We start from the raw sequence: 56,334 nt of genomic DNA, 5'->3' as shown, positions 1-56,334 counted from the left end.
ACCGTGACCTTGAACGGGTGCCGGGTGGTGGCGCCGTAGAACTGCTCGGCGCGGGTGAACTCCAGCTTGACCGGCCGGTGCAGCTTCAGTGCGGCCAGCACCGCGATGTCCTCGGTGAGCATCTCCTGCTTGCCGCCGAACCCGCCGCCGACCCGGCCCGCGATCACCCGGACCTTCTCCATCGGCAGGTCGTACAGGTCGCACAGGGCGCGCCGGGTCAGGAACGGCACCTGGGTGCTGGAGCGCACCACGAGCCGCTCCTCGGCGCCGTCCTCGCCTTCCTCGCCTTCCTCGAAATAGGCGACGCAGCCGTGCGTCTCCAGGCTGGCGTGCTGGACCCGCTGGGTCTGGAAGGTCTCCTCGTAGACGACGTCGGCCTCGGCGAAGCCCTGCTCCACGTCGCCCATCTCGCCGTGCACCTCGCCGCAGACGTTGTCCTCGGCGCGGAAGATGCGCGACTCCGGTCCCTTCGGGTGGATCACCGGTGCGCCGGGCAGCATGGCCAGCTCCGGGTCGATGACGTACGGGAGCACCTCGTACTCCACCTCGATCTGCCGGCAGCCCTCCTCGGCGGCCGCCTCGGAGTCGGCGACCACGGCCGCCACGCGCTGGCCGACGAAGCGGACCACGTCGTCCAGCACCCGGGTGTCGTCCGGGTCCTCGGTGGGGTGCTCGTGCCGGGCCGAGGAGTACAGCCTGTCGGGGGCGTCGTGGTGGGTGAACACCGCGTGGACGCCGGGCACCCGCAGCGCGCGCGAGGTGTCGATGGAGACGATCCGGGCGTGCGGGTGCGGGGAGCGCAGCAGCTTCATGTGCAGCAGCCCGTCGACCGCGATGTCGAAGGTGTAGCGGGCGGTGCCGGTGACCACCTGCGGTCCGGCCGGTGCGCCCAGGCTGCGGCCGACCGCCTGCCCGGCGCACGGGTGCTCGGCGTGCCTGACCCCGCGGACCGCGTCCTCGATTGCCCGGTAGCCGGTGCAGCGGCACAGGTTGCCCTTCAACGACCTGGGCAGGTCGGTGAGTTGCTCCTCGTTCAGAGCGGAGGTGGTCATCAGGAAGCCGGCCGTGCAGAAGCCGCACTGGAAGCCCTGCGCATCCAGGAACTGCTGCTGCATCGGGTGCAGTTCGCCGTCCTTCGCGAGCCCCTCGACGGTGGTCACCGAGCGGCCCTCGGCCCGGACGGCCGGGTAGAGGCAGCTGTGCACCGGCTCGCCGTCGACCTGGACGGTGCACGCGCCGCAGTCGCCGGCGTCGCAGCCCTTCTTCACCCCGAACCAGCCCTGGTCGCGCAGGTAGGTGCGCAGGCACTGCCCGGGGCGGGGCTCGGCGTCGAAGTCCTGGTTGTTGACGCGGATCGAGTAGCTCATCGTCCGGCCTCCTCAAACAGCTCGCGGCGGACCTCTTCGGCGAAGCGGAACGTCATGTGGCGCCGCCAGGCGGGCAGTCCGTGGATGTCGTCGTAGTACTCGTGCGGCTCGATCCCGTACTCGACCGCCTCGCGCACCGCCTCGGCGTTGGGCGGCACCGGGAAGTGCAGGCGGATCGGCCGCACGGTCGAGGCGGTGACGGTGATGGTGAGCGTGCCGTCGACGGGGTCGAGCGTGCCGATCACCAGCGCACCGGATCGGCCCAGCCCGTACAGCGAGGCCTGCCGGAACGCTGTACGACTGACCAGTGCGCGGGCCGGCAGGGTGATCGAACGGAGCAGGTCGCCGGGTTCGAGCGCCTTGACGCCCGCGCCGACGACGAAGTCCGCGACCGGGAGCCGGCGCAGCGCGCCCGTCTGGGACCGCAGCAGGCAGACGCCGTCCAGGGCGGCGGTCAGCGAGATCATCGGCCCGGCGGGAAGCCCGTTGCACAGGTTGCCGCCGACGGTGGCCATGTTCCAGATCTTCCAGGACGCCAGGAAGGCCCGGCAGCACTGCTCGAAGAGCGGCGCCGCCGTCCAGTGCGCGGGCCTGGGGAAGCGCGAGAGCTGGGCGATGGTGCAGGTCGCGGCGATCTCCAGGTCCCCTTCGGGGGTCACCTGCAGCGGTTCCCAGCCGGTGCGGCTCAGGTCGACCAGGCGGCGGATGTGCGGCTGCGGCTCGGAGAAGAGGTACGTGCCGCCGCCCAGCCAGGCGTCACCCGGCTGCCACACCTCGCGACGGCGGGCGTCGCGCACCTCCAGCACCGTGTTCAGATCCACGTTGTCCCACCGTCCTCTCCGCGTCGCTTGAAGGCGTCGACAGCTCGATACGGCGATTGAAGCAACGCGGTGGCGGCCGGGACGAGTGGTGCCGGACACCGGCGATACGTCGCTGACCTGGAGGATCGACCAGTTCGGGGGGCCTGAGGTCACACCTAGATCACTTTCACCCAACCCCGCCGGATACGCTGACGCGTCACATTCCACGGACGGGGAGAAGAACGCGGATGGCCACGCCCTGGGCGGAGCTGCTGGGCGAGGTCGCCCGGACCGGGCGGCGGCTGCGCCGTGAGGAGCTCGACGGCTTGCGCAGCCGCGGCGAGCAGGCGGCCGGCGAGGGCGTCTCGCTGCCGGAGCTGATAGACGAGCACCTGGCCGCCGCCTCCGGGGCCTGGGAGGGCCGTCCGGTGCAGGCGGGTTCGCTGCTGGCGTTGCGCACCGCCGTCGCCGCGCTCGGCGAGGGGCACAGCCGGGCCAGCCACCACCGGATGCACCAGGAGGACTCGGGCCGCCGCGAGTTCCTCGCCGACCTGCTGAGCAACCGCAGCGACCTCGGCCGACTCGCCGAGCACGCCGCGCGGTTCGGGCTCAACCTGGCCTGCCGGCACGTCGTGGCAGTCGCCGAGGGTGACGGCTACGACGTGGAGGACCCGGTGGTGCGCCGGGTGGAGCAGCAGCTGATGGGCCGGTTCGGCGACCTCGACGTGCTGCTCGCGGTCAAGCACGGCCGACTGGTCTGCATCGCGCCCAGCCTGCCCGGCATCGCGGGCGAGGTCGGGCCGGACGGCGGCGCGGTGATCGCCCGGTTCGCCGCGCTCACCGCCGACCGGCGGGTGGCGGTCGGCCGGGCGCACAGCGGTCCCGGCGGGGTGGTGCGCAGTTACGAGGAGGCGACCGCCGCGCTGGAGCAGGCCGCCCGGCTCAACCTGCCCGGTCCGCTGCTGCGCGCCGCGGACCTGCTGGTGCTGCCGGTGCTGCTGCGCGACCGGGCCGCGATGGCCGACCTGGTGCACAGCGTGCTCGGCCCGCTGGAGACGGCCCGCGGCGGCGCCCGCCCGCTGCTCGACACGCTGGCCGCCTACGCCGAGACCCGCTACGTCGCGGCGGAGGCCGCCCGCCGGCTGGGCCTGAGCGTCCGGGCGCTCTCCTACCGCCTGGAGCGGATCACCCAGCTGACCGGCTTCGACCCGGACGAGGCCCTGCAGCGCTTCACCCTGGAGACGGCCGCCCTCGGCGCCCGCCTGCTGGACTGGCCGAACCAGCCCCTCTAGCCATAGGCCGCCTTCAACGTGGCCCAGCGGGCGCGCTGCTCCTCGGTGGCCCGGCCGCGCAGCTCGGCGAGCTTGAGCAGGTTGGCCTCGGCCGCGCCGCCCAGGGTCTGCGCCTCGGCGAGGTAGTGGTCGTCGATCACCGCGTCCAGCTCGGCCGGGTCCATCATCGGCAGCACCCGCTGGGCGATCCTCGCCATGTTCCGGTAGGAGCCCTGGAGCAGGAACGGCGGCTCGGTGCGGTCCGCCTCGGCCTGCGCGGCCGAGGCGATGTAGGCGCGGTTGACGGCGAGTACGGTCCGCTGGACGTGCAGCAGCCTGCCGAGCACGGCGAGGATCCGCTCCAGGTCGTCGTAGGAGCGTTCCAGCCGGTCGGCCTGGGCGGCAGGGTCGCCGGCGGCCAGCGCGACCAGCAGGCGAAGTTCGGCGCCGTCCAGGCCGGCCAGCGGGGCGAGCACCGGGTTGGCGGTGAGCGCGTTCTCCAGGAAGCTCAGCGCGAAGAGGTCGTCCCGGCCGGTCAGCACCTCGCCGAGGTTCCACACGTCGGCCCGGTTGGCGAGCATGTCGGGGATCTTGAACTGCGCGCCGGACTCGGTGTACGGGTTGCCGGCCAGGCAGACCGCGAAGCGCCGCCCGCGCAGGTCGAAGCTGCGCGCCTGCCCGTCGCTGACCGCCTCGATCCGGCGCTGCGCGTCGCACAGCGGGATGAACTTCTGCAGCAGCTCGGGCGAGGTGTGCTGGATGTCGTCCAGGTACAGCAGCACGTTGCTGCCGGCCTCCAGGGCGAAGACGATCTTCTCCACCTCGCGCCGGGCGGCCGCGTCGGGCGCCCGGTCCGGGTCGAGCGAGGTGGTGGCGCGGCCGAGCGCCGGGCCGTCGACCCGGACCATCACCAGACCGAGCCGGTCGGCGACGTACTCCATCAGCGTCGTCTTGCCGTAGCCGGGCGGGGAGACCAGCAGCAGCAGTCCGCTGCGGTCGGCGCCGGGGAGGTCGGCGGAGCCGAGCTGCTTGGCCAGGTTGTCCCCGATCAGCGGCAGGTAGACCTGGTCGATCAGCTGGTTGCGGACGAAACCGGCCAGCGGGCGCGGGCGGTAGTCGTCCAGCCGCAGCCTGGTCCGCTCGGCGCCGAGCAGTTCGGTCCGCTGCCGCTGGTAGGCGCGGTAGGCGGGGACCCGCTCGGTGCGGAACCGCTCGGCGCGGGCGGGCAGTTCGTCGATCCGTACGGTCAGCCGCCGCTCGGCGATCAGCGGGTGCGCGCCGAGCAGGCCCTCCACGGTGGCGGCCAGCGGCGCCGCGCAGTCGTAGCGCGGCAGTTCGTCCGCGCAGAGCAGCGCGACGGCCTCGGCGACCTCGGGGGCGTCGGCCGCCTCGGCGCCCGCGGTGGCGGCGAAGGCGCTGAGCCAGGCGGTGGCGAGCTGGTGGCGGGCGGCCAGGTCGGAGCCCAACGCCAGTAGGTCATCGGTCAGTTGGGGAGTGCCCACGGTGTGCTGGAACTTCTCTAGCAGGGTCCGGGCCCCGGCGCCGGCGACGAATCCCCGCTCGGGGGAGCCGAGTTCCTCCAGCAGGTAGCCGCCGGCCTGCTCGCCGCCGTCAGGCAGGCCGAGCGCTGCCGTGAACTCCGCGATCCGGGAGCCCAGTTCGGCGGCGAGTTCGCCGATCGCCGGGGTGCTGCCGAAAGCGGCCCGGGCCCGCAGCAGCGAACTCGCCCGGCGCTGCCAGGCGGTGCGGGCCGGCTCGTCCACGGCGTGCGCCCAGAACAGCTGCGCCGCCGTGCGGGCCGCGCTGGGGAAGCGCAGCAGGCCGGCGCCGGTACGCAGTTCCAGCAGCGCCCGCAGGATGGCGGCGGCGTCCTGGTCGTGCACGCCGCGCTCGTACCCCTCGTCGTAGGCGCTCTCGGCCGCCCGGCGCACCAGCGGGAGCAGCGGGCCCTCGGCCAGCAGCTCGACGGAGAGGCGCTCTCCGCTGCTCCCGCCGCCGCGCTCGGCTGTCGCCAGCAGGGCGGCGGCCAGGTACTCCGCGCGGTAGAGCGCGGGGGACTCGCTGACCAGCGGCTGGGTCCAGAACGGCCTGGTCCGCGCGAACTCCGCGCTGCGCACCGGCCGCCGGTAGCCGGTGCCGGTGACGGCGAAGGCCAGGCCCTCGCCGTCCGGCACCAGGGTCAGTTCCACCGGCTCGCGCCGCACCGCGAACCGGTGGCGCCCCAGCCGCACGGTCGCGCCGCCGTCCGCGGACAGCTCGGCCCGGTCGCGCAGCGCCCGGACGGCGGCCTGGGCGGCCGCCGCGAGACCGTCCTCGGCCTCCTGGGCCCGGACCGGGTCGCCGAGTTCGCGCAGCTCGGCGGCGCCCGAGCGGACCCGCAGGGCCATCGGGTCGGCGGCCAGGCAGGAGTTGACCTCCTGCGCCGTGTTCAGCGCGGCGAGCCGGCGGCGGAGCGCCTCCAGCGCCCGGGCGCCGGACTCGGCGATCCGCTCGGCGCGGGCGGCGGCGGCGTCCAGCAGGGCCTGGCGCCGGGTGGCGAAGGCGCGGTGCAGCTCCTCGCGCTGCGCGGCGAGCCGCTGCGCCAGCTCTTCGGAGTCCGCGAACCGGCCGTCGAGGCCGTCCAACCGCAGTAGCAGACGGGCCAGTTGATCGTCGCATTCGGCGGGGGAGCCGGCACTCTCCAGGGCGCTGGTGACGGCCTGCGCGAGCAGCGCCGACTGGGCCGCGAAGGCGGCCCGGTGCTCCTCGGCCAGCAGCGCGCCGCGCCGGGCGTCCAGCACGGCGCGGGCGCGGTTGACCGCGGCCAGCACCTCGCCGACGGCCAGCAGGACGGCGGTACCGACCGTGGCGTCCTCGCTCGGCAGGCCGGTGACCACCTCGGTGACGGTCCCCAACGCTGCTGCCTGAGCGGTGAGTTGCTCGGACAGCGGAGCGGCCTCAGCGGCCGTGCCGATCGCTTCGGCCTGCTCGGCCGCGGCCAGTGCGGCGGCCAGCGGCCCGGCGAAGGCGTCGGGGCGGGCGAGGAAGACGACCGCGCGCTCCGCGGTCGCCTCGATCTCCGCGCCGAGCCGGCCGGCGATCGCCTCCAGGCGCTCCCGGTCGAGTTCGGGAAGCTCCCGCAGGGTGAGCAACTCGCCCTGTGATGTGCGCAGTTCGGTGAGCCGGTCGACCCAGCCGGCGGCGTCGGCCGGCGGCTCGCCCTGGGCCCGGCGGATCAGCGAGGCCGCGGCGGCCTCGGCCCGGCCGAGCGCGGCGGCGGTGCGCTCGATCAGCTCGGTGCGGCGCCGGTGCTCCGCGCCCAGCTGCTCGGTGGCCGCCCTGATCTCCTCCAGCGGCGCCCGCAGGTCGAACAACTCCGGTTCGGACAGCCAGTGGTGGCGGTCGGCGGCCTTGGCGCAGGCGTCCAGCAGAACAGCCGTGTCCGGTTCGGCCGTCGCGGTGCGTACCACCTCCAGGCAGGCGGCCAGGCCCCGGACCAGCTCGGCGTTGCCGATCCGCTCCAGCGGGCCGTCCCCCATCGGCTGCGCGGCGGCGTGCTCGGTCGAGGCGAACGGCGTGCGCCAGACCTGCGCGTCGTGCGCCCGGGTCGGCCCCTGGGCGGGGCGCAGCAGCAGCAGCGTCCCGTCGGCCAGCAGCGCGTGCGCTGTGCCGGTCAGCGGCCCCGCGGCCTCCCGGCGCACGGTGTTCCAGGGCAGCAGCAGCGTGCGGCTCTCGGTGGGGTGTCGGAAGACGTAGAGCAGGTCCTCGCCGTTCGGTGAGGGCACCGCGGCCTCGAAGCGCAGGCCCTCGGTGTCGGTCCGGAAGGTCCGCCCGGTGCCGTCGGCCAGCTCGTAGCCGCCGGGGAAGACCAGGCCCTGGTCGGCCGGCAGCAGCCGGCAGCCCTGGCCGAGCGCGTCCCGGCGGCGGACCTCGCCGGTGCGGGTGTTGACCAGCAGGAAGCGTTCGGCCGGCTCGTTGTACGGGCGCACCCGCAGCAGCACCAGCGGTCCGGCGATCGCGTACGACAGCTCGGCGTCGGCCAGGCTCTGCAACGGCTCGTCCACCGGCTCGCGGTGGCGGACGTGCTCCTCGGTGCCGGTGTCGGCGTTCAGCGAGACGGTCAGGCTGCCGCCGGTGGTCCCGACGAAGACGGTGTCCGCCACCGAGATCCGCGGGAACCGGCCCGGCAGCTGCTGCTCGCGCGCGGTCCGGGTCCAGACCACGTCGTAGTCGGGGACCTGCGGCAGGTCCCGCTCGCCCCGGTTGTCGAGGTACTCGGCGCCCTCGCGGCCCAGTTGCCAGCGCAGCACCCGGACGTCCTCGGCCCGCTCGCCGGTCCGGAAGACCGCGAGCAGCCGTCCGGCGGGGGTGCGGTGCAGCCGCAGCAGCCGGGCGTCGCGGTAGTAGCGCAGGAGTTCGGCCAGGTCGAGGCGGAACCGGGCGTCGTCCAGCAGTCCGGGGACGGTGTGTCCGCTCTCCCCGCCCGCCGCCGCGTGCGGGGAGAGCATCGCCTCCGCCGCGTCCGTACCGAGCAGCACCGTCTGCGGGCCGACCGGGACCAGATCGCGCGGGAGGCAGTTCTCGGGGGTGCGCAGCCGCAGCGAGCCGGTCAGCTCCAGCGCCGGCGCCCCGAACACCTCCTGCCGACGGGCGTTCAGCGCCTCGGCCCGCCGCCCCAACTCGGCTGCCCGGTCGGCCAGTCGTGCCCGCAGCAGCTGGTAGCCGTCCGCTTCCGCGCCCATCGTCGTTCTCTCCTGCTGCTCTCGGTGTTACTTCTTACCGTTCAGGCTCTTGGTCGGCAGAGGTGCGGGTGCGGCGGCCATCGCCTCCTTGACCTGCTCGACGACCTCCGGCCCGGCGGTGTTCAGCAGCGACTGCAGCAGCGCCGTGCCGCTCAGGCCGGGCATCCCGCCGCCCAGCGCGCTGAGCACCCGGGTCAGATCGTCCGGGAAGCTCTGCGAGCCGTCCAGCCAGTCGGCGCCCAACTGCCGCACGGTAGCCGAGTTCTGGACGAACCCGTCGACCCCCTTGCCGAAGGACACCGCGCCCACCAGCTTCTCCAGGAAGACGCTGTCGCCGCCGACGATGTCGATGTCCGCGCCCTCCAGGCCGGTCGCCAGCACGGTGGCCTGTGCCTCGGCGATCCGCCGCTGCACGTCCAGCGCGGCCAGCCGGACCTCCTTGTCGGCCTGCAACCGCAGCCGGTACTCCTCGTGTTGGCGCGTCGCGTCGTCCAGCGCCGCCATCGACGCGGCCTTCTCCCTGAGCCCGGCCGCCTCGCCGAGCAGCTTCTCGCGGATCCCGGTGGCCTCCGCCAGCGCCTTGCGCTCGTTGACGGCCGCCTCCGCGAGCCCGACCTTCTCGATCGAGGCCGCCTTCTGCAGCAGGCCCTCGGCCTCGCCCTCCAGCTTGGCCCGGATGCCGGCCGCCTCCGCGAACGCCTGCCGCTCCATGACGGCAGCCTGCGCCATCCCGACCTTCTCGCTGGCCGCCGCGTCCTGCTCCTTGACCTGCGCCGCCGCCAGGCCCTCGGCCGCGGCCTGCGCCTGCTCGCCCTGGGCCATCCGGATCGCCGCCGTCGCCTCCAACTCGGCCGTCTGCTGCCGGGCTTCGGCCAGCACCAGCTGCTCCTTGGCACGGTGGTGGGCGGCCTGCTCGGCGGCCTCGGCCGCCTTGATGTCCTTGACCAGCCGCTCCTGGGCCTCCGCCTCGGCGGTGATGACCAGCGCCTGCCGGGTCCGCTCGGCCTCCTGGACGACCCGGACCCGCTTGATCTCCTCCTCCTGCTCGGCCACCGTGCGGTCCACCGCGATCCGGTCCCGGACCACCTCGGCGACCGCCCGCTTCTCGCCCTCGACCTCCTTCTCCTTGGAGATCCGGGAGAGTTCGGTCTCCCGCTCGCGGTTGATGACCTCCAGCAGGCGGTCCTTCTCGATCCGCTCGGTCTCGATCGCGATCACCCGCTCGCGGTTCTTCTCGGCCACCGCGATCTCCCGGGCCTGGTTCTCCCGCTGGACGCCGAGCAGCTCGTCGGTGCGCAGCAGCGCGGAGTGCGCCTTCAGCCGCTCCTCCTCCTGCACCTTGGAGGTCTCGGCCTCCTCCTTGGCCCGCAGCGTCTCGATCTCCCGGTGCTGGCGGATCTCCGCGTCGGCCTTGCGCCGCTCCAACTCCAGGACGGCCTCCCGGGCGTCGACGTTCTGCCGGGTGATCTCCTTCTCCTCGTTGCGCTGGTAGTCGTTGGTGCGGATGTGCTCCAGCGCGGTGAGCTCGGTGATCTTGCGGATGCCCTGGGCGTCCAGGATGTTGGCCGGGTCCAGCTGGAGCAGCGGAGTCTGCTCCAGGTGGTCGATCGCGGCGTCCTCCAGGTGGTAGCCGTTCAGGTCGGTGCCGATCACCTGGATGATCCGGTCCCGGAACTCCTCGCGCTTGGTGTAGAGGTCGATGAAGTCGAGCTGCTTGCCGACCGTCTTGAGCGCCTCCGCGAACTTGGCGCTGAACAGCGTCTGCATCGTCTCCTGGTGGCTGGCCCGGTCGGTGCCGATCGCCTGGGCGACCTTGATGACGTCCTCGGCGGTCTTGTTGACCCGCACGAAGAAGGCGATCCGGATGTCGGCCCGGATGTTGTCCTGGCAGATCAGGCCCTCCCGGCCGGTGCGGGAGATCTCGATGGTCTTCACCGAGATGTCCATCACCTCGGCCCGGTGCAGCACCGGCATCACCAGTGCGCCGGTGAACGTCACGTCGACGTGCTTGGCCTTGGAGATGATCAGCGCCTGGCCCTGGTCGACCTTGCGGAACAGCCGGCCGAGCAACATCATCGAGCCGAGCCCGATGAGCAGCACGACGGCGACGAGCACACCGATGCCGATGGCGAGTGCAGACATGAATGGTCCTTCGTGGATGCTCAGTTGAAGATCAGTTGACGAGTCGGACGGCTCAGACGCCCCGAATGACGGTCAGTCCAGGGCGAGTTCGGGCATCACCCGGAAGAACTCGCCGTCCGCGTCGTAGTCGTAGATCAGCGCCGTGGCTCCCGCCGTCAGCGCACTCCCGGCGCCGGCCGCGTCCTCGTCGCTCTGCCGGACCTGCACCAGGGCGGCCGAGCCGTCCGGTGCGTGCACCTCGGCCTGCCCGAAGTCCGGCCCGACCCGGCCGGTCCGGATCACGCAGCGGCTGCCGACGAAGTCCAGTCGGGACGGCGGCGGTTCGGGCTGCGGCAGCAGCCGGCGCAGTGGCGAGACCAGCAGCCTCGCCCCCGCCCACCCCCCGGCCGCCGCCGCCGCCGACCCCGCCAGGGCTCCCCCGAGCCCCGGTCCCCCCGCCAACTCCCCGGCCAGGGCGCTGAACCAGGCGAAGGCCACCAGCAGCGACACCACGACGGTGATCGGAACTCCCCCGAGTCCCACTGCCGACAACACCCCGCCCACACCCCGACCGCCCCCGTGCCCCCCATGTCCCCCCTGGCCTCCGTGCTGCCCGGCGGCACCCCCGTGTCCGCCGTGCCCCCCGCCGGCGTGTCCCCCGCCGTGCCCGCCCCCGTGCCCGACTCCCCCGACGAGCACCAGCAGCCAGTACCCGACCACCACTGCCAGCGCGAAGCTGAACAGGACGGCCGGGAAGGCCGTCGCCGCCCCCACGAACTCACGCACCGCTGACTCCCACCCCGAAGGCCCGGGGCGACAGCGACTGCCGCCCCGAGCAGCGCGCCTCCCGCTCGCGCTGCCGTTGGTCATGGTGGGGCCAGGAGCGCTCCCGGCACACTGCCAGAACCCGGCAATCTTGGCGCCGTCTTAACGTCCGTAACCGGACGCTCGGATAGCTTGGTGACGTGGGGTCATCAGACCCGGTCTTCTACCCAGAGGGGTCTTCGCAGGTGACAAAGTTCGGCTACAAGGCGTCCGCCGAGCAGTTCGCACCCCGTGAGCTGCTGGACTACTCCGTGCAGGCGGAGAAGCACGGATTCGACTCGGTCTTCATCAGCGACCACCTCCAGCCCTGGCGGCACACCGGTGGGCACGCCCCGGCCGCGCTGCCCTGGCTCGGCGCGCTGCTCGCGAGCACCGAGCGGGTGATCGTCGGGACGAGTGTGCTGACGCCCTCGTTCCGCTACAACCCGGTGGTCGTCGCCCAGGCGTTCGCCACGCTCGGGTGCCTGGCGCCGGGCCGCGTGGTGCTGGGCCTGGGCTCGGGGGAGTCGCTGAACGAGGTGCCCGCGGGCACGGTCTGGCCGGAGCCCAAGGAGCGCTTCGCGCGGCTCAAGGAGTCGATCACGCTGATCAAGCGGCTCTGGACGGAGGAGCGGGTCACCTTCGACGGCGCGTTCTACCGCTGCGACCGCGCGACCATCTACGACCTGCCCGAGATCCCGGTCGGCCTGTACGTCGCGGGCGCGGGGCCGGCCACCACCCGGATGGCCGGGCGGCTCGCCGACGGCCACATCTGCACCAGCGGCAAGGGGCGCGAGCTCTACGCCGACGTGCTGCTGCCCGCGCTGGCGGAGGGCGCGGCCCAGTCGGGCCGCACGCTCCAGGACGTGGACCGGATGATCGAGGTCAAGGTCTCCTTCGACCCGGACCGCAAGCAGGCGCTGGAGAACACCCACTACTGGGGGGCGCTGGCCCTCACCCCGGACGAGAAGACCGGCGTGGACGACCCGATCGAGATGGAGCGCCGCGCCGACGCCCTGTCGGTGGAGCGCACCGCGAGCCGCTGGATCGTCTCCAGCGACGTGGACGAGCACGTCGAGCGGATCACCGAGTACCTGGACCTGGGCTTCAACCACCTGGTCTTCCACGCCCCGGGGCCCGACCAGCAGCGCTTCCTGGAGCTCTACGGCCAGGAGATCCTGCCCCGGCTGCGGGCGGTCGCAGGCAACTGACTCCCGCGTACGGCTACCGACCCACCGCCCCCGCCGACTTCGGCGGGGGCGGTGGCGTATCCCTGACAAGTCCCGTACGTAGCAAGGTAGTTATGACGACCCGCTACCTGACCTGCTCGCCCGAACGCTTCCGGCAGTCGGACAACGTCTGCCCCTTCGGCACGAGCTGACACTGGGTCATCACACAGTTCTCACACCATACTTGAAATCCCTAGCGTGATCACCGGCTGGAACGGACACAGCCGCCGTGCACCTCTCATCCCCAGGAACAGGGAGAGCATGACCACACGCAGGGCATTCCTCGGCACCGCCACCGCAGTAGGTGCCGTCTCACTTCTCGGCAACGCCCCGGCCGCTGCCGCGAGTTCGAACGATTCAACCGTGCCCACCGGATCCACTGCGGCCACCGAGCAGCAGGCCCGCGACGCGATCATCGCGGTCGACACCGACATGCAGAAGTACTACGACGCGCTGCGGGCCGAGGTCACCCTGAACCTCTCGCCGGTCATCGTCGTCTACAACGACTACGCGGGTGGCCTCTACACCCTCGTCCACAACGGACAGCAGATATCCGAGCACCCCGTCTCGGAGATATTCCAGCTGGCGAAGTCGGTCGCCCACGCGCCGCTGGGCATCTACTCGATCCTCTCGCCCTACCTCGACAACAGAGTCCCCAACCTCCCCAACGCCGACCACCTGGACGCGCACGACCTGCAGATGGTCGCGTCCAAGGGCCCCGCGACGACCGAGTGGGTCACCCCGCTGCAGGCCTTCGCGGCCACCCTCGCCGGCGCCCGCCGGCAGCTCGCCGCGGCGAACATGCCGCAGGAGCTCCAGGACTCCTCCGCGCGGATCCTCGACGCCGCACTGCGGTTCATCGCGGGCGCGGTGCAGGCCGGTTCCTTCGACATGAAGTCCTTCGAGGACTTCTCGGGCAGCGTGTTCGCCGACATCGGCACCAACATGGACTACGCGGCCCAGGTCCAGATCGCCGGCGTCAAGGACATCATGACGCGGTGGCGCCAGCTGGTCGGCGAGAAGGACTGGAGCGACCTCTACACCGTCGTCATGACGATCTGGACGACGTCCGTGCTCAACCAGAACAGCATCATCCTCAAGCAGTACATGAACCCGGCCAAGCTGGACAGCCACCTGATCAACATCGAGATGGCCCAGTTCCCGGCCGACCCGGTCGCCGTCGCGCTGGACAACCTGGCCCGGATCGTTCAGGACAACGTCGCGGCCGAGATGGTCTTCCCGCTGGACCAGACCCTCGCGGACGCCCTCAAGGGTCCTGAGGACCTGCTCGCCGCCACCATCCAGCAGCAGCTCGTCTGCCCCTTCCGGAGCAAGCAGGCGCTGGTGACCAAGCCCGCCCGCTCCAAGGCGTAACACCCGTCGTACGACGACGCCCCCGCTCTTGCCGGAGAGCGGGGGCGTTGGTCGTCAGTTCAAAAGGTGTGTCAGGCCGGGATGTTGAGCTCGACGAGGAGCCCGGCGGAGGCCGTGAGGCGCACGGTGTCGGGCAGGACGAAGCCGGGACGGGCGGCCAGCAGGCCGAAGAACGTCTCGGGTACCACCAGGACGAGCAGCAGCAGAAGCGGGACCTGCCAACCGCCCGTGAGGGTGTGCAGCAGCCCGAACGAGACCGGCCCGAACCCCGCCAGCAGATAGCCGACGCTCTGCGCCATGCCCGAAAGCCGGGCCGCCACCTGCGGGTTGGGCGAGCGCAGACTCAGCATGGTGACCGCCAGCGGAAAGGCGCTGCCGGTGGCGAGCCCGAGGACGGGCACCCACACCCAGCCGGACCGCGGTGCGAGGAGCAGTCCCGTCAGACCCACCGCCATGATCACGGCCACGGCCAGGATCATCGGCCGCTGGTCGTTCAGGCGGACGGCGAGCACCGGGACCACGAAGCCCATCGGGATGCCGACGATCATCATGGCCGACACCATCATCCCGGCCTCGGCCTGGGCGAAGCCGTGGTCCTGCATGCTCGCCGGCAGCCACGCCGTCAGCACGTAGAACATCAGCGACGCCAGGCCCAGGAAGGCGGCCAGGGCCCAGGCCAGCGGGGAGCGGAGCAAGGACGGCTCCCCGGCGAGGCGGCGGTCCGCCGGGACGGGGTGCCCCCGCTCGTGCCGTCCGCGCAGGGCTCGCGGCCCCCACAGCAGGGTGGCGGCCAGCGACGGGACCGCCCACACGGCGAGTGCCACCCGCCAGCCGGCGGAGTGGTCGAGCGGGACGGTCAGCGCGGCGGCGAGCGCGCCGGTCGCCGCCATCAGCATCATCGCCAGGCCGGTGAGGGATCCCACGCGCCGGGCGAACCGGCGCTTGATCTCCACCGGCAGCAGCACATTGCCCATGGCGATGCCGCCCCCGGCCACCACGGTGCCGGTGAACAGCGTGATCGGGGACGGCAGCACCCGCAGCAGGATGCCCGCCGTGATCAGGAGCAGTGAGAGTGTGACAGCCCCCTCGGTCCCCACCCGGCGCGCCAGCGGCGGCGCGAGGGAGGCGAAGGCGCCCAGGCAGAGCACCGGCAGCGCGGTCAGGATGCTGACCTGGACTCCGCTGAGACCGAAGGTGACGCGCAGGTTGTCGAGTACGGGGGCGACGCAGGTGATGGCCGCCCGCAGGTTGATTGCCAGCAGCACGAGGCCGCAGAGATTCCAGAACCTTCTGTACAAGGTCGTGCCCACTCCCCACCCTCTGGTGCGTGAGCGGGGTCAGCTCACCAGCGCGCCCGTCGGGACGACGACGCCGTACAGGTCGGTGATGGTGGCGAGCGCGCCGTGGTGGATCTGGACGGCGGACAGCTCGGCGACCGTGCTGGCCACCGGCCGGGTCGCGCACGCGTCGGCGACGACGGTGGGCGCGTTGCCGCGCAGGAACGCGCCCTCGACGGTGAACAGCACGCACATGTTGGTCATGAAGCCGATGACGATGACGTTCTTGTTGCCGGCCGCGTCGATGTGCTTGTCCAGGTCGGTGCCGATGAACGCGTTCGGCGCGGCCGTCTTGACCACGACGGGCTCGCCGTCGACGGGAGCGACCCGCGGGTGGATCTGACCGATCTCGGCCTTGATGTCGTACGGGGTGCCCTCGCCGCCGTCGTTGATCACGTGGATGATCTTCGTCCCGGCCTGGCGCGCACGGCCCAGCAGCTCGGCGGCGGAGTCGAGCGCGGGCGCCCAGCCGGTCAGCTCCATCACGCCGGTGGTGTAGGTGTTCTGGTAGTCGACCAGGATGAGGGTCGCGTCGGCGAGCGTCGCGGGGGTCTGGTCGAGGCCGTTGAGCTCGCGCAGGGTGGTCGTAGCCATGGAAGTACTCTCCAGGAGCGTTGAGTTCGGGGTTTCGGGCACCGCGTGGTGGCCGCATCGAAAACGCTACGGCCCCCCGGGGATGTCGGCAATGTCGTCTAACATGCAGATACGGACATCGCTGCGCTGCCGACCGGAGGCCCCTTGAACACCGTCGAGCGGCTCGTCGTCATCGTCCTCTTCGACGGCGTCGACCTCCTGGACGTCACCGGCCCTCCCGAGGTCTTCGCCTTGCTGCGGCGGGAGTTGGACGATGCGACGGGCTATCGCGTCGTGCTGGCCGCCGAGACCATGGACCCGGTCACCACCTCCGCCGGGGTCCGGCTGCTGCCTGATGCCACCTTCGCCGAGGTGGCGGACCGGAGCATCGACACCCTCCTGGTGCCCGGCGCGGTCAGCGTCGACAGCCGGGGCCGCGTCCACGCCCTCAGCGACCCCGCCGTGGTGGCCCGGGTGAAGATGCTCGCCACACGCACGCGCCGGGTCGCCTCCGTCTGCGTGGGCGCGCACATCCTCGCGGACGCCGGCCTGCTGGACGGCAAGCGCGCCACCACCCACTGGTCGACCGCGCAGCAACTCGCCGCCGACCACCCCGCGATCGAGGTCGACGCCGACCCGATCTTCATCCGCGACCACGACGTCTGGACCGGCGCGGGCATCAGCGCCTGCCTCGACCTCTCCCTCGCCCTGGTCGCCGACGACTTCGGCGAGCCCGTCGCCCTGCGCGTCGCCCGGCAGCTCGTGATGTACCTGAAGCGCCCCAGCGGCCAGAGCCAGTTCAGCGTCCCCCTCGAACCCGTCTCGACCACCCGCCGCATCGAGGAACTCCGCCACCACATCATGCGCAACCTCGCCGGCCCGCTCTCCGTCGCCGACCTCGCCCGCCAGGCCCACGTCAGCGAACGCCAGCTCACCCGGATCTTCAAGACCGACCTCGGCATGACCCCGGCCGCCTACATCGAGTCGGCCCGCGTCGAAGTGGCGCGCAACCACCTGGAGTCCACCGACGCCACGCTCGAACGCATCGCGGCCGGCTGCGGATTCCAGACCACCGACACCCTCATCCGCGCATTCCGCCGCAAACTCGACACCACGCCGACGGAGTACCGCAACCGCTTCCGCTATCCGCACCCGGATCCGGATCCGACCGCTCAGGGGAAGATCAACTCTGTGGGCGGGCGGCGGGACTTCCACTAGGGTCAGGGGAGTTGCCAAGAGCCAGTGGAGGACGATCCCATGACGCGCGGTTCCCTCGCCGGCGCGGCCGCGCAGGCCGAGCTGGCCGAGCGGCTGGTCGACGCCGCCCTGCGGGTGCTGGCGCAGCACGGGTCGGCCGAGCTGACGGTCCGCCGGGTCGCCGAGGAGGCCGGGTCCTCCACCATGGGCGTGTACAGCCGCTTCGGCGGCCGCCCCGGACTCCTGGAGGCGCTGTACCAGCGCACCTTCACCGAGCTCACGGACGCGCTGGCGGTCGTCCCGGTCACCGCCGACGCGCTCCACGACCTGGGTGAACTCAGCTGCGCCTACCGAAGATTCGCGCTGGACGGGCCGCATCGCTACGGCTTCATGTTCAGCCGCCCGCTGCCGGACTTCGAGCCGGCCGACGGTCTGCACGCCGAGGTGCTGCAGGCCGCCTTCGCGCCGCTGATCGACGCCGTGCACCGCGCCGGCGCCCAGGGCCTCGGCGCCACCCGGGCCGCCTACTGCCTCTGGTGCGTGATGCACGGGCTCGTCGGACTGGAACTCACCGACGTCCTGCGCGCCCCGCTCACCAGCTGGGGCGTCACCGGCGAGGACTGCGCGGCCGCCGAGCGGATGTACCGCGCGGGTGTCCAGGCGATGATCGCGGGGCTGGAACTGCACCAGGCCGTGGCCTGAAGGGCTGTCAGGACCGCGGACTGCCGATCCGCAGCAGATTGCCGCTGCGGTCGATGAGGGCGAACTCGCGCATCCGGTAGTCGGTGTCGGTCGGCGGCTCCAGGCGGCTGCCGGTGGCCTCGTCGTGGGGCACGCCGAGCTGGGCCCACTCGCGGTGGAGGTCCTCCGCATCCCTGACCTGCACGTAGCAACTGCCCGCCGTGGAGAGCGGATCCACGTCGGGGTGGTGCCAGAAGTGCAGCTCCACGGTGCCGCGAGCCATGATCAGGTAGTCGTACCTCTCCGGTGCTGCACCACGCGGCTCAAAGCCCAGATGGACATAGAAGTCGAGCGTCTCCGCCAGGTCCCGGCTGGGCAGGATGGGCACCGCGTATTCGTCCATGCCCAAAACGGTAGCGCGGCCGGTGCGGTGTGCGCGCCCGCGCAGCGGCAGGATGGCGGATATGACACAGATGATCGACGAGCCGACCGCGCACGCCTGGGCCGCCCTCGGCGGCGCGTCGGAGCTGGTGGCGGGGGTGGCGTACGAGGGACCGGGCGACGGGCTGCCGTCGCGCCTGCCGGTGCGGGAGCTGGCGCGGGCCACGGTCGGCGTCTGCTCGCTCGCGGCGGCGGAGCTGCTGGCGGCGCGCAACGGGGGCGGCGTTCCGGCCGTGCGGGTGGACGAGGGGGCGGTGGCCACCGCGTTCGTGAGCGAGCGCCACCTGCGGATCGACGGGCGGGCGCCGGTCAGCTTCGCGCCGCTCTCCGGCTTCTGGCGCACCGCCGACGGCTGGGTGCGCACCCACGCCAACTACCCGCACCACCGCGCCCGGCTGCTGGCCGCCCTCGGCCTGCCGGACACCCCGGACTCCGACGGCGACGGCGGCGACGGCCACGACGAGGCGATGGTCCAGCGGCTCGCGGCCGAACTGGCCGGGCGTACCGCCGAATCCGTCCAGGAGGCCGTCTACGCGGCCGGCGGCCTGGCCGTCGCCGTCGCCGGCCCGCCCCAACTCCCGCCGTCGCTCCCCCTGGTGGAGACCCGCCGGATCGCCGCCCGCTCGGCAGCCTTGCCGTCGGCCGAGCTGCCGGCCGCGGGGCTGCGGGTGCTGGACCTCACCCGGGTGATCGCCGGGCCGGTGGCCACCCGCACGCTGGCGCTGCTCGGCGCGGACGTGCTGCGGGTGGACTCGCCGGGCCTGCCGGAGAGCGAGGAGGCCCACGCGGACACCGGCTTCGGCAAGCGCTCGACCCGGCTGGACCTCGAACGTGCCGCCGACCGCGCGGTGTTCGAGCAACTCCTCGATGAGGCCGACGTCCTGGTGAGCGGCTACCGGCCGGGCGCGCTGGAGCGCCACGGCCTGTCGGCGGCCGCGCTGGCCGAGCGCCGTCCCGGGCTGGTCCTCGCTGAACTGTGCGCCTGGGGCTGGTCGGGCCCGTGGTCGGGGCGGCGCGGCTTCGACAGCCTGGTGCAGGCCGGCAGCGGGATCGCGGTGACCGAGGCGGCGGCGGACGGTCGCCCCGGCGTGCTGCCGGCCCAGGCGCTGGACCACGGCACCGGATACCTGCTGGCGGCAGCCGTCCTGCGCGCGGTGACCGAGCGTCAGGCGTCCGGCGCCGGCACGCAGCTGCGCCTCTCGCTCGCAGGCACGGCCGGGTGGCTGACCGGCGGCCTCGCCGCGGCGCGGGCCGGCCAGGGGACGCACGAGGCCGCGCGGTGGCTGGGTGGGACCCGGACACCGCACGGCCTGCTGACGTACGCCCTGCCGCCGATCGGCTACGCCGGCGCCCCCGCCGACTGGTCGCGCGGACCGGGCCGCTGGGGCACCGACACGCCGACCTGGACGGCCTAGGCCTGCCGCAGGACGGCGAACAGCCCTCGCGCGCGGGCGCCGTCCGGCAGCTGCCAGGCGCCGGCGACGTGGCCGGTCGCCTCGGTTGGAGGGACGGACCCGGGGCGCAGCACCCGGTGCAGGCGCAGGCTCGTACCGTGCGGTGCGGGCAGCTCGGTGCCCTCGGTGCCCTCGGTGTCGTCGGTGGTGGCGGTGAGGTCCGTGGGGACGGCACCGCCGCCACCGGTGGAGGAGCGGGAGACCTCCCGGTCGGGGCTGTCGCTGGTGTTCTGGTCCTGGGCCTGCACCCGGCCTTCGATCAGGGCCAGCAACTGCGTAACCAGCACCGGGTCGTGGCAGCCGTCGTAGGCCCAGCGCCGCCCCAGCACCCCGTGTTCCATGATGCCGACGAGGGCGTGCTCCGCGCCGTCGAGCGGGGCGCCGCGATAGGTGAGCGGCACCAGGTAGCTGGTCGGGTGAGCGCCGGAGCTGTCGGTGACCACGATGAACTCGATCCCGACCTCCCCCTGCGGGTCGTCCAGTCGGAAGCCGCCGGCCTTGGCCAGCTCCGGTTCGTCCGCGCCGCCGATGTACCACGGCCGGGAGGGCAGCCAGGCGGTGAGCAGCTCCAGCTTGGTCGGCTTGAGGTCGGTGCGGTGGATGACGGCCATGCGGAGGACTCACTTCCGTTGAGTGGGTGCGACCTTCGCATCCTTCCATCGGCCGGCCGGGCGTCCTACTGCTACCGGGTCCTCGTAGGCTCGTCGGATGAGCGATCTGCCGACTGCCGACCGGGCCGACTTCCGGCAGGTGCTGACCGAGCGCCTCGACCTGCGCGCGGTGTGCCTGGACGATCTCGACGCGCTGTACGCGATCAACGCCGACCCCGCCGGGTGGCGCCACCAGCCGGAGGGCCGGCACGCCACCCCGGCGACCACCCGGGAGTGGATCGAGCGGGCCGTCGCGCGCTGGGAGGGCGAGGGCCTGAGCTACTGGACGGTCCGGCTGCGCGGCGAGGACGAGGTGATCGGTGTCGGCGGCGTTCAGCTGATCGCCTCGCGCGGCGACTGGAACCTTTTCTACCGCTTGGCGCACGCCCGTTGGGGCCGCGGCTACGCCACCGAGATGTCCGCCGCGGCGATCGACGCCGGTCACCGGCACAGCCCGGACGTCCCGGTGGTCGCCTGGATCCACGCGCACAACGAGGGCTCCCGCGCGGTCGCCGCCCGGCTGGGCCTGATCGACCACGGCCTGCGCCTCGAACCCTTCTTCCGCCGGCGGCTGTACCAGTACGCGGATCGTCCGGTGCCGGACGCGAACCCGTCGGACGGCTGAAACAGGTCGTTCCTGGACGGATCTGTTCACGGCGGGCGGCCGTCGAGGCGGCGGCTCGGCAGCCGAGTCGTACACCGACGATCCGCAGCAGCCGGAGGCTCTACGCCAGCGTCTGCAAGCGGCTTTTATGGTCATCGGTCAGTCCGGTACTGTCGCTCAAACTCTCAGCTGGGCCGGACGCTTGGGCACAGCTGTCCGCTGTCAGTCCACCGTCGCGCTCCGCCGGGTCCCAGCCCCAGCGAGCACATCTCCGTGAGGTGCTCAAAAGCCATGCGTCGCAGAATCGCCCTCGCTGCCGTCACCACCCTCGCCTCCTCCACCGTGCTGACGGGGGCGCACGCGGCGCTCGCCGCGCCGATGGAACTGCCGGGCCTGGTGGCAGCCAGCGCCAGCGCCTCCCCGTCGACGGCCCCGGCCACCAAGCCGGCCGCCACCGAGCCGAAGTTGCAGGTCGAGGGTCTCCCGGACAAGGTCGCCGCCGGCGACGCCGCGGAGTTCACGGTCGAGCTCACCAACCACACCACGGCCGACATGGTCTTCTACCCGGCCGTGCAGATCACCAACAAGGCCGCGGACCTCGTCACCGACTCCTACGTCGTGGACTACCGGCGGGGCAGCTCCAAGACCTGGCAGCCGAGCAGCATCCCGACGTACATGCCCGACGTGCACCTGCTCGGCCCGCTGGACGGCGGCGGCCAGCCCGCGGACGCCGGACTGGTCTTCGTCCAGGCCGGCAAGTCGGTCTCGATCAAGGTGCGGCTGACCCTGCCGAGCGACGCGCCGACCGGGCCGGCCCAGGTGACCTACCTCGCCTACTGGGCGCCGGTGGACGCGGACAAGGCGCCGACCCAGGCGGGCGAGTTCGCGTACAGCAAGCCGGACTACTTCTGCATCGTGGCGGACAAGCCGCGGCCGCCGCACCCGTCGGGCAGCAAGAGCCCGTCGCCGTCGGCCTCTGCCTCGGCCTCCGCTTCGACGAGCGCTTCCGCCTCTTCCTCTGCCTCTGCTTCGGCGAGCGCCTCCGCCTCCGCGTCGGCCAGCGTCTCCGCCAGCGCTTCCGCTTCCGCTTCCGCTTCCGCCTCCGCCTCCGCGTCGGCGAGCGCCTCGGCCTCCCCGTCGTCCTCGGCCTCCCCGTCGAAGAGCCCGAGCCCGACCCACTCGACCACCACCCCGGCCGCGCCGTCCCCCTCGGACTCCACCGCGCCCGTCACCTTCCCGGTGACGCCGCCGAAGCCGGTCACCGTGCCGATCCCCCCGAGCGCGGTGGAGGCGGCCGAGTCCTCGGCCGGCGCCGACCAGCAGAGCCTGGCGTTCACGGGCGGTGGCGACGACGCGACCCCGATCGCGATCGGCGGCGCCGCCGCGGTGGCGCTCGGCGTCGGCATCCTCGTGATGCTCCGCCGCCGCAAGTCCGGCTCGCACGCCTGAGCCCACCCGAGCACGCCTGAGCCCACCCGAGCCACACCCCCCGGGGCCCGTCCGCGCAGCGCGCCGGACGGGCCCCGGTCGCTTCCGGGGCCCGCCATTGTGACCTGGAGTAAGGACAAATGTTCCAAAAGATCGCATAGGATGTCCGGCCGGGGGGAGCCGGTGCGGGGAAGAGGGACAGGTGCGCCAAGACAGCGTGGCAGCGGTCACCACCGACTACGGTGCGGACACCGGCCGGATCTCAGGCCTGCCCGTCCGCAGACACCACGCCCTGCTGCTGCTCTGGACCGTCCTCTGGTTCCTGATCGTCGAGCCGAGCGGCGGCGTCTCCTGGCACTACCTGCGCCAGGGTGAGCAGCTGCTCTTCGCGAGCGGCGAGGGCGGCGGCCTGTCGCTCTACGCCCACCACCCGGAGCTCCAGATCGGCCCGGTCAGCCTGGCCGCGGCCCGGCTCTTCGCCCCCTTCTCGGACCGGGTCGGCCAGGTGCTGGCCGAGGGGACGATGTCCGCGCTCGGCCTGGTCATGCTGGTGCTGGTGGGTCGTACGGCGGCCTGGTACTACCGCGGCACCGGCACCAACCACCGCCGTCTCCAGCAGCGGATCCTGATCGCGGGGCTGGCCTTCATCCCGATGTGGGTCGAGGTCTCGGTCCGCTTCGGACACCTGGACGACGTGCTGGCGCTCTTCTTCACCACGCTGGCCGTCCAGGCCCTGGTGCGGAACAAGCCGGCCGGCGTCGGCATCTTCCTGGCGCTGGCGGTGGACTCCAAGCCCTGGGCGATCTCCTTCCTGCCGCTGGTGTTCGCGCTGCCCCGGCCGGTCTGGCTGCGCACCTTCGCCTGGTTCTCGGGGCTGGTGGCGATCGCCTGGCTGCCCTTCTACCTGGGCAACCTCGGCTCGCTGGCGGCGGCCAAGTTCACCATCCCGAACCAGCCGGCCTCCTCGCTGCGCTGGCTCGGCGTCTCCGACCCGGCCACCCCGTGGTGGGACCGGCCGGCCCAGTTCGCGGTGGGGCTCGGGCTCGGCACGCTCGCCGTGCGGCGCGGGCGCTGGCCGGCCGTGGTGCTGCTCGGCGCGAACGCCCGGATCCTGCTCGACCCGAGCGTCTACACCTACTACACGGCGTCCATCCTGCTCGGCACCCTGCTCTGGGACGCGGTCGGCCAGCGCCGGCTGGTGCCCTGGTGGAGCTGGATAGCGCTGGCCTCGCTGTACGGCGGGACGCTGCTGATCCCGTCCGACTCCGCGCGCGGGCTGGTGCGGCTGGCGTTCGTGGTGATCTCCACGGCGTACGTGCTGCTCTGGCCGACCAAGCAGCAGCGGCGCGGACGGCCGGGGAGCGCCGATTCGGGCCGCGGCGGCCGCGGGGGCGGTGGCCGCCGGGGCCGGGGCCGCGCGGCCGTGCCCGCCCAGCGCTCGGACGATCGGCCGCTGGCCGCTACGCCCGGCTGAGCCGCGGCTTGCGGATCAGCTCCGCGACGGGCTCGCGCACCGGACCCGCTGTCTCCCGTAGCTCCGGCGTGACCTCCTCGACCGGCACTGCATCCCCGGCCGCCGGCCGCTCGCCGCCGAACAGCACGCTGACCAGCGTGAGCCCCGCCACCGCGCCCACCAGCTGCGCCAGCACGAACGCGGGAACCGACCCCGGCGCGATCCCCGCGTAGCTGTCGCTGAACGCGCGCCCGACGGTGAGCGCGGGGTTGGCGAAGCTCCCCGACGCCGTGCCCCAGCAGGCCGCCGAGATCCAGCCCGCCACCGCCACCGGCGCGTACCGGTCGCGCCCGCCCCTGGTCAGCCCGAACACCAGCAGCAGGAGTACGCCGGTGGCCACCACCTCGCCCGTCCACAGCGCCCCGCCGGTCCGTACGTGGTGCGAGAGGTCGACTGCCGGCCGCCGGAACATCCCGTTGGCCAGCACCGCGCCGGCGACCGCGCCGGTGACCTGCGCGAGGACGTAGCCGGCCAGCTCGCGCCCCGACAGTCCGCCCGGCCGGCCGCGCCCGGTCCACCAGACCCCGGCCGAGAGCAGCGGGTTGAGGTGGGCGCCGGAGACCGGACCGAGCAGCGCGATCAGCACGCCCAGGGCGCAGACCGAGGCGAGCACGTTGGCCAGGAAGCGCAGCGCGCCGTCCTGGGTGAGCGCGGCCGCCTGGATGCCGGAGCCGATCACGACCATCGCGAGGATGCCGGTCCCCACCGTCTCGGCGACCAGTCGGCGGCCGAGGGCGGGCTGTTGGAGGATCATACGACCATCCTCACGGCCTGCTCCGATGCCCGGCAATCCCCGTCCGGATGGCGGTACCTCCAACTCCTTCGCCCCCTGACGATCCGTCGGTCGGAGACTCGCACCGCCCTGTCTGCCAGAGTGCCGGGAGTGACCGGAAAAGGGCGGCTTCAGGCCGAGGCGCGGCCGAAGGTGCGGCGGTAGGCGGTCGGCGAGGTGCGCATCGTGCGGCCGAAGTGGTGGCGGTAGGTCGCCGCGCTCTCGAAGCCGACGGCCGTCGCGATCTCCTCGACCGTCCCGTCCAGCGACTCGAGCAGCGGGAGGCTGGCGGCGATGCGCTGGGTGATCACCCACCGCATCGGGCTGGTGCCGTTGCGGGCGGTGAAGTGCCGAAGGTAGGACCGGTCGGACATCTGGGCGGCGCGGGCCAGCAGGGAGATGGTGAGCGGCGAGGAGAGGTGCTCCAGCGCCCACTGCATGCTGCGGGCGACGCCGTCGTCCTCCTCCTCGACGGGCCTGACCGCCGCCTCGATGAACTGGGCCTGCCCGCCGTCCCGGTGCGGCGGGACGACGAAGCGCCGGGCGACCGTGTTGGCGACCTTGGCGCCGTGGTCGCGCCGGACCAGGTGCAGGCAGAGGTCGATGCCGGCCGCGCTGCCCGCGCTGGTGAGCAGGTCGTCGCCGTCCACGTACAGCACCTCGGGGTTCACCCGGACCTTCGGGTAGCGCTGCTGGAGCAGGTCGGCGTACCGCCAGTGGGTGGTGGCCTCCTTGCCGTCCAGCAGTCCGGCTGCGGCGAGCGCGAAGGCGCCGGAGCAGATCGAGACGATCCGGGCGCCGCGCTCGTGGGCGGTTCGCAGGGCGGCGACCAGTGCGGGGGAGACCTCGCCGCTGAAGGTGTTGGGGACGGCGACCACGATGACGGTGTCGGCGGCGGCGAGTTCGTCCAGGCCGTGGTGGGCCGTCAGGGAGAAGCCGCCGACCACGTTGAGCGGTGTGCCGGGCTGGTCGGCGCAGACCTTGAGGCCGTACCAGGGGGTGGCCAGCAGGCCGGCCAGCTCGGGCCGGGCCAGGCCGAACACCTCGACCACCACGCCGAGTTCGAACGGCGCCATGCCGTCGAAGGCGTACACCGCGATGGTGTGGACCGGTTCGGGGCGGCGCCCGATCGACACGGAGACCGGCTGCGGGCTGCGCTGTTCGGCCATCGGGACCCCCTGCTGTGCTTGGCGAGATATTGGCGAGTGTAGTCGTTCGCGCCACTGTCGAGGGGTGCGTTCCGGGCGAGAAGATCAATTCATCGCCAGGGAGTTCCACAACCGCCCGTCAGGAGACCGAAGATGACCACTGTTCCCGCTCTCTCGCCCGTGACCGCCATCCCCGCCGCCTCCCCCGAGCGCGCCTTCGCCTTCTTCGCCGAGCGCCTCGGCTGCCAGGCCGACCCGGCGGACGTCTGGTACGCCATGCGCGACAGTCACGCGGCGGGCACCGCGCAGGACTTCACCGTCATCGACGTCCGGATCGAGGGCGCCCACCGCAAGACCCACCTCCCCGGAGCGATCAGCCTCCCGCTGGCCGACATCACCCCCGAGCGCGTCGCCGAGCTGCCGCCCGGCCTGCTGGTCGTCTACTGCTGGGGCCCGGCCTGCAACGGCTCCACCAAGGGCGCGATGAAGCTCGCCGCACTCGGCCGCGAGGTCAAGGAGATGATCGGCGGCCTGGAGTACTGGATCCGCGAGGGCTGGCCGACCGAGGGCCGCCGCCCGGTGGACCCGAAGACCGCCACCGCCGCCGACCTGGGCCTGGTCTGCTGAGTCCGGAAAAAAAACCTCCGACCCCACCTGCAACCTCCCGGGGGGATGGACGTCTGTGGGAGTGGGAGCAAGGGGAGTCGGTTGTTCCCACCACACCGATCACGTCCACGTCCTTCGGGGGAGCCACGCCATGAGCATGTTCGAGATCAGCCTGCGGGACACCTCCTGGGTGGCGGTCGCCGACACCCGTCGATCATGAGGCGCCGACGCGGTGGATACCTTGATCATCATTGCGGCGCGGCAGGCGGCCGGACTGCGGTCCGCCGGCGTCCCGGGGGAAAGCAGAAAGTCCATGTCCATGGCGTTGGTTCCACGCCGACCGCTATCCGTGCGCGGTGCGCTGAAGCTGCTCTTCGGCGCCGTTGACTACGCCGCCTCCGAAGCGGATCCGGAGCCGGCCAAGCGCCGCTCCGGCTTCCGCCTGCTGCGCGGCGGCCGGCCCGCCGACGAGGAGCGCCCCACCGTCACCGAGCTCTACCACGCGCACCGGCTCGGCCTGGTGCGGATGGCACTGCTCCTGGTGGACCGCCAGGACGTCGCGGAGGACGTCGTCCAGGAGGCGTTCACCGCGCTCTTCCAGAAGCACGGCGAGCGGCTGGACGGCCTGGACAACGCGCTCGGCTACCTGCGCACCTCGGTGCTGAACGGCGCGCGCTCGGCGCTGCGCCGCCGCCGGACGGCCCGCGAGTACGTGCCGCCGCACGAGGCGGACGCGCCATCGGCCGAGGACCACGCCGTCCTCAACGACGAGCACCGCCGGGTGGTCGTCGCACTGCGGGAGTTGACTGATCGTCAGCGCGAAGTGCTGGTGCTGCGCTACTGGTCGGATCTGTCGGAGGCACAGATCGCCGAGACCCTGGGACTCTCCCGGGGCGCTGTGAAGTCCACCGCCAGCCGCGCCCTCGACGCGCTGGAGAAGCAGCTGGAGAAGGCCCGATGACCGACCACAAGAGCCGTTTCGTTCCCAGTGCAGGCGATGACCATTCGGGGGATACGCCGTTGGAGCAGCTGCTGCGGGAGGCGATGGCCGCGCGCGCGGGCCAGGTCTCGGCACACGATCTGCGGCCCGAGGCGCCGCCGGCCGGCCGGATCCGGCGCACCCGCCCGCTGTACACGGTGGCGCTTCCGCTGCTGGGCCTGGCCGCCGCGGTCTCGATCGGCTACCTGGGCTTCCAGGGCAGCCCGATCGCCGACTGGCACCGGACCCCGCCGCCGGCGGCCGACCTGACCGCGCGCCCCGAGCCGACCGCGACCCCGACCCCAACGCCCAGCCAGGCGCCGTCCTCGCCGGGCGCGTCGCCGATCGTCCCCGCCTCGGGGTCCTCCTCGTCCGCACCGCCGTCCGCCGACGCCTCACCGGGCACGCCCTACAGCTTCAAGGGCATCAGCTTCACCGTCCCGAACGGGTGGGTCACGAAGGATGACGGACTGCAGGTCTGCGTGATCCCCCCGGACGGGGTCGCAGCCCTGGCCGCGCCCCCGCTGCGGGGCAGCGACGCCTGCGAGCCGTACGGCGTGCTGATCTCGCAGCACAGCACCCCGGAGGAGGTGGCCAACGCGTCCTGGCCCGATACCGTGGACACCATGTTCCGCAGCGGCTGGGGCCACCAGCCGTACTGCTACACCTGGGGCAGCTCGCCGGACGAGAGCAGTCCGCTGACCCTCCAGCAGTACCGGTTCAAGGTGGCGACGCTGGCCGGTCAGCCGATCAACGAGGCCACCTGGCAGCTCAAGTGCAGCAGCGGCAGCACGTTCACCGCGCGGCGCTGGGACTTCGCCAAGCAGCAGGTCTTCGTCTCGGCCCGGGGTCTGCGCGCGGACTACGAGAGCGGCCTGCAGAGCATCCTCGCCAGTCTGGACGTGTCGGGCCACCCCGACCCGCTGGCCGGGACCCCGGCGGAGGCGGTCGGCATCTCCATCAAGGGCCTCACCGCCGGGCAGACCGTCCACAGCGACGGCTCCACCATCCCGTTCTCCGTGACCTACACCAACACCAGCAGCACCGCCTTCGCGTCGGTCCAGCCGCTCGCCTTCACCGGCCACTACGACGGCGTGCCGAACGACCCGACGGAGACGGCGGCGGGAACGATGCAGCGCCAGGACGGCTCCGCCTGGACCGCGCTGCCCTCGCTGAGCGTGACCGGCGGCACCGACTACCTCACGGCGGGCGCGGCCGCCGCCTTCCCGCTGGCACCGGGGGCGCACCGGACGGTCAACTACCGGATGACGCTCGACCCGATCGACGGGACCGGGACGCTCGACCTGGTCGGCCAGGCGGTCGTCCAAGGCACCGGAGGGGCCGCCAACCCCGTCGTCGGCAGCGCGGACGTGCCACTCCTGGTGGTGCACTGACGGCAAACCCCGGTGGCCCCACGGGGGTGGGCCACCGGGGTTGACCGGACTCAGCCCGTCAGGCTCGCCATCCAGGCCTCGACCTCGTCGGAGCGGCGCGGCAGGCCGGCCGAGAGGTTCTCGTTGCCGTCGGCGGTGACCAGGATGTCGTCCTCGATCCGCACGCCGATGCCGCGGTACTCCTGCGGGACCGTCAGGTCGTCCTGCTGGAAGTACAGGCCGGGCTCGACGGTCAGCACCATGCCGGGCACCAGGGCGGCGTCCGCGTGTACCTCGCGGCGCGAGTGGGCGCAGTCGTGGACGTCCAGGCCGAGCATGTGGCCGGTGCCGTGCAGGGTCCAGCGGCGCTGCAGGCCGAGCTCCAGGACCTTCTCGACGTCGTACGTCTGCGCATCCAACAGGCCCCAGGCCAGCAGGTGTTCGGCGAGCACGCGCTGCGCGGCGTCGTGGAAGTCGCGGAACTGCCCGCCCGGCTTGACGGCCGCGATGCCCGCCTCCTGGGCGGCGTACACGGCGTCGTAGATCTTGCGCTGGAGCGGGTTGAACGTGCCGTTGATCGGCAGCGTGCGGGTGACGTCGGCGGTGTAGAGGGTGTGCGTCTCCACGCCGGCGTCCAGCAGCAGGAGTTCGCCGGGGCGCACGTCGCCGTCGTTGCGCACCCAGTGCAGGGTGGTGGCGTGCGGACCCGCGGCGCAGATCGAGCCGTAGCCGATGTCGTTGCCCTCGACCCGGGCGCGGCGCCAGAAGGTGCCCTCGATCCAGCGCTCGGAGGTGGCCACGGCCTGGCCCAACTCCCGGACCACGTCGGTGAATCCGTTCACCGTGGCAGTGCAGGCGGCGCGCAGCTCGCCGATCTCCCAGTCGTCCTTGACCAGCCGCAGGCCGCTCAGGAAGACCTTCAGCTCGTCGTCGCGCGAAGCGTCGGTGATCTCGGCGAGCGCGGCCTCCAGGCCGGCGTCGTAGCCGCGCACGATGCGGGTGGGGAACGCCGGGTCGGCGGCCTTCAGCTCCTCGGCGGCCTTGCGGACGTCGCGGGTGGGCAGGCCCAGCAGCTGCTCGGCCTCGGCCAGGCTGTTGCGGCGGCCGACCCACAGCTCGCCCTGGCCGTCCAGCCAGAACTCGCCGTTCTCCCGGTTCGAGCGCGGCAGCCGGTAGCCGGACGCCAGGTGACCGCCCTCGGGGAGCGGCTCCAGCACCAGCACCGCGTCCTCGGTCTGGTCGCCGGTGAGGTGCACGTACTCGCTCGCGGCGCGGAAGGAGTACTCGGTGTCGTTGGAACGGGTGCGCAGGTTGCCCGCGGGCACCACGAGCCGCTCGCCGGGGAACTGCGCGCTCAGCGCGGCGCGGCGGGCGGCGGCGTACGAGGCCTGGGCGATCGGCTCCAGACCGCGCAGCTCGGTGTCGGCCCAGCCGGACTTCATCGACGCGGCGAGTTCGTCGGACACCTCGGAGTAGAGGCCGTTCTTACGGCTCTTGACGGGCTGGTCGGCCTCGGTCTCCTCGGTGCCGGCCCCCTCGGGGTTCTCGGCCGCTGCCGGGGTGCGGTCCTCGCTCACGTACGTCGCCTCCTTGCGATGTTCGCCGCCTCGGACGCGTCGGATCGCGACGCGGTGGGGCGGCCGTACGTCCCATGGTACGGACGCGGGCCCGCTCACCCGTTCGGGAGGGCCGATCCGTTTGCCTGCTACTCGAAGCGGGCGGCGAGCAGCACCAGGTCGTCGGTCGCGCCCGCCGCGGCCTCGTCCCCGGCGCCGACGCAGCTGGTCAGCAGGTACGCGCAGAGCCGGTCCGGGTCCTGCCGGATCTCGCGGGGGGCGTCGGCGGCGGTCTTGCGCAGGGTGGCCTGACCGGCGTCCAGGGTGCTGCCGCAGCGCCGCGCCAGGCCCTCGGTGTAGAGCAGCAGCAGGTCGCCGCGCTCCGCGCCGAGCTCCACACTGGGCGCCTCCCAGCAGCTCAGCATGCCCAGCGGGGCGGAGAGCGAGGTCTCCACGAAGTCGGCGCCGTAGCGGGTGACCAGCAGCGGCGGGCAGTGCCCGGCGCCGGCCAGCGTGATCCGGCGCTCGCCGGGCTCCACGCAGGCGTAGACGGCGGTGGCGGTGCGGGCCGGCTCGGTGGTCTTGAGCAGCAGCTCCAGGTCGCCGAGGACGGAGACCGGGTCCTCGCCCTCCAGCACCGCGTACGCCCGCAGCGCGGCCCGGATCCGGCCCATCGCGGTCGCGGCTCCCGGCGCCGAAGCGGGGCCCGCGCCGGGACCGTCCCCGGAGACGCTGCCGACGCTCAGCCCGACCGAGCCGTCCGGCAGCGCGATGGCGTCGTACCAGTCGCTGCCCGCGGAGAGGTCGAGACCGGCCGGCACCCAGCGGGCGGCCAGCCGCAGCCCGGGGACGTACGGCAGGTGGTCCGGCAGCAGGCCGCGGCGCAGCGCCTCGGTGGAGCGCCGGCGGCGGTCCGCCTCCAGCCGCCCGGCCAGCAGCGGCGCCGCGAAGGCGCAGTACCGGCGGGCCAGTTCCTGCTGCTCGGAGGTGGGCGCGGTGGGCTGCTCGAAGAACCAGACGGCGGCGGCGAGCGGGCCGTCCTCCTCGGTGGCCAGCGGCAGCGCGAAGCAGGCGCCGATCTCCAGGGCCGCCGCGACCTCGCGGAACCGCGCGCCGAGCGCCGGGTCGCCGGCGAGGTCGGGGTGCAGCAGCTGCGCCGGGCGGTCGAAGGGGCGCAGCAGGCCGGCGAACGGGCCGTCCTCGCTGGGGACGGTCTCCAGTGCGCCGAGCGCCGCCCGGTCCAGCGCCAGGCCGACCATGGTGCCGTGTGCCGTGTGCGGGCGCTCGCAGTCGGCGGCCGGGCGGCGGCCGGACGTGCCGTCCGCGCACTCGCGGGCGACCGGGACCAGCAGTCCGCGGCCGGCGCCGAGCAGGGTGGCGCCGGAGTCGAGCAGCGCGGTCAGGGTGGCGGCCAGGCCACGGGCGTGGGCGAGCCGCTCGGTGTGCCGGTTCAGCCAGTCGAGCGCGGCCAGCCGCCCGTCCCGCGGCCGGTCGTCCAGCAGGCTGCCGACCCCGGTGTCGGTGCGGGCCGCGTCCCCCGACGGACCGTCAGTCTGCCCGCTGCTCAGAACCACCTCGGCCGTCCGGTAGGCGGCGGAGTGCTGCGGCGGGTCGAGCAGATTGTCACTCATGCCGCAACTCCCAGCGCTGTGGTACCTGTCATCCGGAACCCCGAGGGGCGAGACCTGCCAAACCACTCGTAGTGCCCCACTTCTACACAGGACGGTCGGGGCGTGTCCAGGATCGGACCCCCGCCGGATGGCTGGTTCTGCGCCCGGGCCTGTCCAGGGCCCGCCTCCCGGCCGTTCCGGACCGAATTCGCCGGCTCGGCACCGGACCGCCGCGGAATGGAGCACCCGCGTTGCGGGCACAAGCCAACGAGAGGCTGCCGGACCCTGCCCGGATCGTAGGGGTCGCCCGCCCGGCAACCTTGTTGACCAGAAGTCACTCACTCGTACGGTGGAACCGGAGGGTGCCGGAAGGCGTCCATTCGGTCGCATGAGGGATTCTCGTTCCAGGGACGCATCCGCGGCATGCCAGTTAGCCGGCGGCGCGCGTCCGTCGCGGTTCGGTGCCACATGAGCAAAGACCGACCGTGCCGGTCGGTCTGTACCTGCGGCTCCCCGGCCGCGTCAGGTCAGGTCTCGACGGTCTCGACGGCCGTGGTTCCCCGGTTGCCGCTTTCCCGGCGGTCCCGGCGTTCCCGGCGGTCGCGTCCCACACGGTCCCGGAAAGGAACGAGCGCCCATGCGTGAGATGTCCGAGAAGTCCGGAAGACACCGCAGGAACCGGCAGGCGCTGCTGCAGGCGGCGCTGACCTGCGCCGAGCGGTGGCGCTGGCCGGTGGTGCCCGGGGCGGTCGTGGTGGAGCGCGAGCCGGACGGCGGCCCGCGCGGGTTCTCCTGTTCGTGCGCGGCAGCCGGCTGCGCCGTCCCCGGTGCGCACCCGCACGAGCACCCGCTGCTGGCGGCCACCACCGAGGCCGGGATGGTGCGTTGGTGGTGGGAGCGGCACAGCCCGCAGGCCTCGCTGATCGTGGCCACCGGCAGCTCGGTGGCGGCCGTCAGCCTGCCGGCCGCGTCGGGTGAGCGGGTGCTGGAGTACCTCGACGCGCTGCGGATCCCGACCGGTCCGGTGCTGGCGACGCCGACCCGCTGTGCGCTGCTGGTCGCGCCCTACTCCTACCCGGAGTTGGCGGAGCTGCTGGTGGCCCAGGAGGAGACGCTGCTGCCCGGCGGCGGTCCCGGCCGGGTGCCGACCTCGGTGCGCTATCACGGGCCGGGCGGGTATCTGGTGCTGCCGCCCTCGCGTTCGGGGCCGGGCGGCCGCGAGGCGGTGCGCTGGCTGCGGCGGCCGGTGGCGCTGCCGGGCGGGGGAGTGCGGCTGCCGGCGGTGGCGGAGCTGCTGGAGCCCTTGGTCGCGGCCGGGTCGGCGACGCCGGACGGCACGCGACTGGCGTACTGAGGCGGGTCTGCCGAGGGGCCGGGAGGCGGCTGCTGCGCGGGGCCTTCGGGCCGCTCCGCGGGGGCCTGCCCCGGAAATTGAAGATCCGGCCGCTGGCGACGGGGGATGCACCAGCGACCGGACTGTTTAAACAGTAACAAGGATTTGCGCCGTAGCCAATTTCCCAGCGCAGTCCGGCTCCCGAGTTTTCGGGCCCGGCGGGCGGAATGTGACCGGACTCACGTCCTGATGCGCAGATTCGATCACACTCCGCCAGGAAGTGTCAGTTGAGCGTGACCTGACGGTTCACCAGGTTGGCCCGGGCCCGCCGCTCCTCGGCGGTGAGCGGCGCCGGCGCGTCCAGCGTGGCGGCCAGCCGCTCGGCGAAAGCCGCCGCGGGCTTCTCGCAGTCGGCCGCCGTCATGGCCACCGGCAGGTCCCAGACCGGCACGGTCAGGCCGTGCGCGCGGAACGAGCCGACCAGCTTGGTGCCCTCGCCGAGCGAGGCGTCGCCGGCCGCCGAGAGCCGCGCCAGCGCGTCCAGCAGCTGCTCCTCGGGGACGGTCATCACCCAGCGCAGGTGGTTCTTCTCCGGGGTGCTGCACCAGTACGAGGAGTCCACGCCGGTGAGCTTCTGGGTGGGGATCGCCGAGGCGTTGGCGCGCTCCAGCGAGGCGGCCACCTCGCCGGTGGCGGACTCCGCGTCCTCCAGCCAGAACTCGAAGCCGGTGTGCACGGCCGGGACGAACGGGCTGTCCAGGTCGAGCAGTTCCTGGAGGCGCGGGCCGTCGGCCGGCGCCCGGCGGGTCGGCACGGGCGCGCCCGGCTCGGCCGTCAGGGCCTGCACCAGGGCGTCCGCCAGGTCGCGGCTCAGGTCGCCGGAGGAGGACTGGGTCTGCAGGCCCAGCAGGATCGAGCCGTCCGGCCGGCGCAGCGCCGGCCAGGCCAGCGGCAGCACGGTCGCCAGCGATACGGACGGGACGTCACCCTCGGCGCCCGCGGCCGTCGCGGCGTTCAGCTTCAGCGGCACGGTGGCGGCCGGCACCAGCTCGCGCAGCGCCACCCAGTCGGCCTCACCCGGGAGTCCCTCGAACGGACGGTGCACCAGCTCCTGGACGGCGTGCGCGGCCTCCCGGCCGTGGCAGGCCTTGTAGCGGCGGCCGGAGCCGCAGGGGCAGTCCTCGCGGGCCCCGACGACGGGGACGGTGCCGGCCGGTGCGGCGGTGCGGCTCTGCTGGGGCGACTTCTTGGCGGCCTTCTTGGCCATGGTGCGGCTCTCCCGGGACGGTGGTCTCTGTCTCCCGGGCAGCCTACTGAGGTTTGCCGGACCTCCCGATGCCGTCAGGCCGAGCGAGCGTGTTCGGTGCCGTGTCCTGTGCCGTGTCCCGTCGCGTGTCCCGTCGCGTGTTCTGCCGCGTGCTCGACGCGGGCCGGGAGCGCGGCCCAGACGGTCACCTCGCCGGGCGCGTCGCGCACGCCCCAGTCGGCCGCCAGCTCGCCGACGATGCTCAGGCCCCGGCCGCCCTTGGAGGTGAGCGACGGGCTGGCCGGCAGCGGCCTGGTGGCGGCGCCGCCGTCGGTGACCTCCAGCGTCAGCAGGCCGTCGGTGTGCATCTGCCAGCGCACCAGCACGCCGCCCGGGTCGTCGCCGTCGGTGTGCTCGCGCGGACCGTCCGCCGGGATGGTGCCGACCGCCGGGCCGGGCGCCGCCCCCACCGCGCATTCGACGCACGGGGCGTGCGCCGAGCGTGCGGCACCGGAACTCGCCGCGTTCGGCACCGGTTGCCGGGGATCGCCGAATTCCCCTTCGGCCCCCCTGTCGAGATCCAGCAATGGGGCCAGCGGCCGCGCATAGCGGCAGGAATTGCTGAGTAGTTCGGAAAGGATCAGAACCGCGTCATCGATGACGGTTTCGGGCACCTCTCGGTCGCCCAGATCTCGCCGCAGCCGACGCCGTGCGGCCCCGACACTGGCCGGACCGTGCGGCACCGCCATGGTCGATGAAGTCGGCACTTCGCGCGCCACCATCAACGCCACCCCCGGACCTCCTTCAGCGCTTGCCGAGGGATGGATGCCCCGAGGGAATGCGCCGGAAACGGGGTGAACTCGATCGTGGCCCGTCAATGACAAAACCCTTGCGCTGCTGCAACAGGCTGTGCGCAAAAGGTGATTCGCTGCTTACCCTGCGTCAATCGGGGGAGTGGGATTCTGCACGCCGTCCCGCGCGCGCCGGGTCGTCCCGCGCCCGCGTACGCCAACCCGTTCGGGGTGCCGACCGGGAGCCCCTGGCTCGGACGCAGGCTCTCAGCGGCCGAGCTGGTCCAGGACGGCGCGCGGGCGGTTGGTGATGATCGCCTCCACGCCGAGCTCCACGCAGAGCTCGACGTCCTCGGGCCGGTCCACTGTCCAGACGTGCACCCGGTGCCCGGCGGCCCGCAGTCGGCCCACCAACTCGGGCTGCCTGCGGATGAGTTCGATGCCCGGCCCGGCGATCGCCGCACCGCCGGGCAGTCCCTCGCCGGGCCACAGCCGCAGCGGCAGGGTGTGCTCGAAGAGGTAGACCCGGGGGTACTCGGGCGCGGCCGCCCGGACCCGGCCGAGCGCCAGCCCGGAGAAGCTCATGATCCGGGCGTGCGCGCGGTCGGGCGCCTCGGCCGGGTTCGCGACGATCTTGAAACGGTCCAGCATCCGCAGCAGCTCGGCCTCGACCCGGCCCCGGTAGCGCACCGGGTGCTTGGTCTCGATGGCCAGGTCCACCCGCCGGCCGCAGTCCGCCACCAGCTCCAGCAGGCTCTCCAGCCGCAGCACCGATCGCCGCTCGGCCTTGTCCACCGGCGCGTCCGCAGTGCCGGAGACCGACCCGGCGGCGGCCGGCTTCCAGGAGCCGAAGTCGTAGGCCTCCAGCTGCGCCAGGGTGAGCGTGGAGACCACCCCGGCGCCGTCCGAGACCCGGCGGACGGTCCGGTCGTGGATGCAGACCAGTTGCCCGTCCGCGGTCACCCGGACGTCGCACTCGACGGCGTCCGCGCCCTCCTCCAGCGCCCGGCGGTAGGCCGCCAGGGTGTGCTCGGGCAGCGCCGCCGAGGAGCCCCGGTGGGCGACCACCTGGACGGACGTGGGGGTGGGGGCGGAGAGGTCAGAAGTGCTCACACCCCCAACCCTATGCGGCCGGGCTCAGCCTGGTGATGCCCCAGGTGACCAGCCCGGCGACCAGGAAGGAGAAGAGTGAGGCCGAGGTCCAGCCCTGCGGGGTGAAGTGCACCAGCGTCTGGAGGTGCGTCCAGAAGTCGGTCCACCAGCCGGTGATCGCCGTCGGCGCCAGGAACTGGTAGGTCGCGAACCCCAGCACCCACGGCAGCAGCATCACCGGGCGGCTCGGCGCGTCCTGGGACATGTCCCAGCCCTGACGGCCCCGGCCGAGGAAGAAGTCCACCGCGAGCACCGCGAACAGCGGCACGAAGACCGCGCCGATCAGGCCGAGGAAGTTGTAGTAGGAGGCGGTGAACGCCTTGATCTCCAGCGCCAGCCCGGTCACCAGCAGGCCGATCCCGCCGGTCAGCAGCCGCCGGTCCACCTTCGGGAAGAGGTTGTGCACCGACATCGCCGTCGAGTAGACGTTGGCGAACGACTGGTCCGCCTCGCGCAGCACCAGCACCAGCAGGAACGCCCAGCCGGCCGCCACCCCGCTGAAGGAGCTGAGCAGGTTGTCGACCTTGCCGTTCGACTGCAGCAGCGCGATCAGGCCCAGCAGGTAGCACCAGACCTGGGCGACGGTGTAGCCGGAGAAGGTGCCCCAGAACGAGGCGCGCGGCGTGCGCGAGTGCCGGGTGTAGTCGGCGGCCAGCGGCACGAAGGAGATCGAGACCGCGATGATCGCGTCGGTCGCGCCCAGGAAGCCCTTCCAGTTCCCCGCACCCGGGTCCGGGAACCCCTGCCGGCCGAGCTGGACGGTGAAGTAGACCATCGTCACGCCCACCGCGATCGCGACGTACTTGCGCAGCGCGGCGATCGAGCCGAGCGGCCAGATGGTCAGCACCGTGGTCAGCGCCCCGGCCAGCACCACGAAGAGCCAGCGCCAGCCCTGCGTACCGGCCACCGTCTGCGCGCCCCAGGCGATCACGATCAGCTCGTAGACCCCCCAGCCCACGCACTGCATGATGTTCAGCACGGTCGGCACGAAGCTCAGCCGGGTGCCGAAGAGCCCGCGCAGCACGGCCATCGCCGGTGCGCCGGTGCGGGCGCCGATCAGCGCGGCGACGGCGAGCATCGCGGTGCCGATCACCGTGCCGACCAGGATCGCCGTGGTGGCGGCCGTGAACGAGAGCTCGCTACCGGGCTGGCCGAGCACCGTCGCGGCGCTGGTGAAGCCGATCAGGCTGATGCCCAGGTTGGCCCAGAGCGCGAACTGGTCCTTGAAGCCCAGCGTCCGCGGCGGGGCGGTGTCCAGCGTCAGCGGGGCCTCGGCGCGGGCGCCCGGGGCATCCTGCGGACGGTCCAGCAGCGCGGACGGAGATGGGGAAGGCGAAGCAGCCGTCATGGCCGATACTCCCTACGCCGGCATTACCCGGTCAGGTTCCGGCGGTCAGCGCTCCCTCGCCCGCATCGCCCGAGTGATCATGGCGTACGGTCGACCAGCGCACTCTCAGCCTGGTGGGTCCAAGCTCCCGCGTGTCAGATTTGGCAGCGCAAGGGTAGCCCGACCTGCAGAATCCGCCAAGGTGAAGCGGGTGTGCCGTCCGCATCGCGGGATTCTGCAGTGGGGGGATCCGGCAGCGCCGGACGAGGGGCTGTTGGGCCTACCTAAGGATTCTTAGTAGTTCTTCAGGGGGCTCCTTACGGCAACCAGATCACCAATGGGAAAAACTATGGGCCAAGGTCCTGTCAGCGATGGAGGTCGTCCGTGAGCACCGAGCACGAGAGTGGGCCCGCCGGGCCGCAGGAGGAGCAGCCCTCCAGCGGTCACGGGGAGCAGGGGGGCACGCCGCCGGTGGGTGAGCCGATGCCGACCCTCGCGTTCACCAAGCTCAACGCACCGGAGGCCGCGCCGGAGCCCGCCGTGTCCGACCCGCAGCCGACTGCCGCCGAGCCGTCCGCCGCGCCGTCCTACCTGGACGCACCGCCGCCGGTCGTCCCGGCGCCGGCCGCCCCGGCCGCCGCGTCCTACCTGGACGCACCGCCGCCCGTCCCGCCCGTCCCGGCCGTGCCGCTCGCCGCCGAGGCACCCGAGAACCCCTACGCCGCGCCGACCCAGACCGGCACCCCGATCACCCCGGGCGTGCCCGCCGCGTCAGCCCCGCACGCCGAGCACCACCCGTTCGGTGCCGGCCAGCCGCTCGGCGGCTGGGGCACCCCGCCGGCCGGCCCCGGCGGCCCCGGCACGCCCGGCTACCCGGGCGAGTACCCCGGCGCGTACGGCGCTCCGGCCGCCCGCCGCAAGGGCCGCGGCGGCCTGGTCGCCCTGGTGGCCGCGGTCGCGCTGGTCGCCGGCCTCGCGGGCGGCCTGGCCGGCGCCGCGATCAAGGACGACAACTCCGGCTTCGCCGGCGGCAGCAGCCACAGCAGCACCACGATCATGGCCGGCGACAACACCAAGACGCTCAACCGCGCCCCCGACTCCGTAGCAGGCATCGCCGCCAAGGCGCTGCCCAGCACCGTCACCATCAAGGCGGTCGGCAGCCAGGAGTCCGGCACCGGCACCGGCTTCGTCTTCGACACCCAGGGCCACATCCTCACCAACAACCACGTGGTCGCCCCGGCGGCCAACGGCGGCAAGCTCTCCGTCAAGTTCTCGGACGGCTCGACGTACGCCGCCTCGGTCGTCGGCCAGGCCAAGGGCTACGACGTCGCCGTGGTGAAGCTCGACAACCCGCCGACCAGCAAGCTCGTCCCGCTCCCGCTGGCCGACTCGGACCAGGTCGCGGTCGGCGACGTCACCATCGCCATCGGTGCGCCGTACGACCTGGAGGGCACCGTCACCTCCGGCATCGTCAGCGCCAAGAACCGCCCGGTCGCCTCCGGCGACGAGAGCGGCGCGCAGGTCTCGTACATGAACGCCCTGCAGACCGACGCCTCGATCAACCCGGGCAACTCCGGCGGCCCGCTGCTCAACGCGAGCGGCGCGGTGATCGGCATCAACTCCGCCATCCAGTCCAACTCCGGCGGCGGTTCCACCGGCCAGGCCGGCAGCATCGGCCTCGGCTTCGCGATCCCGATCAACCAGGCCAAGCGGGTCGCCCAGATGCTGATCCAGACCGGCACCCCGGTCTACGCCACCCTCGGCGTACTGCGCAACGACGACTACCAGGGCGACGGCGCGCAGATCCAGACCGCCGCCATCCAGAACACCCCGGCCGTCACCCCCGGCGGCCCCGCCGACAAGGCCGGCCTCAAGCCCGGCGACGTCATCACCAAGCTCGGCGGCGTCACCATCGACAACGGCCCCGCCCTGGTCAGCGAGATCTGGACCCACCAGCCCGGCGACCAGGTCCAGGTCGAGTACACCCGCAACGGCCAGCCCGCCACCACCACCGTCACCCTCGGCAGCCGCAGCGGCGACAACTGACCCACCCCCACCCCGAAACCGAGTGCAACGAACCCTCCCCGACCCGTTAGGCTGACCTCCGCCAGGAGGGTTGCCCGAGCGGCCTAAGGGAACAGTCTTGAAAACTGTCGTGAGGTAACCCCTCACCGTGGGTTCGAATCCCACATCCTCCGCAGGTGGAGAACACCCTGATCAGAGGGGGTATCGGCAAGCTGCCGATACCCCCTCTTTTCGATTCTGTCCCGGGGTGTCCCACCTGGATCCCGCCTTGGGTCACCGTGTGTGGGCCAGCTGTGGGCCAGATTCGCCGCCTACTCCGCCAGGTCAGCGCCGTCGAGGAACCGCTCGATCAGAGCATTCGCATGGTCCTCCCGCCCGGCGACGATCTTCGCGTAGAACCGGAGTAGGACGGCCACGCTGTGCCCGGCCCGACGCGCAACCTCCACCGGGTCGACGCCGGCGACCAGCCATCCCGACACGGCGGTGGCGCGGCACGAGTACGCCACATTGGCAAGCAGGCTGTCGAACTCGTCGGGGTTGAGCGCGATCGCGCGCGCCTGCTTCCAGACGGCCGACCACTCCTTGCTAAGCAGCCGCCCGCCCTCCGACGCTCGGAACAGCCGGCCGTCGGTGGCCACCCCGAACTCCGCGATGTGCTCCCGGAGCAGCCGAACGAGCGTCGGCGGAATCGGCACCGGCCGGGTGGTCTTGCGGGCCCGCCGCTTCAGGCCCCGCTCCTCGTGCGAGTCTCCGTCGTCGGTCCACCGCGACCCGACCCCGGGCGAGCTGCCGGCCAGCAGCAGGGAGCCCCAGCCCTCCTCGGGGAGCGTGCAGTTCGGCAGCCTGATATCCAGCGCTTCAGACGGGCGGGTGGCGGCATAGAGAATGCACCCGAAGAACGCCTTCAAGTGCCGACCCCGGGGAGAGACCTTCCCCACGGCATCGATCAGGGCACGTCCCTGCTGGGGGCTGGGAACCCAACGGAAGTCGATTTCGTCGTCCGTCTCCGGCGGCGTCCAGTCCACGAACTGGAGAGGGTTCGCCGGGAGTTTCCGGCGCTCAACTGCGTACTGGAGAGCGTTGTTGTAGACCATCCTCTTTCGGGTGATGGTGTTGTCCGCCGCAACCCTGCCGTCCAGGAGATGGGATAGCGCTTCCAGTCCCAATCGGACGGTGTCGGAATCTGCCAACTGACCGATCTTGACCGACTTCCTGGCGATCCATGCCAGTGCAGCCTCGATCTCCTCCGGCGGATCCGGCCGGTGGTCCGAGAAGTTGAATGCCCAGCAGCTCAGGGCCCGCCGGAGCAGACGGGGGTTCGGTACCCCCCGATGGTCAGTCACCAGCGCAGGCGTCACGGTTGCCAGAGCGTCGGCCCGAGCAGCGCGGGCCTTGGCCGACGACCGCGACCATTTCATCTTCGCGTGCGCCACGGCGTGGTCGTACCAGGTGCCCTCTGTCTGCTTCCGTAGTTCGGACACAGGCAGACCGCTCTCCTGGTCGAACTCCTCGCCTTTCTTCATCGCTGTACGCAGCTCGGCGAGCCGACCCGTGGCGAGCGTCTTGGTGGCGTAGCTCTTGGAGTGCGGCTTCGTACCGACCTTCCAGCGCAGCTCGAACGGGAGCCGTCGGCCGGAGCGTTGGCGAATCGCGTACAGCTTCACGTCGTACGTCAGCAACTTGGTCGCTCCTATGAGAGGGCCCCGGCGGCGACCGGGGCCCCTTGGAATGTTGACGAAGGGTCAGGCGGCGGCGCTCTGCTCCAGATCGGCCCACCAGGCGTCGAGGTCGGTGCGGCGGACCCGGATCTGGCCGTTCGGGAGCTTCAGCAGCTTCGGGCCCCGCCCGCGCGCCACCATCCGGTAGAAGGCGGAGCGGGACATGTCGATCTCGGCCAGGACGGCGGGGAGCTTCAGGTGTTCCTGCTTGGGCATCAGCTACTCCGATTGATGCGGTCGGTGGGGCCGTTGGGCCCCTCTTCTCCTGGGTGCCGCTACATCCGCTACATCCGCTACATGCCTGGTCAGGGGCAGGTTTTCTGTAGCGGATTGTGTAGCTGTAGCGGATACGTGCCGCCCTCGCAGGGGCGGCACGGTCAGCTGGCGGCCTAAACCTGGACTGCGGCAGGGGCGGCCGGTTCGGGGCCCCGGAGCGGGTGTGTAGCCGCTACATCTCCCTCATCCGCTACAGGAAAGAGGGCCCTGACCTGCGCTGTAGCGGATGTAGCGGATGTAGCGGCTTCCTGGGACAGGGGCGGGCAGTAGCGCAGCCAGGCGTCGGCGAGGTCGGCGGCGTAGTAGCCCTTGGGGACGGATCCGGCGAGCCTGATGCTGCGCGGCTTGATGGGCTTGTTGTCGGCGGTGACGTAGTCGCCGAGCATCCTGGCCAGGGTGCGGGTGTTCAGCGGCCGACCGTCGAGGTCGCCCCAGGGAGCGTCGTCCATCGCGGTGAGTTTCTCCACGATGGCGGCGCTGGTGAGCCGATCGGCGCCGTCGAAGACCTGGCGCAGGTCGGTGAGCAGCAGGACGCCCAGCGACCCCTTGTCGTCGGCGCTCGCAGCGGTTACGAGGTCGACGCACGCGGTGCGGGCCCGCTTGGGCCAGGTGCCGCCGGCGGCGTCGGCGACCGCGAGCAGGGGCTCCCAGACGTCGGCGGGTCGGTCGGTGATCCCGTCGGGCATCTCGGGCCAGGCGCCGTCGATCTGCTCGCGGATGCTGTCGGCCCAAGCTGCGAGCCGGTCGCGCAGGACATGGCCTTGCGGCTCGTGGATCCGCTGGCGGAACGCTTCGACCCTCTCGTTGCGGGCCCGGCGGCGCATGCGGATGACGATGGACCGGCTCATGATCGTGTCGGGCAGGTCGCCGAGCCCGGCAGTGGCCAGGGCTGCGTAGACAGGGAACTTCTGGACCCGGTGGTTGTCGCCCTCGCGGACGCTGCGCAGGATGCCGCCGGTGCGGCGGTATCCGGCGTTGATGAGGCTGCGCAGGTCTTCGTTACCGGCCGCCTTGGGGCCGAAGATCGCGTCGATCTCATCAAAGAGGATGGTCGGGCGGCCTCCCGCCTCATCCGCGATGGAGCGGAACAGGGCGGAGGGGCTGATGTCGGTGGTCACCACCGGCCGGGGAGTGAGGGTCTGGATGATCTCCAGGGCACGGGTCTTGCCGCTGCCGGGTTCCGGGGAGAGGAACGCGAGGCGGGGGGTGGCCTCGAAGGCGTCCATCAGGTGGGCGTGCGCGTCCCACAGGGTCACGGCGACGTAGGCGGCCTCGCTGGGGAAGATGTTGAAGCGCCGGTGGTGGGCTTCGACCTCGTCCAGCAGCGCAGAGCCCTCGGTGGCGGGCGGGTGGTCGTTCTCGGGCGCGGTCGGGGTGGGATCGGTCATGCTGGGTTCTCCTGGTTCTTCGTGGAGCAGGGGTAGCCCCGGGCGACCGCTGATCTGGCGAGATGCGGCGGTCGCCCCGGGCTCAAGTCCCTTGCTAGCCCTGCCTAACGGCGCGGGGATCCGCTCGGCGCGGCTGCGGTGAAGCCGTTGGCGACAGCGCGGGTGGCGTAGTCGTGGGGGACGCCGACGGACACGGCGGCGTCAACAAGGTGGTGGGCGATGAGGTCGAGGTCGCAGGGGCCGGGGCACTGGGAGTGCTGGGCGGCCAGGAAGCGGGCGACTCCGAACGCCTGCGATCCAGCGCCGGACTCGGCGCGATCGCGGATCTTGCCCAGGCCCCGTTGCAGGCCCGAGTGCACGTAGCGGTCGGTGTGCCGGCAGCCGCTGTTCACGCTCCGGGCCCAGCCGGTGGCGGTGGAAGAAGAGGCCACCCCGCCACCCGATGGGGCGGGGGTGGCCTCTTCCTTACGCGTCAGGGCGCGGACGGAGTCGGGCAGCTCGGTCATGGTGCCGCTGCCGGGGCCGAGCCAGCGTGCGTATGCCGCCTGGGACTTGATGTCGACGCCAGGCAGGACGGAGTTGGCCGAGCGCATGGTGCCGAGGTAGATCCAGTGCTCGCCGCGGGTGGTGGCCACGGTGCGGGTGGTCGGGAGGGTGGCGCGGGCCCAGGCGACGGCCTGGGCGGTGTCGAGGTCGAGGACGGTCACCCCGGCCCCAGCCGGGTGGTAGGCGACGGCCGCGGCTTCCCGCCAGGCGCGGGCCCAGGCCGGGCTGGTGAGCACGGCGGGATCGGCGGTGGCGGCGGCCCAGCCGTGGCACGGGGCGGGGCAGAGGCAGGGGCCGGCGGCCTTCATGTGCGGGCGGCCGCCGCAGGCGTTGTCGGCGCACTCCGGGCAGTTCCCGACGGGGAGCTTGCCCTCCCGCAGCGGCAGCACGGGCAGGCCGTCCCGTGCCAGTTCCAGGGCAAGGTGAAGCTGACCGGGGGTGCTCACGCTCACCTGCCACCGCCGCTGGCAGCGGCCAGGAGCTGGCGGTGGGTGGCGGGCCAGGTGGTGGTGCAGGTGCGGCAGCGGTGCCGGAAGGCGAGGCCACCGTCGTGCGGGCGGGTATCGGCAGCGCCGGACATGCGCCGGCAGCGGGGGCAGCGGGTGGGCCGGGCGAGGAACTGGTGGTCGCCCAGGGTGTCGTCGTCCACCCGGGTCACGGGCTGGGCGCCGGGGGTGAGGGGCCCGGTGAACGTGACGTACCACTCGTAGTTCTCGCCCTCGAACTCGTCCTGGGTGAAGAGGGCCCAGGTGCGGGCGACGGCGGGCTGCTCGCCGGGCTCGGGCAGGTGGCGCATGCCGTACTCGGTGCGGTGGAAGGCGGCGACGGCGGCGAGCATCCGGCTGTCGTCGTGGTGGCCGAGCGCGAGGAAGATCTCGCCGTCCTCGCCGATCACGGTCAACGGCACGCCGCGGAACGGCGAGAACCCGGTCGGCGTGTAGGGGGCTTCGGTCATGGGCGTTCTCCTGGCGGGAGGTCAGATCTCGAACAGGGCGTCCGGCTCGGCAGCCGGGACGGCGGTGTGCTGGGCCTTGCGCGCAGCGGCGCGGGTGGCGTCGTGGCAGGGCGAGCACCACGCGGCCAGCTGCCGCTTGGGCAGGGCGGCGGCGCGGTGGGGCGGCAGGAGCATGTCGGCGGGTTCGGCGGGGGCGGCGATGAGGTGGACGGTGCCGCCGCCGTGGCGGTGGGCGAGGTGGTCGTGTTCGCGGGGGCAGCGGCCGCCGTCCTTGGCGTGGTTCTTGCCGCAGGTGCCGCGGCACTGGCAGCGCCCGGCGGCGGCGGCCATGACGGCCTGCCACAGGTCCGGGCAGGCCAGCGGCGGGATCCGGTCGGCGCTCATGCCGCCTCCCCCGCAAGGACGTTGCCGGTGCCGGCGGTGGCGCGATCGTGCAGGATACGCAGGGCGTGGGCGGCCTGGGCGGGGACGACGCCGTTGCCCAGGGCCTTGAGTTGGGCGGTGCGGTTGAGTCCGGGGACGGCGGTCACCCATCCGTCGTCCAGGCCCATGAGCCATTCGACGAAGGGCGGGTTCAGGCGTCCTCGATCGTCAGTTGGCCGGGGTGCGGGTCGCCCGCAGACGCTCGCCCACCGCGCGATCGCTTCGGTGTAGGGGCCCCAATCCGGGCTGCCGCCGAGGGCAGCGTCAGGTCCCCCCTGCTGCCGCGCTGGTTCGGCCCACCGTGACTGCCGTCCGTCGCCCGGGGCGTCGGCAGGAGCCGGGTCGCGTCCGTCAGGGTCTGGCCGTAGCCCTCTCCGTACGGCGTCCCGTCCTGACGGAAGTTGGCCGTGGCCTGCGAATCGGAGACGGTCGGCGTCGGCAGCAGCGCGCCTGCCAGCGTCGGGTTGCCCCGCCCGTACGTCGCGCTGGTCCGCTGGGCGTCGGAGGTGACCGGGGTCGGCAGCAGGGAGATGGTGTGCCGCAGGTTCATCCCGCCCCTTGCGGCGTGTCCCGTCCCGGTGGCTTCCGAGACGGTGGGGGTCGGCAGGAGCTGGACGACGTTCGGCGGGCCGTCCTCGAAGCCCCGCCCCTTGGAGTCGCGGGCCCTGGGGGTGGGCAGGCCAGGCGAGGATGAAGACGCGGTTGCGCTGGTGGGCGGCTCCGACGTCGGACGCTCGCAGACTGAGCCACTCCGCATCGAACCCGAGGGCGGCCAGGTCCGCGAGTACGGTGCCAAGTGCCCGCACAGCACGCTCGGCTCCGGTGTCTCCCAGACACCACGGGCAGGGTTGAACGTCGCCGTCAGCGCGTGCGGAGAGGAGCCCTTGGACATTCTCGATCACCACCAGACTCGGCTTCAGTTCCTTGACCGCGCGCGCCACCTGGCGCCACAACCCCGACCGGGTCCCTGCGGTGAGGCCAGCGCGCAGGCCGGCGCTGGAGACGTCCTGGCAGGGGAAACCGGCGGTCACGATGTCCACCCGCTCCTGGCCGGCCCAGTCGACGGCGGTGATGTCGCCGAGGTTCGGGACGGTGGGGTGGTGGTGGGCGAGGATCGCGGACGCGCCGGGGTCGATGTCCGCCACCCACGCCACGGTGCCGCCGAACGCCTCGCGCACCGCCATGTCCAGACCGCCGTAACCGGTGCACAACGACCCGATCCGCAGGCCGCTCACCGGGCCGTGCCCATCAGCTCGTTGACCAGGTGGGCGTGGGCGTTGAGGGTCTGGAGGAGGGTGGCGACGGCGTCCTTGGCCTCGAACGTCAGCAGCGCACCGGGACCGTTCGCGGACGGCTCGGTCAGCCGGTGGTCGGGGACGGGGATGAGCAGGGTGGCGGTGACCAGGAGCGCGGAGCGGGTGATGCGCTCGGGCTCGACCAGGGCCCGCCAGCGGTCGCCCGTGGTCCGCCAGGGGTCGCGGCCCCAAGCGGCGGTCCAGTCGCCCAGGTCGTCGGGGCGGTGAGCGAGCGCGCTCTGGCGGATCGGGACGTCCACGCGCAGCACCAACTCGTAGTCCTCGGTGACGTGGGCGGTGACGGCGCTCAGGTCGGGGCGGATGTCGACGTAGCCGGGGGACATCACCGGGCTGGTGGCGACCTGCCAGGCGGCACGGGCGAACTCGACCGCGCCCAGCGGGTCGCCGTCGTCGGTGAACCAGCGGGCGCGCTGGTCGAGGTAGGCGCCGTAGCGCGAGGAGCCGTTGGACGCGCGCTCTCGGTCGTCGATGTCGTCGGCGAGCGCGAGCGTGTTCGTGCTGAACTCGGGCATGCTGGGTCCGATCTCGTATGGGTTCGGGATTGATGGGGGCCCCGCAGCAGCCGGAAGACCTTGCCGGGAGTACCGGCTGCTGCGGGACTCCGTGCTGTGCAAGGGGCGTGGGCTAGAACGGCGGCTCGGCGCCGCCGCTGGGCTGCCAGCTGTCGCCCGCCGCGGCGGGCGACGGCGCGGGGGCGGACCACTGGTCGCCGGCCGGGCCGCTGTTCTGCGGGGCTTGGGCGGCGCCGGTGCGCTGGGCGCGGGTGACCTTGGCGGTGGCGAAGCGCAGGGAGGGGCCGACCTCTTCGACGTCGAGGCCGAGCATGGAGCGGTTCTCTCCTTGGTCGGTCTTCCAGTTGTGCTGGACGAGGCGGCCGGTGGCGATGACGCGCATGCCCTTGGTCAGGGATTCGGTGACGTGTTCGGCCAGGTCGCGCCAGGCTGTGGCGCGCAGGAAGAGCGCGGTGCCGTCCTGCCACTGGTTGGTGGTCTTGTCGAAGGTGCGCGGGGTGGAGGCGATGGTGAAGCGGGCCATCGCGGCGCCGCCCTGGGTGAAGCGCAGTTCGGGGTCGTCGGTCAGGTTGCCGACGATGGTGATCGGGGTGTCTCCGGCGGACAACGAAGCCTCCAGGGGCTGGTGGTTGGTCGGGGAGCGGATCTGTCCGGTCCCCCGCGCCGCCCGGGGCCCGGCCGCTGGTTGCGGCGGGGCCGGGCGGCACGGTCGGTCGGGCAGGTCAGTTGTGTCGGCCGTCGCAGTACGCGTCTTCGCACGCGCAGCCGCCGCACTCGGCGCAGATCTCGCTGTCGCAGTCCTCGCACAGCTCGTGGCCGATGCAGTACTCGCTGGCGCACTCGTCGCAGTAGTCGTCCATCGGTTCCTCCGGGGTTCAGCGGTTGCGGTTGTTGACGGTGACGTTGACCCCGCCCCGGCCGCCGCCGGTGTTCTTGAGGAGCCAGAGCAGGGCGAGGATCGCGGCGAGGCAGCCGAGTCCGGTGGTGGCGGCGGCGATCTGCTGGAGCAGGAACCCGGTGCCGAGGCCGGCGGCGCCGATGCCGATGCCGCCGCACAGGAGGCGGGCGGGCCACGGGTCGCGCCCGCCGCCCACCGGGGTGGGCAGGGTCTGCGGGGTGTAGTGGGTGGGAGCGGGCGGGGCCTGGTGGACGAGCACGGGCGGGTGGCCGGCAGCGGGCTGGTAGAGGGTGATCGGCGCGGGGCCGGGCTGGGTGGCGTAGTAGGGCAGGCCTTCGGCGGTGAAGGCGATGGGCGCGGCGGGGTGCGGGTGGTCCATGGCGGGTCTCCTGACCGGTGCTCGGGTGCCCGGGGTTCAGTGGCCGACGGCGTGGATGACGCTCTGTATGAGCTGGTTGACCGGTCCGGCGACCCCGGGGATGGCGGCGGCGGTGAAGCCGGACAGCCACGCGACCAGCACCGCCGCGATGCCCAGGCGCTTGGCCCAGATCAGGGCGAGGGTGATCAGGAAGAAGACCAGGGAGGTCGAGAAGGTGATGAGCACGGCGGTGTCCCTTCGACGGCGGGGCGGGGATCAGGGCTGGGCGTCGGTGCGGGCGCGGCGGGCGGCGTCGGCGGCGCGGTTGCCGTGGTTGTAGAGGCGGCGGCCCAGGCGCAGGCGGCGGCCGGTGGCGCGGCAGCGGCGGCAGTCGCGGCCGCGTTTGACGGTGCCGCGGCGGGTGACGCGGGTCTTGCAGCCCATGCCCTTGCAGGCGCGGCAGTTCCCGAACGGGCTGGCCGCACATAACAGTGCGTAGCCAAGGGCGATGAGTATGAGTGCGGGCGCGGCGGTGACGAAGGGGGTCAGCACGGGGGCTCCTGGGGCCGTTCCGGGGGTTTGTCGAGGTCAGGTGCTATCCGCTAGCTCGCTGATCAGAAGCGGTGTGGGGTGCTAGCGGGGGTGCTAGCGCTAGCAGGGGCGGCCGCTAGCGCTAGCACCCCAGGGTGGGTGTCAGGCGGCCCGTCCGCTGTCACGCTTGGTGACGGCGTCGAGGATGTCCTGGCGGTTGAGGCCGCGCCGGTTGACGGTCTTGCCCTCGATGCGGCGCCCGATCTGGTCGGGGGCGATGCCGTAGGGGGCGACGGCAGAGGCGAGCTGTTCGGGCTTCCAGTCGCCGTACCGCTCGGCGTTGAGCGCACCGAGCGCGGCGACGAGGGTCTCGGACCAGACGCGCGGCTCGGTGGCGGGCCAGACGGCGATCAGGTCGTCCAGGATGCTGCTGGTGTTCTGCTCGCGCTCGGGGGCCTGGCCGGCGGCGACGCCGGTCAGCGTTCCTGCGGCGATGCGCTGGGCGCGGGCGCGGTCCATGATGTGCCCGGCAGCGGGGCCGTCGATGTAGTAGGAGCGGACGATCTGCGCGTCGGTGGCGGCGCCGACCAGGTAGCCGATGCCCTTGTCGTTGGCGGTGAAGGTGGTGGCCCGCAGGCCGTTCTTGTAGCTGCTGGTGCCGAGGACCATGTCGTTCTCGGTCTGGCCCATGACCCGCAGGCAGAACCGGATCCCGACGTTCGCGGAGACGCCGGACGGCAGGGACTTCACGTCGGGGCGCTGGGTGGCGAGCATCAGGATCACGCCCATGGCGGGGCCGCGCTTGATGATGCCCTCGCACAGCTCGCCTGCCTCCTTGCCGAACTCGGCGTGGGAGAAGAGTTCCTGGCACTCGTCCACGATCAGGACCAGCGGGTGCAGGCCGAGCTTCTTGTCCGCCGCGAGTTCGGGGGTGACCTTGTTCTCGGGGCGGCGCTCCTTGGGCAGGGAGCGCAGGACGCTGGCGCGGCGCTCAAGTTCCTTGTAGACGTAGCGGATCGAGCCGAGCGCGGCCTCGATCGTGTCGTCGTCGGCGCCGGACCCGTAGTCCGCGGCGACCTTCTCGGCGTCCTCCAGGTCCCCGGTGCCCTTGAGCTCCCACACGTGCAGCTCGGCGGTGGGGTCCAGGGCGGCGGCGAGCATGAGGACCCGCAGGGCGAAGGTCTTGCCGAAGCGGGGCATCGCACCGATGAGGACGTTGGCGAACATCAGCAGCATCTCGACGGAGCGTCCGCGCTGGTCGGTGCCGAACGGGACCGGCTTGAACAGCGAGGCGGCGCCGGTCTTGGCCAGCGGCCAGGCGGGGGGCTTGGCCTGGGACATGTCCTGGTCGCCGACCCACAGCATCAGGCGCCCGGCGTGCTGGTCGTGCACGGGCTCGGGCCACACGCAGCCCAGCGGGCGCCGCAGTCCGGAGGCGAGGCGGTCGCGCTTCTCGATGATGTCGATCGCAGTGACGCCGTAGGGCAGGTCAATGTCCGCGCGCCATCCGGGGCCGTCGCGGGTGATCGGAGCGGGGAACTTGATGCCCGAACCGCCCTTCGCCAATGCCTTGTTGACCTCGGCTAGGCTCATCGCTCCGAGCGCCCGGATCACGATGTCCGAGGTGAGGCGCTGCACCTTCGTGGCGACCACGGCGCGGTCGATCAGCGGGGCGTCCGCCTGGCCGCCGGCCGCGCCCAGCACCATGGTCAGGGCTGCGGCGACGGCGAGCTGGGTCCAGCCGGGGGTGGCGACCAGCAGTACCGCGACGAACGCGACCCCGAGCAGGGAGGCGAGCAGCAGCACCGCGCCGCGGGCCCGGACGCGGGCGTCGCGGCTGCGGGAGAGGACCAGGTACTGCTCGACGTCCTCGCGGCGGACGGCGGCGGCCCGCACGGGGCGGCTCTCCGCGTCCGACACCCACCGGTAGACGCCGCCGACGAGGCGGGCGGTGCCGCGAGGGGCGCGGGCGGCGAGCTTGGCACCGTAGAGGGGGGAGCGGACGGCGTGGTACCCGGCGGTGTGGGCGACGTGCTCACCCAACCAGCTGGCCCCGGTGAGCAGTTCGGTCTTGGAGCGGGCCCAGGCGGGGATGATCGGGCGCCGCTTGGCAGCGCGGGCGGTCGCCCACCGCTCGCTGATCGCGTCGGTCTTCGGCGCGGGGGCGTCGACGTAGACCGACGGCCCGGCCTCGGAGTCGTTGCCGCCGGTGTCGACGGCGTGCAGCGTGCGGTCGGTGCGGGCCTTCTCCAGGTCCACCACCGACGCGCCGCTGTCGGGCGGGGTGTCGGTGGGGACGTCGTTGTTCAGGTCCGCCTCCAGGCGGGCGAACAGGTCGTCCTCGCTGTTGGGGTCCGGGTTGTGGGGCTGGTTCACTGGTGGTTCCTTCCTCACGGTTCGCGGTGCGGCAGGGGCCCGGGGCGGCCGTCGTGCCGGCAAGCTGGTCGGCCGCCCCGGGGCGGCGTCAGAAGAGGTGCTTGCGGCAGTTGATGGCGTGGTCGTAGCCCTGGCGCTGGGCGGTGGCTTTGTCGAGGAAGGTGCGGCGGGCGCCGCAGCCGGTGCAGTTCCAGGAGTGGGACATGAGGTTGTCGTGGACCTGGACGGTCTTCTTGGCGGGGGTGCGGAAGGTGGCGATGACGGCCATGGCGGTGTCCTTGGGGTTGGGGTTCAGGCGGAGGCGATGAGGGCGGCGGCGGTCTCGAAGGCGTGGTGCCATGCCTGGTCGAGGGCGTATGCGCCGTTCATGCCGTGGTCGGTGAGGCGGACGAAGGCGCTCTTGCCGGTGGCGTCGGCCAGGCGGCGCAGGGGCTCGCGCCGGTCGGCGACGTAGTGGGTGACGGCGGACAGGGCCAGGGCGGCGGCGACCGGGGCGGGGCGCAGGCGGATGCCGAGCACCGCGGTGCCGGCCAGCAGGGCGGCGGCCTGGGTGGCGGTGTAGGTGGCGACGTGCGCGGCGCAGGCCCGGCGTCCGGCGGCGGCATGGAACGTGCCGGTCACATGACCGTGCTCGTCCCTTTCGATGACCGGCGCGGCGTCGGTGGCGCCCTTGCGACGGGCCTGGCAGTCGGACTGGATCCAGTGGTCGGCGACGTCGGCGGCGGCCCGCGTGAGGGCGTAGGCGACGGTGAACCGGACGGCGCGGTCGTTGTTCACGAGAGTGGTTCCTTCCAACTGACGTGATGTGCAGGGAAGTTGAGATGTTCAGGCGGCGATCGGGGCGGGCTGGGCGGGGGTGTCGCGCAGTTCCTGGTAGCGGGCTGCGATCCAACCGGCGGACCAGCCGGTTAGCTCCACGGCCTGGCGCTGCGTCAGACCGACGAGGCCGGCGGCCCGTGCGACCTCGCGGGCTCGCTCCTCGGGCAGCCGCTCGGTGGCCGGTCCGGCGGACAGCAGCTTCTGGCACGCACGCTCGACTGCGTCCCGCTCGGCCTGCTCGCGGGCGAGGTGCTCCTCGCGCTCACGGCGCTCACGCTCGCTCACCTCGCGCTCACGACGCTCACGCTCGGCCCGCTCAGCGGCCTCCCGGCGGGCCTTCTCCTCGCGCTCGGTGCTCTCGCGCCGCTCGGCCGCTTCCCGCTCCTCGCGCCGCATCCGTGCCTCGTGCTCACGCTGCTCGCGGGCGAGGCGCTCCTCGTGTTCACGGCGCTCACGCTCGCTGCGGTCGGCTGCTTCCCATTCGGCGAGGCGGTCCTCGCGGGCCCGCTGGCGGCGTTCCTCGGCCTGGTGCTCGCGCTCGGCCCGCTCGGCGCGCTCAGCGCTTTCACGGGCGGCCAGTGCGGAGGCGATCGCCCGCCGGTAGGCGAGCGAGGTCTCCGCTGTGACGATCAGCAGCAGCGGCGCCACCGAGTGGACCGCCACCCCCACCAGATCGCCCTGAAGGGCGGACAGACCGACGTTGAGCAGCAGCGTCATGAGGCCGGTCAGCCAGCGCAGCACCGTCGGCCAGCGGCCGCCGTCACCGCCCAGGCGGGCCAGTGTGCTGTCCATGCGGACCACGATCACCACGGCCGCGTCCACGACCAGCGGCAGGATCGGCGCCGTCCAGTGCCACCCGTTCGGGGTGTGCCCGCTCATCAGCGGGGTCACCGTGAGCACGCTGTAGAGCACCGCTCCGAACGTGATCGTCCACGTACCCACGCTCAGCGCCCGCTCCGCAGAACGGATCTGCTCCGGACTCACCAACGCCTTCACCGCGACCACCGCCCCCGACGCGATGAGCGGACCGTGAGCACCGACCAGGCGCTCGTGAGGAACTTCGAGTGCCCGTTCACTGGCCCTTCCCCTCGCTCGGCGTTCCCGGGGTGGGGCGCGGCGCGGGCAGCGGCTGGTGACCGTAGCCACCGTTCGTGCTGTGGTCGCTCATGCCGCACCGCCGCTCTCCGCCATGGCCTGCCGAAGGCTCGTCTTGCCGTACAGCACCCGGCGGCGCTGCTGGGTGTCCAGGCCGCCGAAGATGCCGTGCGGCTCCCGGCGCTTCAGTGCCAGGGCGAGGCACAGCTCGCGCACCGGGCAGCCCTGGCAGGCCTGCTTGGCGCGCCGCTCGGCGAACTCGTCGCCTTCCTCGGGGAAGAACAGGTCCGGGTCCATCCCGGCGCACGCCGCACCGGGCAGCGCGGTGGCCGGCGGCGGGAGTTCCCAGGTGAGCGGCAGGCCCGTCGGGCGGGCCGTCGCGATGGGGTTGCGGGTGCCGACCAGCGGCCGGAGGCGAAGGAGACTCATCACGCCGCCGCCTTCCAGGTCAGCACCCGGCGGCGCTCGGCGCCGCGCAAGAGCCGGCGGGCGTACCAGGCCTCGTCCGGCCGCAGGTCGGACAGGATGTCCCGGGCCGCCGCGAGGCGGGCCGCGCGCTCCTGCTCCGACTCGTCGTCCGTGCCGGTGAACAGCTCGGCGTCGATGCCGAACGCGAGTTCCTCGAACTCGTCGGGCGTGCAGGCCTCCTGGCCTGCAACAATCAATCGCATGGGTCGTATCTCCCGTCAGTGGGACGGCCCTGAGCGGCCCCGGTGCACCACCACCGGGGCCGCAGCCGTATCGGAATCGGCGCTCGACGAGCAGCCGCGGAACCCGACGCGCCACGTCCGCACGAGGGCGGGCGGCACGCGCCGGGAGCCGTGATCACTGGTAGAGCGATCAGAAGCGACGGGCCCCGCTCGCCGTTCAGCGGCGGGGCCAGGTATGGACTCGGGTCCTGTGCATGGATCGACTCCTTGCAGGTCAAGCCCCTTGCAGGGCTTGGAAGATGAGGTGGCCCGTCCTACGGGCGTCAGGTCTGTCGGGCCTGGTCCGGTGCTTCGTCTCTGCTCAGCACAAGCAGGGCGGCGGCCCCCGATCGGGGGTTGCTGGCTCGCTGCCGCCGGCGACATCACCCGGTCACCTCGGGGGCGGTCTGTCTCATCCCGCCACGTGCTTTGGGACTCCGCTGGCTTGCTCGGAACGCCGTCCAGCCGTACGAATCGGCCTGGTCAGCGCCCGTCCATCCCCACACCCCGCAAGAGGTGGCACGCCACTGCGTAGGGGGAGAGCACGTGTCGCGGTGGCTTATCCCCCGGTTTCTCAACCTAGGCACCACCACGACCGCCGCCCTCGCGTCGGTCCCGCACGATCACTCTTCAGATATCAAGGAACCGCGCTTCCCTGGCCGAGCCCCCGAAGGGACCGACTTCCGGACGCGTTCCGTGCGGGTCCGGGCAGCCCAAAGAAGGCCTACGGGCACGGATGGTTGATCTCGCCCAGCAAGCCGGGCGGACGTCCTGCGCAGAGCGGGCCCTTGAGCGCCGCTCCGAATTGGTGCGCACCAGTAGTCTGCAACTGGTGCGCACCAGTGTCAAGCGTTTCTCTGTCGAGCCGTCAGTTCCGGCTCTGGTTCTATGAAACGGCGTGCGCCAACGACCCGGTAGCCAGCAGGGGTTAACCCAGTTTTGTTAACCATCCATGGGCAGGGGCGACGTGCTGCATGCTGGGGAGATAGCGCATCGCCACGACAGAGGTGGGTACATGACGCAGCGCCTACGACAGGCCCGCACGGAGCGCGGCTGGTCACAGGATCGACTGGTTCGCGAGATCGGCCAGTACGCCCGGCAGCACCTCGTGGACGTCGCTTCGCCGGCCAGCCTCAAGGTCTATGTCTCGGAGTGGGAGAACGGCCGCCGATCGGTGTCGGCTACCTACGCGACCATCCTGCGGGCGCTGCTCGGCAGGACCGACGACGAGCTGTTCGCCGAGTCGGCACCGGGCGCGCCAGCGCTCGCAGATGGGTACGACGAACTCCTCGGGCGCATCGACTCTGCACGCAGCCTCAGTCTGGGCATGGTCGACACGTTCCTGAACCAGACCGAGCTGTTGCGCAGCTTCGATCGACAGATGGGCGCGGCGGGCCTTGTGGACCAGATGCGCGCCCACCTTGACTCGCTCGAAGACGCGCTGACGTTCGCGGTTCTACCGGACGCCCGCCGACCGGTGGCCAAGGCGCTCGCCGGCGCGGCCACCCTCGCGGCATGGCAGGCACTCGACGTCGGGGCGGTCGAGCGGGCCTGGCGCCACTACGAACTCGGGAAGAGGGCTGCATCCGAGGCGGACGAGCCGATGTACCTGGCGCACGCCATGGCAGAGCAGGCGTACGTGCTCGCCGACGCTGGACGCGCCGAGATGGCCGTCGACTTGGTGCGTGACGCCCAGCGCACGGGCGGCACGAAGGTCTCGCCCCGGCTTGCCGCCTGGCTCTTCGCCGCTGAAGCCGAACTCTGCGCGAAGGCTGGCCTGGCCGATGACTGCCGTCGTGCGCTCGACCATGCCGCGGCGGTCCTGCCCGCCGGAGACGAGTCGCGCGATCCGGACATGCTCAGCATCTTCCTGAATGCCAACCACCTGGCCCGCTGGCGGGGCAACGCATTGGCCATGCTCGGTGAGGATGCCGCCTTGGCGGAGCTGTACGTGGCGCTCGAACGGATGGATCCGGCGTTCACCCGGGCCACGGCGGGTCTTCGCTGCGACTTGGCCCAGGCGCACCTGGTGCGCGGGGAGTTCGGGCCGGCGAAGGAGCATCTGCAACAGGCCCGCCTCCTGGCCAACCGAACAGGGTCGGTGCGGCACAGGAGGCGGATCGAACGGCTTACTGGGCGCTTGTAGAGCGCTCCTGACGAGTGGCCAGCAGATGCAGCAGAGCAACCAACGTGCCAGAGCCGAGGAGTTCGTCACGGGCCATCAGCTGCGGCACGTCAGCGAGCGGGATCCACGCGATCCGGCCCGCTTCCTCTGCGTCAGTCGGCTCGCCGACCAGGGTGGCGCCCCGGGCGACGAAAATCTCGTGCGGGGAGTCGACCATCCCCACCATGGGCTGGTAGGTCACTACGTGCTCGACTGACGCGGGCCGCCAGCCGGTTTCCTCCTCGACCTCGCGGGCGGCGGCAGAGGCTGCGTCTTCCCCCGCGTCCAGGATTCCGCCAGGCAGCTCCCAACCGAACCGCCCCGGGACGAACCGGTAGCGCCAGAGCATCAGGACGCGCTCCTGGTCGTCCAGGACCGCGGTGATGGCGACGTGCTGAAGCCGGACTACGTGGTGCTCGAAGCGCTCCACGCCGGGCGGCTCTACGTCCACCAGGGTCAGCTTGACCCAGGGGTTGTCGTAGACGGTCCGCTCGCCGTGGATGAGCCAGGGCTCCAGCGCCTCGCGCGGTTCGCTGACAACCTCCCGGGCGCCGGCGCTCCCACCGCACACGTAGTAGCCGCTCCCGTGCCGGACTTCGATCAGGCCCTCGGCGGTGAGCCTCCCGAGCACGGTGCGCAGCATCGTCCGTCCGGCTGACAGCTCGGCGACCAGCTTGCGTTCGGACGGGAGCTTGGCACCGCCGGCCAGCTGGCCGGAGCTGATCCAGCCCCGGATCGTCTGCTCGACCCGCTCGGTCTTACCGCCCATGCGTTCGTATGCTCCTCT

Annotated in this window: 53 protein-coding genes, 1 tRNA gene, 1 pseudogene and 1 riboswitch (1 of these 56 cut by a window edge); of the genes and pseudogenes, 16 read left to right on the top strand and 39 right to left on the bottom strand. The window is 72.5% G+C overall.

What is annotated here, in order from left to right:
• Together P3T37_RS11380 and P3T37_RS11375 are read right to left on the bottom strand one after the other, a co-directional pair.
• A protein-coding gene (locus tag P3T37_RS11380; RefSeq protein WP_280723393.1) for a molybdopterin cofactor-binding domain-containing protein crosses the window boundary here: on the bottom strand, nt 1-1,367 show its start. The gene continues 1,402 nt to the left of window position 1, outside the view; 1,367 of the gene's 2,769 nt are visible here — the first part of the coding sequence; its start codon is at nt 1,365-1,367; its stop codon lies off the left edge, out of view.
• Nucleotides 1,364-2,188: an FAD binding domain-containing protein gene (locus P3T37_RS11375; protein ID WP_280723392.1), complete on the bottom strand. Its 825-nt coding sequence runs from the start codon at nt 2,186-2,188 to the stop codon at nt 1,364-1,366. The genes P3T37_RS11380 and P3T37_RS11375 overlap by 4 nt, the downstream gene beginning before the upstream one ends.
• Before the next feature lie 227 nt (nt 2,189-2,415).
• Here P3T37_RS11375 and P3T37_RS11370 point away from each other — a divergent pair, with 227 nt between their 5' ends.
• Entirely contained in the window at nt 2,416-3,459 is a 1,044-nt protein-coding gene (locus tag P3T37_RS11370) for a helix-turn-helix domain-containing protein (RefSeq protein WP_280723391.1), read from the top strand.
• Here P3T37_RS11370 and P3T37_RS11365 read toward each other — a convergent pair.
• The 3 genes from P3T37_RS11365 to P3T37_RS11355 form a co-directional block, all read right to left on the bottom strand.
• Entirely contained in the window at nt 3,456-8,159 is a 4,704-nt protein-coding gene (locus P3T37_RS11365; RefSeq protein WP_280723390.1) for a DNA repair ATPase, read from the bottom strand. The two genes, P3T37_RS11370 and P3T37_RS11365, sit on opposite strands and share 4 nt — an antisense overlap.
• A 27-nt stretch (nt 8,160-8,186) precedes the next feature.
• Entirely contained in the window at nt 8,187-10,301 is a 2,115-nt protein-coding gene (locus tag P3T37_RS11360) for an SPFH domain-containing protein (RefSeq protein ID WP_280723389.1), read from the bottom strand.
• 72 nt (nt 10,302-10,373) lie between these two features.
• Nucleotides 10,374-11,066, bottom strand: a complete 693-nt coding sequence (locus P3T37_RS11355) for a hypothetical protein (RefSeq protein ID WP_280723388.1) — start codon at nt 11,064-11,066, stop codon at nt 10,374-10,376.
• Between the two features lie 224 nt (nt 11,067-11,290).
• Between P3T37_RS11355 and fgd the strand changes: the two genes are divergently transcribed.
• Together fgd and P3T37_RS11345 are read left to right on the top strand one after the other, a co-directional pair.
• Complete coding sequence (gene fgd, locus P3T37_RS11350) at nt 11,291-12,295, top strand: glucose-6-phosphate dehydrogenase (coenzyme-F420) (protein WP_280723387.1); 1,005 nt, start codon at nt 11,291-11,293, stop codon at nt 12,293-12,295.
• A 279-nt stretch (nt 12,296-12,574) separates the two neighbouring features.
• Nucleotides 12,575-13,687, top strand: a complete 1,113-nt coding sequence (locus P3T37_RS11345; RefSeq protein WP_280723386.1) for a hypothetical protein — start codon at nt 12,575-12,577, stop codon at nt 13,685-13,687.
• A gap of 71 nt (nt 13,688-13,758) precedes the next feature.
• Here the strand turns inward: P3T37_RS11345 and P3T37_RS11340 are convergent, their stop codons facing one another.
• Nucleotides 13,759-14,952: an MFS transporter gene (locus P3T37_RS11340; protein ID WP_280723385.1), complete on the bottom strand. Its 1,194-nt coding sequence runs from the start codon at nt 14,950-14,952 to the stop codon at nt 13,759-13,761.
• Between the two features lie 72 nt (nt 14,953-15,024).
• A complete protein-coding gene (locus P3T37_RS11335) occupies nt 15,025-15,618 on the bottom strand; it encodes a cysteine hydrolase family protein (protein ID WP_280723384.1) in 594 nt (197 codons plus the stop codon).
• 144 nt (nt 15,619-15,762) lie between these two features.
• On the opposite strand from P3T37_RS11335, the gene P3T37_RS11330 reads away from it, so the two are divergent.
• Together P3T37_RS11330 and P3T37_RS11325 are read left to right on the top strand one after the other, a co-directional pair.
• Nucleotides 15,763-16,815, top strand: a complete 1,053-nt coding sequence (locus tag P3T37_RS11330; protein WP_280723383.1) for a DJ-1/PfpI family protein — start codon at nt 15,763-15,765, stop codon at nt 16,813-16,815.
• Between the two features lie 39 nt (nt 16,816-16,854).
• Nucleotides 16,855-17,496, top strand: a complete 642-nt coding sequence (locus tag P3T37_RS11325; protein ID WP_280723382.1) for a TetR/AcrR family transcriptional regulator — start codon at nt 16,855-16,857, stop codon at nt 17,494-17,496.
• 7 nt (nt 17,497-17,503) lie between these two features.
• Here the strand turns inward: P3T37_RS11325 and P3T37_RS11320 are convergent, their stop codons facing one another.
• Entirely contained in the window at nt 17,504-17,878 is a 375-nt protein-coding gene (locus P3T37_RS11320; protein ID WP_280723381.1) for a VOC family protein, read from the bottom strand.
• Between the two features lie 70 nt (nt 17,879-17,948).
• Between P3T37_RS11320 and P3T37_RS11315 the strand changes: the two genes are divergently transcribed.
• Complete coding sequence (locus P3T37_RS11315) at nt 17,949-19,331, top strand: CoA transferase (RefSeq protein ID WP_280723452.1); 1,383 nt, start codon at nt 17,949-17,951, stop codon at nt 19,329-19,331.
• Here P3T37_RS11315 and P3T37_RS11310 read toward each other — a convergent pair.
• On the bottom strand, nt 19,328-19,981 hold the full coding sequence (locus P3T37_RS11310) for a 1,4-alpha-glucan branching protein (protein ID WP_280723380.1): 654 nt from the start codon (nt 19,979-19,981) through the stop codon (nt 19,328-19,330). The genes P3T37_RS11315 and P3T37_RS11310 overlap by 4 nt on opposite strands.
• Nucleotides 19,982-20,078: 97 nt before the next feature.
• Between P3T37_RS11310 and P3T37_RS11305 the strand changes: the two genes are divergently transcribed.
• From P3T37_RS11305 to P3T37_RS11295, 3 genes are all read left to right on the top strand, one after another.
• The gene (locus tag P3T37_RS11305; protein WP_280723379.1) at nt 20,079-20,645 is read left to right on the top strand and encodes a GNAT family N-acetyltransferase; all 567 of its coding nucleotides are present in this window, start codon (nt 20,079-20,081) and stop codon (nt 20,643-20,645) included.
• Nucleotides 20,646-20,915: 270 nt separating this feature from the next.
• Nucleotides 20,916-22,073: a hypothetical protein gene (locus P3T37_RS11300; RefSeq protein WP_280723378.1), complete on the top strand. Its 1,158-nt coding sequence runs from the start codon at nt 20,916-20,918 to the stop codon at nt 22,071-22,073.
• A gap of 238 nt (nt 22,074-22,311) precedes the next feature.
• On the top strand, nt 22,312-23,526 hold the full coding sequence (locus P3T37_RS11295) for a hypothetical protein (protein WP_280723451.1): 1,215 nt from the start codon (nt 22,312-22,314) through the stop codon (nt 23,524-23,526).
• On the opposite strand, the gene P3T37_RS11290 is transcribed toward P3T37_RS11295, so the two are convergent.
• Nucleotides 23,513-24,319, bottom strand: a complete 807-nt coding sequence (locus P3T37_RS11290) for an aquaporin (RefSeq protein WP_280723377.1) — start codon at nt 24,317-24,319, stop codon at nt 23,513-23,515. The genes P3T37_RS11295 and P3T37_RS11290 overlap by 14 nt on opposite strands.
• A 149-nt stretch (nt 24,320-24,468) precedes the next feature.
• Nucleotides 24,469-25,506, bottom strand: a complete 1,038-nt coding sequence (locus P3T37_RS11285) for a helix-turn-helix domain-containing protein (protein WP_280723376.1) — start codon at nt 25,504-25,506, stop codon at nt 24,469-24,471.
• Between the two features lie 132 nt (nt 25,507-25,638).
• Here P3T37_RS11285 and P3T37_RS11280 point away from each other — a divergent pair, with 132 nt between their 5' ends.
• From P3T37_RS11280 to P3T37_RS11270, 3 genes are all read left to right on the top strand, one after another.
• The gene (locus P3T37_RS11280) at nt 25,639-26,112 is read left to right on the top strand and encodes a rhodanese-like domain-containing protein (protein WP_280723375.1); all 474 of its coding nucleotides are present in this window, start codon (nt 25,639-25,641) and stop codon (nt 26,110-26,112) included.
• Nucleotides 26,113-26,410: 298 nt separating this feature from the next.
• Nucleotides 26,411-27,052 (top strand): sigma-70 family RNA polymerase sigma factor, encoded by a 642-nt coding sequence (locus P3T37_RS11275; RefSeq protein WP_280723374.1) that lies wholly within the window; start codon nt 26,411-26,413, stop codon nt 27,050-27,052.
• A 59-nt stretch (nt 27,053-27,111) separates the two neighbouring features.
• A complete protein-coding gene (locus tag P3T37_RS11270; protein ID WP_280723373.1) occupies nt 27,112-28,464 on the top strand; it encodes a hypothetical protein in 1,353 nt (450 codons plus the stop codon).
• Between the two features lie 50 nt (nt 28,465-28,514).
• Here the strand turns inward: P3T37_RS11270 and P3T37_RS11265 are convergent, their stop codons facing one another.
• Together P3T37_RS11265 and P3T37_RS11260 are read right to left on the bottom strand one after the other, a co-directional pair.
• Nucleotides 28,515-30,020 (bottom strand): aminopeptidase P family protein, encoded by a 1,506-nt coding sequence (locus P3T37_RS11265; RefSeq protein ID WP_280723372.1) that lies wholly within the window; start codon nt 30,018-30,020, stop codon nt 28,515-28,517.
• A 128-nt stretch (nt 30,021-30,148) separates the two neighbouring features.
• Nucleotides 30,149-31,630, bottom strand: a complete 1,482-nt coding sequence (locus P3T37_RS11260; RefSeq protein ID WP_280723371.1) for a PP2C family protein-serine/threonine phosphatase — start codon at nt 31,628-31,630, stop codon at nt 30,149-30,151.
• A 616-nt stretch (nt 31,631-32,246) separates the two neighbouring features.
• Here P3T37_RS11260 and P3T37_RS11255 point away from each other — a divergent pair.
• Nucleotides 32,247-32,963 (top strand): bifunctional DNA primase/polymerase, encoded by a 717-nt coding sequence (locus tag P3T37_RS11255; protein ID WP_348533231.1) that lies wholly within the window; start codon nt 32,247-32,249, stop codon nt 32,961-32,963.
• A 262-nt stretch (nt 32,964-33,225) separates the two neighbouring features.
• Here the strand turns inward: P3T37_RS11255 and P3T37_RS11250 are convergent, their stop codons facing one another.
• The 4 genes from P3T37_RS11250 to P3T37_RS11235 form a co-directional block, all read right to left on the bottom strand.
• On the bottom strand, nt 33,226-34,209 hold the full coding sequence (locus P3T37_RS11250) for a DUF5926 family protein (protein ID WP_280723370.1): 984 nt from the start codon (nt 34,207-34,209) through the stop codon (nt 33,226-33,228).
• A gap of 74 nt (nt 34,210-34,283) precedes the next feature.
• Entirely contained in the window at nt 34,284-34,979 is a 696-nt protein-coding gene (locus tag P3T37_RS11245; protein ID WP_280723369.1) for an ATP-binding protein, read from the bottom strand.
• A gap of 267 nt (nt 34,980-35,246) precedes the next feature.
• Entirely contained in the window at nt 35,247-36,092 is an 846-nt protein-coding gene (locus P3T37_RS11240; RefSeq protein WP_280723368.1) for a glycerophosphodiester phosphodiesterase family protein, read from the bottom strand.
• A 10-nt stretch (nt 36,093-36,102) separates the two neighbouring features.
• Nucleotides 36,103-37,479, bottom strand: a complete 1,377-nt coding sequence (locus P3T37_RS11235) for a cytosine permease (protein ID WP_280723367.1) — start codon at nt 37,477-37,479, stop codon at nt 36,103-36,105.
• Nucleotides 37,472-37,620, bottom strand: a riboswitch (TPP riboswitch). It overlaps the preceding gene by 8 nt.
• A gap of 222 nt (nt 37,621-37,842) precedes the next feature.
• Here P3T37_RS11235 and P3T37_RS11230 point away from each other — a divergent pair.
• Both P3T37_RS11230 and P3T37_RS11225 read left to right on the top strand, forming a co-directional pair.
• On the top strand, nt 37,843-39,504 hold the full coding sequence (locus P3T37_RS11230; protein WP_280723366.1) for a trypsin-like peptidase domain-containing protein: 1,662 nt from the start codon (nt 37,843-37,845) through the stop codon (nt 39,502-39,504).
• Nucleotides 39,505-39,568: 64 nt separating this feature from the next.
• Nucleotides 39,569-39,656: transfer RNA gene (locus P3T37_RS11225), tRNA-Ser, on the top strand.
• Between the two features lie 138 nt (nt 39,657-39,794).
• On the opposite strand, the gene P3T37_RS11220 is transcribed toward P3T37_RS11225, so the two are convergent.
• The 21 genes and pseudogenes from P3T37_RS11220 to P3T37_RS11130 form a co-directional block, all read right to left on the bottom strand.
• Nucleotides 39,795-41,162: a site-specific integrase gene (locus P3T37_RS11220; RefSeq protein WP_280723365.1), complete on the bottom strand. Its 1,368-nt coding sequence runs from the start codon at nt 41,160-41,162 to the stop codon at nt 39,795-39,797.
• A gap of 63 nt (nt 41,163-41,225) precedes the next feature.
• Nucleotides 41,226-41,417, bottom strand: a complete 192-nt coding sequence (locus tag P3T37_RS11215) for a helix-turn-helix domain-containing protein (protein WP_280723364.1) — start codon at nt 41,415-41,417, stop codon at nt 41,226-41,228.
• Between the two features lie 173 nt (nt 41,418-41,590).
• A complete protein-coding gene (locus P3T37_RS11210; protein ID WP_280723363.1) occupies nt 41,591-42,865 on the bottom strand; it encodes a DUF3631 domain-containing protein in 1,275 nt (424 codons plus the stop codon).
• A gap of 104 nt (nt 42,866-42,969) precedes the next feature.
• Entirely contained in the window at nt 42,970-43,857 is an 888-nt protein-coding gene (locus tag P3T37_RS11205; protein WP_280723362.1) for a bifunctional DNA primase/polymerase, read from the bottom strand.
• Nucleotides 43,858-43,859: 2 nt separating this feature from the next.
• Nucleotides 43,860-44,366: a hypothetical protein gene (locus tag P3T37_RS11200; RefSeq protein WP_280723361.1), complete on the bottom strand. Its 507-nt coding sequence runs from the start codon at nt 44,364-44,366 to the stop codon at nt 43,860-43,862.
• Between the two features lie 21 nt (nt 44,367-44,387).
• Entirely contained in the window at nt 44,388-44,750 is a 363-nt protein-coding gene (locus tag P3T37_RS11195) for a hypothetical protein (protein WP_280723360.1), read from the bottom strand.
• A complete protein-coding gene (locus P3T37_RS37050) occupies nt 44,747-44,917 on the bottom strand; it encodes a hypothetical protein (protein ID WP_348533235.1) in 171 nt (56 codons plus the stop codon). The genes P3T37_RS11195 and P3T37_RS37050 overlap by 4 nt, the downstream gene beginning before the upstream one ends.
• 23 nt (nt 44,918-44,940) lie before the next feature.
• On the bottom strand, nt 44,941-45,339 hold the full coding sequence (locus tag P3T37_RS37045; RefSeq protein WP_348533234.1) for a hypothetical protein: 399 nt from the start codon (nt 45,337-45,339) through the stop codon (nt 44,941-44,943).
• 193 nt (nt 45,340-45,532) lie between these two features.
• Nucleotides 45,533-45,973 (bottom strand): annotated as a pseudogene (locus tag P3T37_RS37040) (DNA cytosine methyltransferase); the annotation flags it as partial.
• 47 nt (nt 45,974-46,020) lie between these two features.
• On the bottom strand, nt 46,021-46,617 hold the full coding sequence (locus P3T37_RS11185; RefSeq protein ID WP_280723358.1) for a hypothetical protein: 597 nt from the start codon (nt 46,615-46,617) through the stop codon (nt 46,021-46,023).
• A gap of 112 nt (nt 46,618-46,729) precedes the next feature.
• The gene (locus P3T37_RS11180; RefSeq protein WP_280723357.1) at nt 46,730-47,224 is read right to left on the bottom strand and encodes a single-stranded DNA-binding protein; all 495 of its coding nucleotides are present in this window, start codon (nt 47,222-47,224) and stop codon (nt 46,730-46,732) included.
• Nucleotides 47,225-47,339: 115 nt separating this feature from the next.
• Complete coding sequence (locus P3T37_RS11175) at nt 47,340-47,477, bottom strand: hypothetical protein (protein ID WP_280723356.1); 138 nt, start codon at nt 47,475-47,477, stop codon at nt 47,340-47,342.
• A gap of 15 nt (nt 47,478-47,492) precedes the next feature.
• Nucleotides 47,493-47,894 carry a hypothetical protein gene (locus P3T37_RS11170; protein ID WP_280723355.1) on the bottom strand — a complete coding sequence of 134 codons (402 nt, stop codon included), beginning with the start codon at nt 47,892-47,894 and terminating at the stop codon, nt 47,493-47,495.
• Between the two features lie 36 nt (nt 47,895-47,930).
• On the bottom strand, nt 47,931-48,119 hold the full coding sequence (locus tag P3T37_RS11165) for a hypothetical protein (RefSeq protein WP_280723354.1): 189 nt from the start codon (nt 48,117-48,119) through the stop codon (nt 47,931-47,933).
• Between the two features lie 30 nt (nt 48,120-48,149).
• Nucleotides 48,150-48,425, bottom strand: a complete 276-nt coding sequence (locus P3T37_RS11160) for a hypothetical protein (protein ID WP_348533230.1) — start codon at nt 48,423-48,425, stop codon at nt 48,150-48,152.
• 141 nt (nt 48,426-48,566) lie between these two features.
• On the bottom strand, nt 48,567-50,780 hold the full coding sequence (locus tag P3T37_RS11155; protein ID WP_280723353.1) for an FtsK/SpoIIIE domain-containing protein: 2,214 nt from the start codon (nt 50,778-50,780) through the stop codon (nt 48,567-48,569).
• A gap of 88 nt (nt 50,781-50,868) precedes the next feature.
• Complete coding sequence (locus P3T37_RS11150) at nt 50,869-51,048, bottom strand: hypothetical protein (RefSeq protein ID WP_280723352.1); 180 nt, start codon at nt 51,046-51,048, stop codon at nt 50,869-50,871.
• Nucleotides 51,049-51,071: 23 nt separating this feature from the next.
• A complete protein-coding gene (locus P3T37_RS11145) occupies nt 51,072-51,557 on the bottom strand; it encodes a hypothetical protein (protein WP_280723351.1) in 486 nt (161 codons plus the stop codon).
• A gap of 48 nt (nt 51,558-51,605) precedes the next feature.
• Nucleotides 51,606-52,511 carry a DUF2637 domain-containing protein gene (locus P3T37_RS11140; RefSeq protein ID WP_280723350.1) on the bottom strand — a complete coding sequence of 302 codons (906 nt, stop codon included), beginning with the start codon at nt 52,509-52,511 and terminating at the stop codon, nt 51,606-51,608.
• Between the two features lie 252 nt (nt 52,512-52,763).
• Complete coding sequence (locus tag P3T37_RS11135) at nt 52,764-53,123, bottom strand: WhiB family transcriptional regulator (protein ID WP_280723349.1); 360 nt, start codon at nt 53,121-53,123, stop codon at nt 52,764-52,766.
• A complete protein-coding gene (locus tag P3T37_RS11130; protein ID WP_280723348.1) occupies nt 53,123-53,365 on the bottom strand; it encodes a hypothetical protein in 243 nt (80 codons plus the stop codon). The genes P3T37_RS11135 and P3T37_RS11130 overlap by 1 nt, the downstream gene beginning before the upstream one ends.
• Before the next feature lie 1,033 nt (nt 53,366-54,398).
• On the opposite strand from P3T37_RS11130, the gene P3T37_RS11125 reads away from it, so the two are divergent.
• Nucleotides 54,399-55,529: a helix-turn-helix transcriptional regulator gene (locus P3T37_RS11125; protein ID WP_280723347.1), complete on the top strand. Its 1,131-nt coding sequence runs from the start codon at nt 54,399-54,401 to the stop codon at nt 55,527-55,529.
• Here the strand turns inward: P3T37_RS11125 and P3T37_RS11120 are convergent.
• Entirely contained in the window at nt 55,513-56,316 is an 804-nt protein-coding gene (locus tag P3T37_RS11120) for an NUDIX domain-containing protein (protein WP_280723346.1), read from the bottom strand. The genes P3T37_RS11125 and P3T37_RS11120 overlap by 17 nt on opposite strands.
• Between the last annotated feature and the right edge of the window lie 18 nt (nt 56,317-56,334).

Origin of the sequence: Kitasatospora sp. MAA4 (genome assembly GCF_029893355.1) — a bacterium.
In the GTDB taxonomy this organism is placed as follows: domain Bacteria; phylum Actinomycetota; class Actinomycetes; order Streptomycetales; family Streptomycetaceae; genus Kitasatospora.
This window is presented reverse-complemented; position numbering and strand designations above follow the sequence as displayed.

Bases quoted from the DNA above. Each gene is read 5' to 3' on its own strand.
- P3T37_RS11370 (WP_280723391.1), top strand. From the start codon at position 2,416: ATGGCCACGCCCTGGGCGGAGCTGCTGGGCGAGGTCGCCCGGACCGGG.
- P3T37_RS11365 (WP_280723390.1), bottom strand. From the start codon at position 8,159: ATGGGCGCGGAAGCGGACGGCTACCAGCTGCTGCGGGCACGACTGGCC.
- P3T37_RS11360 (WP_280723389.1), bottom strand. From the start codon at position 10,301: ATGTCTGCACTCGCCATCGGCATCGGTGTGCTCGTCGCCGTCGTGCTG.
- P3T37_RS11345 (WP_280723386.1), top strand. From the start codon at position 12,575: ATGACCACACGCAGGGCATTCCTCGGCACCGCCACCGCAGTAGGTGCC.
- P3T37_RS11335 (WP_280723384.1), bottom strand. From the start codon at position 15,618: ATGGCTACGACCACCCTGCGCGAGCTCAACGGCCTCGACCAGACCCCC.
- P3T37_RS11325 (WP_280723382.1), top strand. From the start codon at position 16,855: ATGACGCGCGGTTCCCTCGCCGGCGCGGCCGCGCAGGCCGAGCTGGCC.
- P3T37_RS11320 (WP_280723381.1), bottom strand. From the start codon at position 17,878: ATGGACGAATACGCGGTGCCCATCCTGCCCAGCCGGGACCTGGCGGAG.
- P3T37_RS11315 (WP_280723452.1), top strand. From the start codon at position 17,949: ATGATCGACGAGCCGACCGCGCACGCCTGGGCCGCCCTCGGCGGCGCG.
- P3T37_RS11310 (WP_280723380.1), bottom strand. From the start codon at position 19,981: ATGGCCGTCATCCACCGCACCGACCTCAAGCCGACCAAGCTGGAGCTG.
- P3T37_RS11305 (WP_280723379.1), top strand. From the start codon at position 20,079: ATGAGCGATCTGCCGACTGCCGACCGGGCCGACTTCCGGCAGGTGCTG.
- P3T37_RS11300 (WP_280723378.1), top strand. From the start codon at position 20,916: ATGCGTCGCAGAATCGCCCTCGCTGCCGTCACCACCCTCGCCTCCTCC.
- P3T37_RS11290 (WP_280723377.1), bottom strand. From the start codon at position 24,319: ATGATCCTCCAACAGCCCGCCCTCGGCCGCCGACTGGTCGCCGAGACG.
- P3T37_RS11285 (WP_280723376.1), bottom strand. From the start codon at position 25,506: ATGGCCGAACAGCGCAGCCCGCAGCCGGTCTCCGTGTCGATCGGGCGC.
- P3T37_RS11280 (WP_280723375.1), top strand. From the start codon at position 25,639: ATGACCACTGTTCCCGCTCTCTCGCCCGTGACCGCCATCCCCGCCGCC.
- P3T37_RS11275 (WP_280723374.1), top strand. From the start codon at position 26,411: ATGGCGTTGGTTCCACGCCGACCGCTATCCGTGCGCGGTGCGCTGAAG.
- P3T37_RS11260 (WP_280723371.1), bottom strand. From the start codon at position 31,630: ATGAGTGACAATCTGCTCGACCCGCCGCAGCACTCCGCCGCCTACCGG.
- P3T37_RS11255 (WP_348533231.1), top strand. From the start codon at position 32,247: ATGCGTGAGATGTCCGAGAAGTCCGGAAGACACCGCAGGAACCGGCAG.
- P3T37_RS11250 (WP_280723370.1), bottom strand. From the start codon at position 34,209: ATGGCCAAGAAGGCCGCCAAGAAGTCGCCCCAGCAGAGCCGCACCGCC.
- P3T37_RS11235 (WP_280723367.1), bottom strand. From the start codon at position 37,479: ATGACGGCTGCTTCGCCTTCCCCATCTCCGTCCGCGCTGCTGGACCGT.
- P3T37_RS11215 (WP_280723364.1), bottom strand. From the start codon at position 41,417: ATGCCCAAGCAGGAACACCTGAAGCTCCCCGCCGTCCTGGCCGAGATC.
- P3T37_RS11210 (WP_280723363.1), bottom strand. From the start codon at position 42,865: ATGACCGATCCCACCCCGACCGCGCCCGAGAACGACCACCCGCCCGCC.
- P3T37_RS11200 (WP_280723361.1), bottom strand. From the start codon at position 44,366: ATGACCGAAGCCCCCTACACGCCGACCGGGTTCTCGCCGTTCCGCGGC.
- P3T37_RS11195 (WP_280723360.1), bottom strand. From the start codon at position 44,750: ATGAGCGCCGACCGGATCCCGCCGCTGGCCTGCCCGGACCTGTGGCAG.
- P3T37_RS37050 (WP_348533235.1), bottom strand. From the start codon at position 44,917: ATGGGCCTGGACGACGGATGGGTGACCGCCGTCCCCGGACTCAACCGC.
- P3T37_RS37045 (WP_348533234.1), bottom strand. From the start codon at position 45,339: ATGAACCTGCGGCACACCATCTCCCTGCTGCCGACCCCGGTCACCTCC.
- P3T37_RS11185 (WP_280723358.1), bottom strand. From the start codon at position 46,617: ATGCCCGAGTTCAGCACGAACACGCTCGCGCTCGCCGACGACATCGAC.
- P3T37_RS11175 (WP_280723356.1), bottom strand. From the start codon at position 47,477: ATGGACGACTACTGCGACGAGTGCGCCAGCGAGTACTGCATCGGCCAC.
- P3T37_RS11170 (WP_280723355.1), bottom strand. From the start codon at position 47,894: ATGGACCACCCGCACCCCGCCGCGCCCATCGCCTTCACCGCCGAAGGC.
- P3T37_RS11150 (WP_280723352.1), bottom strand. From the start codon at position 51,048: ATGGCCGTCATCGCCACCTTCCGCACCCCCGCCAAGAAGACCGTCCAG.
- P3T37_RS11135 (WP_280723349.1), bottom strand. From the start codon at position 53,123: ATGAGTCTCCTTCGCCTCCGGCCGCTGGTCGGCACCCGCAACCCCATC.
- P3T37_RS11130 (WP_280723348.1), bottom strand. From the start codon at position 53,365: ATGCGATTGATTGTTGCAGGCCAGGAGGCCTGCACGCCCGACGAGTTC.
- P3T37_RS11125 (WP_280723347.1), top strand. From the start codon at position 54,399: ATGACGCAGCGCCTACGACAGGCCCGCACGGAGCGCGGCTGGTCACAG.
- P3T37_RS11120 (WP_280723346.1), bottom strand. From the start codon at position 56,316: ATGGGCGGTAAGACCGAGCGGGTCGAGCAGACGATCCGGGGCTGGATC.